The sequence below is a fragment of the Pseudomonas sp. UYEF17 genome (assembly GCF_040546125.1).
Taxonomy (GTDB): domain Bacteria; phylum Pseudomonadota; class Gammaproteobacteria; order Pseudomonadales; family Pseudomonadaceae; genus Aquipseudomonas; species Aquipseudomonas putida_Z.
Genome location: NZ_JBEPNE010000002.1, coordinates 338498 through 395255, shown reverse-complemented (window position 1 = coordinate 395255; position 56758 = coordinate 338498). Strand labels below are relative to the sequence as shown.

The 56758-nt window shown below is 63.0% G+C and carries 55 protein-coding genes (2 of these 55 cut by a window edge); 32 read left to right on the top strand and 23 right to left on the bottom strand.

Annotated elements, in window-relative coordinates; all coding sequences use genetic code 11:
• Positions 1-188, bottom strand: partial view of a phosphogluconate dehydratase gene (gene edd, locus ABIB24_RS04650; RefSeq protein ID WP_015269093.1) — the 5' end (the start) only. It extends 1639 nt beyond the left edge of the window; the window shows 188 of its 1827 coding nt (coding positions 1-188); it begins with the start codon at positions 186-188; its stop codon lies beyond the left edge, outside the window.
• A 265-nt stretch (positions 189-453) separates the two neighbouring features.
• On the opposite strand from edd, the gene gap reads away from it, so the two are divergent.
• From gap to ABIB24_RS04620, 6 genes are all read left to right on the top strand, one after another.
• Positions 454-1455, top strand: coding sequence for a type I glyceraldehyde-3-phosphate dehydrogenase (gene gap, locus ABIB24_RS04645; protein WP_041506241.1), 1002 nt, complete (start codon positions 454-456; stop codon positions 1453-1455).
• 135 nt (positions 1456-1590) lie between these two features.
• Complete coding sequence (locus tag ABIB24_RS04640; protein ID WP_025337861.1) at positions 1591-2103, top strand: RNA polymerase sigma factor; 513 nt, start codon at positions 1591-1593, stop codon at positions 2101-2103.
• Between the two features lie 71 nt (positions 2104-2174).
• A complete protein-coding gene (locus ABIB24_RS04635) occupies positions 2175-3134 on the top strand; it encodes a FecR family protein (protein ID WP_075043895.1) in 960 nt (319 codons plus the stop codon).
• A gap of 267 nt (positions 3135-3401) precedes the next feature.
• Positions 3402-6005, top strand: a complete 2604-nt coding sequence (locus ABIB24_RS04630; protein ID WP_137163072.1) for a TonB-dependent receptor — start codon at positions 3402-3404, stop codon at positions 6003-6005.
• A 202-nt stretch (positions 6006-6207) separates the two neighbouring features.
• Positions 6208-6801, top strand: coding sequence for a biliverdin-producing heme oxygenase (locus tag ABIB24_RS04625; RefSeq protein WP_137163070.1), 594 nt, complete (start codon positions 6208-6210; stop codon positions 6799-6801).
• A gap of 54 nt (positions 6802-6855) precedes the next feature.
• Positions 6856-7272: a YbaN family protein gene (locus ABIB24_RS04620; RefSeq protein WP_075043892.1), complete on the top strand. Its 417-nt coding sequence runs from the start codon at positions 6856-6858 to the stop codon at positions 7270-7272.
• Here the strand turns inward: ABIB24_RS04620 and arcD (ABIB24_RS04615) are convergent.
• On the bottom strand, positions 7252-8679 hold the full coding sequence (gene arcD, locus ABIB24_RS04615; RefSeq protein WP_137163069.1) for an arginine-ornithine antiporter: 1428 nt from the start codon (positions 8677-8679) through the stop codon (positions 7252-7254). The genes ABIB24_RS04620 and arcD (ABIB24_RS04615) overlap by 21 nt on opposite strands.
• A gap of 436 nt (positions 8680-9115) precedes the next feature.
• Between arcD (ABIB24_RS04615) and arcD (ABIB24_RS04610) the strand changes: the two genes are divergently transcribed.
• The 7 genes from arcD (ABIB24_RS04610) (at position 9116) to gltS (ending at position 17646) form a co-directional block, all read left to right on the top strand.
• Positions 9116-10543 (top strand): arginine-ornithine antiporter, encoded by a 1428-nt coding sequence (arcD, locus tag ABIB24_RS04610; RefSeq protein WP_085616769.1) that lies wholly within the window; start codon positions 9116-9118, stop codon positions 10541-10543.
• Positions 10544-10576: 33 nt separating this feature from the next.
• Complete coding sequence (gene arcA / locus ABIB24_RS04605; protein ID WP_137163068.1) at positions 10577-11830, top strand: arginine deiminase; 1254 nt, start codon at positions 10577-10579, stop codon at positions 11828-11830.
• Positions 11831-11899: 69 nt separating this feature from the next.
• Entirely contained in the window at positions 11900-12910 is a 1011-nt protein-coding gene (locus tag ABIB24_RS04600) for an ornithine carbamoyltransferase (protein WP_025337853.1), read from the top strand.
• Between the two features lie 180 nt (positions 12911-13090).
• A complete protein-coding gene (gene arcC, locus ABIB24_RS04595; RefSeq protein ID WP_003257953.1) occupies positions 13091-14020 on the top strand; it encodes a carbamate kinase in 930 nt (309 codons plus the stop codon).
• Positions 14021-14075: 55 nt separating this feature from the next.
• On the top strand, positions 14076-14444 hold the full coding sequence (locus tag ABIB24_RS04590; protein WP_025337852.1) for a DUF5064 family protein: 369 nt from the start codon (positions 14076-14078) through the stop codon (positions 14442-14444).
• A 185-nt stretch (positions 14445-14629) separates the two neighbouring features.
• Positions 14630-16138, top strand: coding sequence for a transcriptional regulator GcsR (gcsR, locus tag ABIB24_RS04585; RefSeq protein ID WP_137163067.1), 1509 nt, complete (start codon positions 14630-14632; stop codon positions 16136-16138).
• Positions 16139-16446: 308 nt separating this feature from the next.
• Positions 16447-17646 (top strand): sodium/glutamate symporter, encoded by a 1200-nt coding sequence (gltS, locus tag ABIB24_RS04580; RefSeq protein ID WP_137163066.1) that lies wholly within the window; start codon positions 16447-16449, stop codon positions 17644-17646.
• On the opposite strand, the gene ABIB24_RS04575 is transcribed toward gltS, so the two are convergent.
• From ABIB24_RS04575 to ABIB24_RS04560, 4 genes are all read right to left on the bottom strand, one after another.
• Positions 17643-18275 carry a response regulator gene (locus tag ABIB24_RS04575; RefSeq protein ID WP_025337849.1) on the bottom strand — a complete coding sequence of 211 codons (633 nt, stop codon included), beginning with the start codon at positions 18273-18275 and terminating at the stop codon, positions 17643-17645. The two genes, gltS and ABIB24_RS04575, sit on opposite strands and share 4 nt — an antisense overlap.
• A 32-nt stretch (positions 18276-18307) precedes the next feature.
• Entirely contained in the window at positions 18308-19654 is a 1347-nt protein-coding gene (locus ABIB24_RS04570) for a cache domain-containing protein (protein ID WP_025337848.1), read from the bottom strand.
• A gap of 108 nt (positions 19655-19762) precedes the next feature.
• Positions 19763-19966, bottom strand: a complete 204-nt coding sequence (locus ABIB24_RS04565; RefSeq protein ID WP_003257949.1) for a YbdD/YjiX family protein — start codon at positions 19964-19966, stop codon at positions 19763-19765.
• A 13-nt stretch (positions 19967-19979) separates the two neighbouring features.
• The gene (locus tag ABIB24_RS04560; RefSeq protein WP_025337847.1) at positions 19980-22037 is read right to left on the bottom strand and encodes a carbon starvation CstA family protein; all 2058 of its coding nucleotides are present in this window, start codon (positions 22035-22037) and stop codon (positions 19980-19982) included.
• A 473-nt stretch (positions 22038-22510) separates the two neighbouring features.
• On the opposite strand from ABIB24_RS04560, the gene gcvH reads away from it, so the two are divergent.
• From gcvH to ABIB24_RS04530, 6 genes are all read left to right on the top strand, one after another.
• Positions 22511-22894 (top strand): glycine cleavage system protein GcvH, encoded by a 384-nt coding sequence (gcvH, locus tag ABIB24_RS04555; protein ID WP_137163065.1) that lies wholly within the window; start codon positions 22511-22513, stop codon positions 22892-22894.
• Between the two features lie 11 nt (positions 22895-22905).
• Positions 22906-25761 carry an aminomethyl-transferring glycine dehydrogenase gene (gcvP, locus tag ABIB24_RS04550; protein ID WP_085616775.1) on the top strand — a complete coding sequence of 952 codons (2856 nt, stop codon included), beginning with the start codon at positions 22906-22908 and terminating at the stop codon, positions 25759-25761.
• A gap of 153 nt (positions 25762-25914) precedes the next feature.
• Positions 25915-27291: an L-serine ammonia-lyase gene (locus ABIB24_RS04545; RefSeq protein ID WP_137163064.1), complete on the top strand. Its 1377-nt coding sequence runs from the start codon at positions 25915-25917 to the stop codon at positions 27289-27291.
• Between the two features lie 27 nt (positions 27292-27318).
• Positions 27319-28440 (top strand): glycine cleavage system aminomethyltransferase GcvT, encoded by a 1122-nt coding sequence (gene gcvT / locus ABIB24_RS04540; RefSeq protein WP_137163063.1) that lies wholly within the window; start codon positions 27319-27321, stop codon positions 28438-28440.
• A gap of 356 nt (positions 28441-28796) precedes the next feature.
• Complete coding sequence (locus ABIB24_RS04535; RefSeq protein ID WP_003257941.1) at positions 28797-29009, top strand: cold-shock protein; 213 nt, start codon at positions 28797-28799, stop codon at positions 29007-29009.
• 91 nt (positions 29010-29100) lie between these two features.
• On the top strand, positions 29101-29589 hold the full coding sequence (locus ABIB24_RS04530; protein ID WP_137163062.1) for an RDD family protein: 489 nt from the start codon (positions 29101-29103) through the stop codon (positions 29587-29589).
• Between the two features lie 201 nt (positions 29590-29790).
• On the opposite strand, the gene lptG is transcribed toward ABIB24_RS04530, so the two are convergent.
• Positions 29791-30852, bottom strand: coding sequence for an LPS export ABC transporter permease LptG (gene lptG / locus ABIB24_RS04525; RefSeq protein ID WP_075043879.1), 1062 nt, complete (start codon positions 30850-30852; stop codon positions 29791-29793).
• Complete coding sequence (lptF, locus tag ABIB24_RS04520) at positions 30845-31960, bottom strand: LPS export ABC transporter permease LptF (RefSeq protein WP_015269075.1); 1116 nt, start codon at positions 31958-31960, stop codon at positions 30845-30847. Before lptF ends, lptG begins: the two co-directional genes overlap by 8 nt.
• 301 nt (positions 31961-32261) lie before the next feature.
• Between lptF and ABIB24_RS04515 the strand changes: the two genes are divergently transcribed.
• The 5 genes from ABIB24_RS04515 (at position 32262) to rlmF (ending at position 38796) form a co-directional block, all read left to right on the top strand.
• A complete protein-coding gene (locus ABIB24_RS04515; protein WP_025337839.1) occupies positions 32262-33755 on the top strand; it encodes a leucyl aminopeptidase in 1494 nt (497 codons plus the stop codon).
• A gap of 49 nt (positions 33756-33804) precedes the next feature.
• Positions 33805-34236 carry a DNA polymerase III subunit chi gene (locus tag ABIB24_RS04510; RefSeq protein WP_137163060.1) on the top strand — a complete coding sequence of 144 codons (432 nt, stop codon included), beginning with the start codon at positions 33805-33807 and terminating at the stop codon, positions 34234-34236.
• A 5-nt stretch (positions 34237-34241) separates the two neighbouring features.
• The gene (locus ABIB24_RS04505; protein WP_013971096.1) at positions 34242-34607 is read left to right on the top strand and encodes a hypothetical protein; all 366 of its coding nucleotides are present in this window, start codon (positions 34242-34244) and stop codon (positions 34605-34607) included.
• 209 nt (positions 34608-34816) lie between these two features.
• Positions 34817-37663, top strand: a complete 2847-nt coding sequence (locus ABIB24_RS04500; RefSeq protein WP_013971095.1) for a valine--tRNA ligase — start codon at positions 34817-34819, stop codon at positions 37661-37663.
• A gap of 179 nt (positions 37664-37842) precedes the next feature.
• Positions 37843-38796, top strand: coding sequence for a 23S rRNA (adenine(1618)-N(6))-methyltransferase RlmF (gene rlmF / locus ABIB24_RS04495; RefSeq protein WP_274078564.1), 954 nt, complete (start codon positions 37843-37845; stop codon positions 38794-38796).
• Between the two features lie 50 nt (positions 38797-38846).
• On the opposite strand, the gene ABIB24_RS04490 is transcribed toward rlmF, so the two are convergent.
• Positions 38847-39128: an HU family DNA-binding protein gene (locus tag ABIB24_RS04490; RefSeq protein WP_003257928.1), complete on the bottom strand. Its 282-nt coding sequence runs from the start codon at positions 39126-39128 to the stop codon at positions 38847-38849.
• 370 nt (positions 39129-39498) lie between these two features.
• Here ABIB24_RS04490 and yejK point away from each other — a divergent pair, with 370 nt between their 5' ends.
• Positions 39499-40506 carry a nucleoid-associated protein YejK gene (gene yejK / locus ABIB24_RS04485; RefSeq protein ID WP_085664594.1) on the top strand — a complete coding sequence of 336 codons (1008 nt, stop codon included), beginning with the start codon at positions 39499-39501 and terminating at the stop codon, positions 40504-40506.
• Between the two features lie 113 nt (positions 40507-40619).
• Here yejK and ABIB24_RS04480 read toward each other — a convergent pair whose 3' ends face one another.
• Positions 40620-40928, bottom strand: a complete 309-nt coding sequence (locus ABIB24_RS04480) for a GIY-YIG nuclease family protein (protein WP_137164766.1) — start codon at positions 40926-40928, stop codon at positions 40620-40622.
• Positions 40929-40965: 37 nt separating this feature from the next.
• On the opposite strand from ABIB24_RS04480, the gene ABIB24_RS04475 reads away from it, so the two are divergent.
• Positions 40966-41838: a hypothetical protein gene (locus ABIB24_RS04475; protein ID WP_137163058.1), complete on the top strand. Its 873-nt coding sequence runs from the start codon at positions 40966-40968 to the stop codon at positions 41836-41838.
• Here the strand turns inward: ABIB24_RS04475 and ABIB24_RS04470 are convergent.
• From ABIB24_RS04470 to ABIB24_RS04410, 13 genes are all read right to left on the bottom strand, one after another.
• Positions 41817-42302 (bottom strand): nuclear transport factor 2 family protein, encoded by a 486-nt coding sequence (locus ABIB24_RS04470; RefSeq protein ID WP_137163057.1) that lies wholly within the window; start codon positions 42300-42302, stop codon positions 41817-41819. The genes ABIB24_RS04475 and ABIB24_RS04470 overlap by 22 nt on opposite strands.
• Positions 42303-42482: 180 nt before the next feature.
• Positions 42483-43760, bottom strand: a complete 1278-nt coding sequence (locus tag ABIB24_RS04465) for a CynX/NimT family MFS transporter (protein WP_274078563.1) — start codon at positions 43758-43760, stop codon at positions 42483-42485.
• Between the two features lie 13 nt (positions 43761-43773).
• Entirely contained in the window at positions 43774-44424 is a 651-nt protein-coding gene (locus ABIB24_RS04460; RefSeq protein WP_274119720.1) for a FadR/GntR family transcriptional regulator, read from the bottom strand.
• Positions 44425-44665: 241 nt separating this feature from the next.
• Positions 44666-45712: a histidinol-phosphate transaminase gene (gene hisC, locus ABIB24_RS04455; protein WP_075043871.1), complete on the bottom strand. Its 1047-nt coding sequence runs from the start codon at positions 45710-45712 to the stop codon at positions 44666-44668.
• A gap of 2 nt (positions 45713-45714) precedes the next feature.
• A complete protein-coding gene (gene hisD / locus ABIB24_RS04450; RefSeq protein ID WP_354316165.1) occupies positions 45715-47040 on the bottom strand; it encodes a histidinol dehydrogenase in 1326 nt (441 codons plus the stop codon).
• Positions 47041-47174: 134 nt separating this feature from the next.
• A complete protein-coding gene (gene hisG / locus ABIB24_RS04445) occupies positions 47175-47810 on the bottom strand; it encodes an ATP phosphoribosyltransferase (RefSeq protein ID WP_003257924.1) in 636 nt (211 codons plus the stop codon).
• A gap of 167 nt (positions 47811-47977) precedes the next feature.
• Positions 47978-49243, bottom strand: coding sequence for a UDP-N-acetylglucosamine 1-carboxyvinyltransferase (murA, locus tag ABIB24_RS04440; protein ID WP_085705453.1), 1266 nt, complete (start codon positions 49241-49243; stop codon positions 47978-47980).
• 23 nt (positions 49244-49266) lie between these two features.
• Positions 49267-49506, bottom strand: a complete 240-nt coding sequence (locus ABIB24_RS04435; protein ID WP_003255121.1) for a BolA family protein — start codon at positions 49504-49506, stop codon at positions 49267-49269.
• 117 nt (positions 49507-49623) lie between these two features.
• Complete coding sequence (locus ABIB24_RS04430; protein ID WP_025337827.1) at positions 49624-49926, bottom strand: STAS domain-containing protein; 303 nt, start codon at positions 49924-49926, stop codon at positions 49624-49626.
• Positions 49923-50570, bottom strand: coding sequence for an MlaC/ttg2D family ABC transporter substrate-binding protein (locus ABIB24_RS04425; RefSeq protein WP_025337826.1), 648 nt, complete (start codon positions 50568-50570; stop codon positions 49923-49925). Before ABIB24_RS04425 ends, ABIB24_RS04430 begins: the two co-directional genes overlap by 4 nt.
• A gap of 9 nt (positions 50571-50579) precedes the next feature.
• Positions 50580-51065 carry an outer membrane lipid asymmetry maintenance protein MlaD gene (mlaD, locus tag ABIB24_RS04420; protein WP_003257921.1) on the bottom strand — a complete coding sequence of 162 codons (486 nt, stop codon included), beginning with the start codon at positions 51063-51065 and terminating at the stop codon, positions 50580-50582.
• Positions 51065-51862, bottom strand: coding sequence for a lipid asymmetry maintenance ABC transporter permease subunit MlaE (gene mlaE, locus ABIB24_RS04415; protein WP_025337825.1), 798 nt, complete (start codon positions 51860-51862; stop codon positions 51065-51067). Before mlaE ends, mlaD begins: the two co-directional genes overlap by 1 nt.
• Positions 51862-52671: an ATP-binding cassette domain-containing protein gene (locus ABIB24_RS04410; protein WP_012270662.1), complete on the bottom strand. Its 810-nt coding sequence runs from the start codon at positions 52669-52671 to the stop codon at positions 51862-51864. The genes mlaE and ABIB24_RS04410 overlap by 1 nt, the downstream gene beginning before the upstream one ends.
• Positions 52672-52919: 248 nt before the next feature.
• On the opposite strand from ABIB24_RS04410, the gene ABIB24_RS04405 reads away from it, so the two are divergent.
• The 6 genes from ABIB24_RS04405 to ABIB24_RS04380 form a co-directional block, all read left to right on the top strand.
• Positions 52920-53894, top strand: a complete 975-nt coding sequence (locus tag ABIB24_RS04405) for a KpsF/GutQ family sugar-phosphate isomerase (RefSeq protein ID WP_003257920.1) — start codon at positions 52920-52922, stop codon at positions 53892-53894.
• A gap of 12 nt (positions 53895-53906) precedes the next feature.
• Complete coding sequence (locus ABIB24_RS04400) at positions 53907-54431, top strand: KdsC family phosphatase (RefSeq protein WP_024086339.1); 525 nt, start codon at positions 53907-53909, stop codon at positions 54429-54431.
• 8 nt (positions 54432-54439) lie between these two features.
• Positions 54440-55012, top strand: a complete 573-nt coding sequence (gene lptC / locus ABIB24_RS04395) for an LPS export ABC transporter periplasmic protein LptC (protein ID WP_025337824.1) — start codon at positions 54440-54442, stop codon at positions 55010-55012.
• Entirely contained in the window at positions 54999-55523 is a 525-nt protein-coding gene (gene lptA, locus ABIB24_RS04390; protein ID WP_015269063.1) for a lipopolysaccharide transport periplasmic protein LptA, read from the top strand. The genes lptC and lptA overlap by 14 nt, the downstream gene beginning before the upstream one ends.
• Positions 55524-56249: an LPS export ABC transporter ATP-binding protein gene (gene lptB / locus ABIB24_RS04385; protein WP_015269062.1), complete on the top strand. Its 726-nt coding sequence runs from the start codon at positions 55524-55526 to the stop codon at positions 56247-56249. It abuts the gene before it with no gap.
• A 175-nt stretch (positions 56250-56424) separates the two neighbouring features.
• Positions 56425-56758: the 5' portion of an RNA polymerase factor sigma-54 gene (locus tag ABIB24_RS04380; protein WP_015269061.1), read on the top strand. It continues 1160 nt past the right edge of the window; 334 of the gene's 1494 nt are visible here — the first part of the coding sequence; it begins with the start codon at positions 56425-56427; its stop codon lies off the right edge, out of view.

The window sequence follows — 56758 nt, the reverse complement described above, 5'->3', positions numbered from 1 at the left end:
ATCAGGCGCAGGGTCTGCTTGTCGTCGCTGCCGCAACCGGCCACGCCATGGGCGAAGTTGGCGCACTGCAGGCTGGCACGCATGGGGCCGTCACTGGCCGCGCCGCGAATCAGTTGCAGGTAGCGTTCGCGGGTGGCACGGCTACGTTCGACCAGCCGCTGGGTGACCTCAAGGATGCGCGGATGCATGTACTGGACTCCAGGCTAATTGTAAGGGCGGTTTACCGGGCATTTCCCCTCCAAACGATTGCGGCCTAGGCTCAAGGTAGAGGAGCCCGCTGCATCGGTGGAGGCACGTCGCCCAACCACTCGTTGTATGTTTAAACAAAATACTGCCACTAAAAAGGCTTGTTTTCTATCGGCAGGTGAATAATCTTGTAATTCCAACAACAAAACCGTTTCAGTGAAGCTCCTTTGTGCCACAGGTTTCACTCGGACTGCCAGAGGTACTGCCATGACCCTACGCATCGCCATCAATGGATTCGGCCGCATCGGGCGCAACGTCCTGCGCGCACTGTATACCCAAGGCTACCGCCAGGACCTGCAGGTCGTCGCCATCAACGACCTGGGCGACAGCGCCATGAATGCCCACCTGCTCAAGTACGACAGCGTGCACGGCACATTCGACGCCAGCGTCGAGGCCGACCACGAAAGCCTCACGGTCAATGGTGACCGTATCGCGGTCAGTGCCATCCGCAACCCGGCCGAACTGCCCTGGAAGGCCGAGGCGATCGACGTGGTGTTCGAATGCACCGGGCTGTTCACCGAGCGCGCCAAGGCCGCCGCACATCTGGCTGCGGGGGCTGGCAAGGTGATTGTCTCGGCACCGGCCAAAGGCGCCGATGCCACCGTGGTGTACGGGGTCAACCATGACATCCTGCGGGCCTCGCACCAGATCATTTCCAATGCCTCCTGCACCACCAACTGCCTGGCACCGATTGCCCAGGTGCTGCACCGCGAGTTCGGCATCGAACAGGGCCTGATGACCACCATCCATGCCTACACCAACGACCAGGTGCTGACCGATGTGTACCACGGCGACCCGTACCGTGCGCGCTCGGCGACCCAGTCGATGATCCCGAGCAAGACCGGCGCTGCCGAGGCCGTGGGCCTGGTGCTGCCGGAGCTGGCCGGCAAGCTTACCGGCATGGCGGTACGGGTGCCGGTGATCAACGTGTCGCTGGTGGACCTCACCGTCAACCTCAAGCGCGAGGCCACGGCCGAGCAGGTCAACCAGCTGTTCCTCGAGGCCAGCAAGCATTCCAGGGTATTGGGCTACAACGCCTTGCCGCTGGTTTCCTGCGATTTCAACCACAACCCGCTGTCGTCGATCTTCGATGCCAACCATACCCGGGCCAACGGGCGCATGCTCAAGGTGCTGGCCTGGTATGACAACGAGTGGGGGTTCTCCAACCGCATGCTGGATAACTGCCTGGCGTTGTGCCGCGCCCGCTGAGCTTCGGCACGCTCCTACACGGGGACCGCGCAAGGCTGGGACTCACAATCTTTACCTTTTCCTAACATTTCCAGGCTTGACCTTCGAGATGGATGATAAGCATTATCATTAACCTTTCGTCGGCCAGGTCCCCCAGTGAGTCAGTCCAGGTTCAACTCTGTCTTCCTCGTCCAGCGCCTTACCCTGCTGCGCACCTTGCAGCGCATGGTGGGCAACCCCAACACGGCCGAGGACCTGTTGCAGGAAACCTACCTGCGGGTGTCCCGCGCCCTCGGTGAGCGGCCCATCGAACACATCGAACCGTTCGTGTTCCAGACCGCGCGCAACCTGGCCCTCGACCACCTGCGCGCGCGCCGGGTGCAATCGCGCATGCTGGTCGACGACGTGCCCGACGAGGTCCTGCACAGCGTGGCCGCGCCGGCCACCAGCAGCGAGGATGCGGCCCATGCCGAGCAGTTGCTCAAGCACCTGAGCATCAGCCTCAACCAGTTGAGCGAACGCCAGCAGCGCATCTTCATCCTCAGCCGCCTGCATGGCGCCACCTACCTGGAAATCGCCGAACAACTGAATGTTTCGCCCAGCACGGTACAGAAGGAACTGAAACTGATCATGGCGATCTGCATGGGTGTCGCCGACCGCCTCAAGTGAGGCAACGCAAAGCCCTTGCCACGCCCCGCCTCAGCCTTGATCATTCGCAAAAAACCATTCAAGGATTCACCGTGACCGACAGCCCCCCTCGCCCGTCACCCGCCGGGCCCAGCGCCCGTGCTCGTGCCATGGACGAGGCGCTGGACTGGCTGGTGCGCCTGCAATGCGCCGACGCCGAGGACACCCAGGCCTTCGAAGCCTGGCTCAGCGCAGCGCCGGAAAATGCCGAGGCCTATGTCGAGGCAGAAGCATTGTGGAACGGCGCACCGCTGCACCAGGTGGCCGTGCAGATGCATCAGCAACAGCGCCGCTCGTGGCGCGGGCGCCTGCGCAGCCACTGGAAACCCCTGGCCACGGCGGCGCTGCTGCTGGTCGGGCTGTTCACCCTCGGCAACCTGCCCATGCGCCTGCAGGCCGACCACCTGACGGTGGTGGGCGAGCGCCAGCGCCTGCAGCTGGAAGACGGCGCGAAAGTGCTGCTCAACACCAATTCGGCATTTGCCAGCGAGCAGCGTGACGGCCGCCAGATCGCCCGCCTGCTACAGGGCGAGGCCTATTTCCAGGTCCCCGAGGGCGCGCTGCTGCCACTGGAAGTGCAGGCCGGGCCATTGCGCGCGCAGGTGCGCGACACCGACTTTGCCGTGCGCTACCTCGACGGCGAGGCACAGGTGCGGGTGCAGCGCGGCGATGTCGACCTGCAGGGAGGCCGCGACCAGCGCATCCGCCTGAGTGCCGGCGACAGCATCAGTGTCGGCCCCCAGGGGTTCGGCCAGCGCCAGCGCCCCGACATGCACAAGGACCTGGCCTGGGTCGACGGCCGCCTGGTGTTCGAGAACTGCCCGCTGAGCCAGGTGCTGGCCGAGGTGCAGCGCTACTACCCGGGCTGGATCATCAACCGCAATGCACAGCTGGAAGACATGGCGGTCACCGGCAACTACCGCCTCGACCAGCCGCTGGAAACCCTGCGCGCGCTGGCCCACATCACCTCGGCACAGCTGCATGAGTTCCCGGCGCTGGTCATCCTGAACTGATCCGCAAATCTGAAACCCGACACGGTCCCTGTGGGAGCGGGCGTGCCCGCGAACACGGGCAAAGCCCGTGCCATCCACCGCGGTGCCTGTTTCGCGGGCATGCCCGCTCCCACGGAAATCGCGATACAGATTGCCAGACCGCAATCCAACTTTTTTTACGCACTCACGCTACCCCGCCCGTCTCGTTATAGCCAATGCAACTGATTCTCGTTTGAAAACGAGGACAGCCATCACCTATAACAGTCCGCGCGTCAGGGAGCGCTTCCGATGTCCACAGGTCCTACCCGCCCCTCCACCCTTCCTCGCCATGGAGGGCAACTGTCCCTCCTGAGCCTTTCCCTACTGAACCTCGCCCTGCTCGCCAGCGGCGCCATCAGCCTGCCGGCACTGGCCGCCGAGCCGGCACAGGCCAGCAGCCCGCGCATGGGCGACTACCGCTTCAGCATCGGCCAGCAGCCGCTGGTTTCGGCCATCAATGCTTTCAGCCAGGTCACCGGCTGGCAGGTCGGCTTCAGCGCCGAACTGGCCGACGGCGTGGCATCGCCAGGGGTGCAGGGTTCGCTACCGCCGGAAGCCGCACTCAAGCGCCTGCTGCACGGCACCGGCCTGGGCTTTCGCAAGATCAGCAACGGCAATGTGGTGCTCGAACGCCAGGCCAGCGCCAATGTGATTGCCCTGCAGCAGGTGACCGTCAGCGCCACCCGCAGCGCCCAGGACGTCAGCCAGGTGCCGAGCACCGTCAGCGTGCAGACCCGCGAGCAACTGGACCGGCAGAACGTCAACAACATCCAGGACCTGGTGCGCTACGAACCGGGCGTGTCGGTAGCCGGCACCGGCCAGCGCAGCGGCCTGAACGGCTACAACATCCGTGGCATCGACGGCGAGCGCATCCTCACCCAGGTCGATGGCGTGTCGATCCCCGACAGCTTCTTCTTCGGCCCCTACGCCCAGACCCAGCGCAACTACGTGGACCCGGAGATCGTCAAGCGTGTGGAAATCCTCCGCGGCCCGGCTTCGGTGCTGTACGGCAGCAACGCCATCGGCGGTGCGGTAAGCTACTTCACCCTCGACCCGGACGACATCATCAAGCCCGGCAAGGACGCAGGTGCCCGTCTGAAGACCGGCTACAGCTCGGCCGATGAAAGCTGGCTGACCTCCGCCACTGTCGCCGGCCGCCAGGGCGACTTCGACGGCCTGTTGCACCTGAGCCAGCGCAACGGCCACGAAACCGAGACCCACGGCGGCCACAGCGGTGACGGCCTGGCCCGTACCGAAGCCAACCCGATGGACGTGCGCACCACAAACGTGCTGGCCAAGCTGGGCTGGAACTACGCCGACGACGCGCGCCTGGGCTTTACCTACGAACGCTACAAGGATGACCGCGACCAGAACATCCTCAGTGCGGTGGGCGGGCCGTTCATTCCTGGCTTTGGTGCCTCGGGTTACTACAAGGCGCGCACTGGCAACGACACCATCACCCGCGAACGCTTTGGCATCAACCATGAGTTCGGCCTGGATTCGCTGGTGGCCGACCATGTGAAGTGGAGCCTGAACTATCAGATCGCCAAGACCGACCAGCACACCGAAGAAGTCTACGCACCACCTGGCCGTCAGGTGCTGCGTACCCGCGACACCCTCTACAAGGACCGCCAGTGGGTATTCGACGCCCAGCTGGACAAGGCCTTCAGCCTCGGCGCCACCGACCACCTGCTGACCTACGGCACCACCCTCAAGCACGAGAAGGTCACCGGTTCGCGCAGTGGCACCGGCACCTGCCTGGCCGTTGGCTCAGATTGCACCGGCGCTGGCGCCGAGCGCCCGGCAGACGGCCAGGCCCTGGTCAGCGACTTCCCGGACCCGACCGTGAACACCTACAGCTTGTTCGTGCAGGATGAAATCCGCTGGAACAACTGGACCTTCATGCCTGGCGCTCGTTACGACTACACGCGCATGGAGCCCAGGTTCACCAAGGAGTTCCTGCGTGGCCTGGAGTCCACCGGTACCGCGCCTACCTCTCAGGACGACTCGGACAAGAAGTGGCACCGCGTCTCGCCCAAGTTCGGCCTGACCTACGCCTTCAACGACAACTACACCTGGTATGGCCAGTACGCCGAAGGTTTCCGCACCCCGACTGCCAAATCCATGTACGGCAAGTTTCAGAACATCGAGCAAGGCTACCGGGTAGAAGGCAATCCGGGCCTGGAGCCTGAAAAGAGCAAAAGCTATGAAACCGGCCTGCGTGGCAACTTCGACGCTGGCAACTTCGACGTGGCGGTGTTCTACAACAAGTACCGCGACTTCATCGACGAGGACGCCGTGAAAAGCGCCAACCTGGAGCAGACTTTCAAGGCCAACAACATCAAGCACGCCACCATCAAGGGTGCCGAGGTCAAGGGCCGCCTGAACCTCGACCACTTCGGTGCGCCGCAGGGCCTGTATACCCAGGGCTCGATCGCCTACACCTATGGCCGCAACGATGACACCGGCGAGCCACTGAACAGCGTCAACCCGCTCAAGGGCGTGTTCGGCCTGGGTTACGAACAACAGCACTACGGCGGCCTGCTGAGCTGGACACTGGTCAAGCGCAAGACCCGCGTCGACGACAGCACCTTCTACTCGCCCGACGGCTCGAGCTCCAAGTTCCGTACCCCCGGCTACGGGGTGCTGGACCTGACCGGTTACTACAAGGTCACCGACGATGTGACCATCAACGCCGGCCTGTACAACCTCACCGACAAGAAGTACTGGCAGTGGGATTCGGTACGCAGCTACGACGGCCAGGGTGAAGCGGCCGTGACCCAGCCGGCCAACATCGACCGCCTGACCATGCCGGGGCGCAACTTCGGCATCAATGTGGTTTGGGATATCTGACCCGTTGCGCCTGCACCGGCCTCTTCGCGGGCTCGCCCGCTCCCACAGATACTGCGCAGCCCTTGGGCCTGCGCTGGACCTGTGGGAGCGGGCATGCCCGCGAAGAGGCCAGTACAGACAACACGAAAACCCGATTTTTTTACTGTCCCAGCCCCACTGTTTCGTCTTGTCTCTAGACGCCCCCTTTTCCAAGGACTGCCCCATGACCGACCGCCCAGCCCTGCGCTCCCAGCGCCTCAACCAGATCACCCACGCCCCCCACGCCGAACTGGATGCCCTGGTCAAAGCCCACGCGCCCTTCGACAGCCGCGAAAGCTTCGCCCGCTTCGTGGTCGCTCAGTACCTGTTCCAGGCCGAGCTGCAGGCCCTGTACAACGACCCGCAACTGATTGCCATCGTCCCCGACCTGGCGGAGCGCTGCCGCGCCGAACAGGCCCGCCTGGACCTCGCCGACCTCGACACCGAAGTACCGCCAGCCGTGCCAGGAGCCCTGCGCAACCCGAGCCTGGGCGAGGCAATGGGCTGGATCTTCGTCTCCGAAGGCTCCAAACTGGGCGCTGCGTTTCTGATCAAGCGTGCCGTGGCCCTGGAACTGTCCGACAGCTTCGGTGCCCGACACCTGGGCGAACCGGCCGGTGGCCGTGCCGAAGGCTGGAAGCAGTTCACCCGCATTCTTGATGGCCTGGTCCTGTCGGCCGAAGAGGAAGCCGCTGCCGAACGCGGCGCAGTTGCTGCCTTCGAGCGCTTCACCGAGCTGCTCAAGCACGCCTACGCCGCGGATGCCGCGCTGGTTTGACACGCCGTAGCCGGCCACCCTACCGGTGGCCGAACCGTTTTATGCAGTGAGACCATGACCCGACCCGCCCGCTCGAAACTCGCCCGCCTGCTGTATGCGCTCCTGGCTTACGTGAGCCTGGGCGTGGGCCTGGTCGCGATCGTCATTCCCGGCCTGCCGACCACCGAATTCATCCTGCTGGCCGCCTGGGCGGCCACGCGCAGTTCGCCGCGCCTGTCTGCCTGGCTGGAGAACCACCGGCTGTTCGGGCCGATCCTGCACAACTGGCGCAATGGCAAGGTGATCCAGCGCCGGGCCAAGGTCAGCGCGACCCTCAGCATGCTGTTGTGCGCGGGCCTGATGTTGACATTCCTGGAACACCGCTGGCCGGTGTTCCTGGCCATTGCCGGCATGACCCTGGGCAACCTGTGGATCTGGTCCCGCCCCGAGCACGCCCCCTGCCCTGCCCCGTCACAAGCTCAGCAGCCCTGAGTACAGGGCATAGGCCGCCAGCGCGGCACCTGCCAGCACGGCGGCGAAGATCAGCTTTTCCCAGGTGGTGAACAAGGTTTTTCCCTGCTCATGCTTGGCCCTGGCGAACAGGATCACGCCCGGCGCGTACAGCAGCGCCGACAGCAACAGGTACTTGAGCCCGCCGGCGTACAACAGCCACACTGCATACACCAGGGCAACCAGCGCCACCAGCAGGTCCTTGCGGCGCAGGGCCGGCTGCCCGTCGTAGGTTTCTGCACGCACCGCCAGCAGCACGGCGTAGGCCGCCGACCACAGGTAGGGCACCAGAATCATCGACGAGGCCAGGTAGATCAGGCTGGTATAGGTACCGGCAGAAAACAGCGTGATCAGCAGGAAGCCCTGGATCATGCAGTTGGTCAGCCACAGGGCGTTGGCCGGCACGTGATTGGCGTTTTCCTTGGCCAGGAAGCGCGGCATGGTCTTGTCCCGCGCCGTGGCAAAGAGAATCTCGGCGCACAGCAACGCCCACGACAACAGCGCGCCAAGCAGCGAAATCGCCAGACCGATACTGATCAGCAAGGCGCCCCAGGGCCCGACGATATGTTCCAGCACCGAGGCCAGTGACGGGTTCTGCAACCCGGCCAGTTCCGGCTGGGTCATCACCCCCAGCGACAGCACGTTGACCAGCACCAGCAGCGCCAGTACCCCCAGGAAACCGATCACCGTGGCCTTGCCCACATCCGAGCGGCGCTGGGCGCGCCCGGAATACACACTGGCGCCCTCGATGCCGATGAACACGAACACGGTGACCAGCATCATGTTGCGTACCTGCTCCAGCACGCTGCCGAACTGCGGGTTGCTCAGGCCCCAGATGTCACGTGTGAAGATATCGGCGCGGAAGGCAAACGCGGCGATCACCACGAAAATCAGCAACGGCACCACCTTGGCCACGGTGGTCACCTGGTTGATGAACGCCGCTTCCTTGATGCCGCGCAGCACCAGGAAATGCACCGCCCACAGCAGCAGCGAAGCGCAGCCGATGGCGATTGGCGTGTTGCCCTCGCCGAACACCGGGAAGTAGAAGCCCAGGGTACTGAACAGCAGCACGAAGTAGCCGACGTTGCCCAGCCAGGCACTGATCCAGTAGCCCCAGGCCGAGGAAAAACCCATGTACTCGCCAAAGCCGGCCTTGGCGTAGGCGTACACCCCCGAGTCCAGCTCCGGCTTGCGATTGGCCAGGGTCTGGAACACGAACGCCAGGGCCAGCATGCCGACCGCGGTGATACCCCAGCCGATCAGCACCGCCCCCACATCGGCACGCGCCGCCATGTTCTGCGGCAGCGAGAAGATCCCGCCTCCAATCATCGAGCCGACCACCAACGCGATCAGCGCGCCCAGGCGCAGCTTCTGTCCCGGTTCGCTCATGAGCCTTCCTTTTTTTTGCGCGTTGTCATGGGCTTGAAACAGCCATGCGGGCCATATAAATGGTGTTACTTATAATGATCCTGATCAATGAAGCTATAGCACTAATAACTGCTTTGTCTATGTCACCCTTCGAGTAAAAACTAGCAGCTCCCGAGCAACTAGAAAAGAATCCGATAAAACTCGAAATTCTTGTGAAAAATTTGCGAAAGCGGCAAAAGCGGCTAGCTTCAAGCATCGCAGGCTGAACAGAGCGTTTGCTCTAGAAGGACATGGAGGTGCCAGCGTGCAAGCCCTGCAGCATAAGTTGTCGGCACTCTCCAGGAGCTTCGTGAAGGAATTTTCCTACTTCACGTCGCCATGAACTGACCCAAGTCAGCGAATGGCAGCGGCGTCGGATTTACTCTTTCGTCAACTTTCTCCTGGCAGGAGTTGTTAAATGTCTGATTCATCCGGAAAACTAAAGCTCGGCGCGTTAGTTGCACTTGTCGTCGGTTCGATGATTGGTGGCGGGATCTTCTCGCTGCCGCAAAACATGGCTGCCAGCGCAGGGGTTGGCGCTGTACTGATCGGCTGGGCGATCACCGCGGTCGGCATGCTGACCCTGGCGTTCGTGTTCCAGACCCTGGCCAACCGCAAGCCTGACCTGGATGGCGGGGTGTATGCCTACGCCAAGGCCGGTTTCGGCGACTACATGGGCTTCTCCTCGGCCTGGGGCTACTGGATCAGTGCCTGGCTGGGCAACGTCGGCTACTTCGTGCTGCTGTTCAGCACCCTGGGCTACTTCTTCCCGATCTTCGGCGAAGGCAACACCCCGGCCGCCATCATCGGCGCGTCGGTGCTGCTGTGGGCCGTGCACTTCCTGGTACTGCGCGGTATCAAGGAAGCGGCGTTCATCAACCTGGTCACCACCGTGGCCAAGGTGGTGCCACTGCTGCTGTTCGCCCTGATCTGCCTGTTCGCCTTCAAGCTCGACATCTTCACCGCCGACATCTGGGCCTTGGGCACACCAGAGCTTGGCAGCGTGATGAACCAGGTGCGCAACATGATGCTGGTCACCGTGTGGGTGTTCATCGGCATCGAAGGTGCGAGCATCTTCTCGTCGCGGGCGGAAAAACGCTCTGACGTGGGCAAGGCCACGGTCATCGGCTTCGTCACCGTGCTGCTGTTCCTGGTGCTGGTCAACGTACTGTCGCTGGGCATCATGACCCAACCGGAACTGGCCAAGCTGCAGAACCCGTCGATGGCTGCCGTGCTGGAGCATGTGGTCGGCCACTGGGGCGCGGTGCTGATCAGCGTCGGCCTGATCATCTCGCTGCTCGGGGCCCTGCTGTCGTGGGTGCTGCTGTGCGCCGAGATCATGTTCGCCGCCGCCAAGGACCACACCATGCCGGAGTTCCTGCGCCGCGAGAACGCCAACCAGGTACCGGCCAACGCCCTGTGGCTGACCAACGCCATGGTGCAGATCTTCCTGGTGATCACGCTGTTCTCCAACAGCACCTACCTGTCGCTGATCTACCTGGCCACATCGATGATCCTGGTGCCCTACCTGTGGTCGGCAGCCTATGCCGTGCTGCTGGCAGTGCGTAGCGAAACCTACGAGCAGGCCCTGGCCGAACGGCAGAAGGACCTGGTGATCGGTGGTATCGCCCTGTTGTACGCCGTCTGGCTGCTTTACGCCGGTGGCGTGAAATACCTGCTGCTCTCGGCCCTGCTCTACGCACCTGGCGCGATCCTGTTCGCCAAGGCCAAGCGTGAGGTTGGCCAACCTGTCTTCACCAACGTGGAAAAACTGATCTTCGCAGCCGTGGTCATCGGCGCCCTGGTGGCAGCCTTTGGCCTGTACGACGGCTTCCTGACTCTTTGACCCACGTCTTCGTTCAACTGGAGGAATGAAATCATGTCCGCTGAAAAACAGAAGTACGGTGTCCACTCCGAAGCCGGCAAACTGCGCAAGGTCATGGTTTGCTCGCCGGGCCTGGCGCACAAGCGCCTGACGCCGAGCAACTGTGACGAGCTGCTGTTCGACGACGTGATCTGGGTCGACCAGGCCAAGCGTGACCATTTCGACTTTGTCACCAAGATGCGCGAGCGTGGCGTGGATGTGCTGGAGATGCACAACCTGCTGACCGACATCGTCCAGCAACCCGAGGCACTGAAGTGGATCCTCGATCGCAAGATCACCCCCGACACCGTCGGTGTCGGCCTGACCAATGAAGTGCGCAGCTGGCTCGAAGGCCTCGACCCACGCCACCTGGCCGAGTTCCTGATCGGCGGCGTCGCCGGGCAGGACCTGCCGCAGAGCGAAGGTGCCGAGGTGGTCAAGATGTACAACGACTACCTGGGCCACTCCAGCTTCATCCTGCCACCGCTGCCCAACACCCAGTTCACCCGCGACACCACCTGCTGGATCTACGGCGGCGTCACGCTCAACCCGATGTACTGGCCGGCGCGACGCCAGGAAACCCTGCTGACTACCGCCATCTACAAGTTCCACCCACAGTTCACCAACGCCGACTTCCAGGTGTGGTATGGCGACCCGGACAAGGAACATGGCCAGTCCACCCTCGAGGGCGGCGATGTCATGCCGATCGGCAAGGGCATCGTGCTGATCGGCATGGGCGAGCGTACCTCGCGCCAGGCTATCGGCCAGCTCGCGCAGAACCTGTTCGCCAAGGGCGCCGTCAAGGAAGTGATCGTCGCAGGCCTGCCGAAATCGCGCGCCGCCATGCACCTGGATACCGTGTTCAGCTTCTGCGACCGCGACTTGGTCACGGTCTTCCCGGAAGTGGTGAAAGAGATCGTGCCGTTCATCATCCGTCCCGACGAAAGCAAGCCTTACGGCATGGACGTGCGCCGCATCAACAAGTCGTTCATCGAGGTGGTGGGCGAGCAGCTTGGGGTCAAGCTGCGCGTGGTCGAAACCGGTGGCAACAGCTTTGCCGCCGAGCGCGAACAGTGGGATGACGGCAACAACGTGGTGGCCATCGAGCCGGGCGTGGTCATCGGCTACGACCGCAACACCTACACCAATACCCTGCTGCGCAAGGCCGGGATCGAAGTCATCACCATCAGCGCCGGCGAACTGGGCCGGGGCCGTGGCGGCGGCCACTGCATGACCTGCCCGATCGTGCGCGACCCGATCGACTACTAACGACCATTACCCCCGGCCGCCCTCACAAAGCGGCGGCCGGTGTGCTCACCAAACTCAAGGAGAAAAGTCATGGCGTTCAATATTCACAACCGCAACCTGCTCAGCCTGGAACACCACAGCACCCGCGAGCTGCGCTACCTGCTGGACCTGTCCCGCGACCTCAAGCGCGCCAAGTACACCGGCACCGAGCAGCAGCACCTGAAAGGCAACAACATCGCGCTGATCTTCGAAAAAACCTCTACCCGTACCCGCTGCGCCTTCGAAGTGGCCGCCTATGACCAGGGCGCCAATGTCACCTACATCGACCCGACCTCCTCGCAGATCGGCCACAAGGAAAGCATGAAGGACACCGCCCGTGTGCTCGGGCGCATGTACGACGCCATCGAGTACCGTGGCTTCAAGCAGGAAATCGTCGAAGAGCTGGCCAAGTTCGCCGGTGTTCCGGTGTTCAACGGCCTGACCGACGAATACCACCCCACCCAGATGATCGCCGACGTGCTGACCATGCGTGAGCACAGCGACAAGCCGCTGCACGACATCAGCTACGCCTACCTGGGCGACGCCCGCAACAACATGGGCAACTCGCTGCTGCTGATTGGCGCCAAGCTCGGCATGGACGTGCGCATCGCCGCGCCCAAGGCGCTGTGGCCGCATGACGACCTGGTCGAGCGTTGCCGCAAGTACGCCGAGGAAAGCGGCGCGCGCATCACCCTCACCGAAGACCCGGTTGCCGCGGTCAAGGGCGTGGACTTCGTGCACACCGACGTGTGGGTATCGATGGGTGAGCCGATCGAAGCCTGGGGTGAGCGCATCAAGCTGCTCAAGCCGTATCAGGTGAATGCACAGCTGATGAAGTCCACCGGCAACCCGCGGACCAAGTTCATGCACTGCCTGCCGGCGTTCCACAACTCCGAAACCAAGGTAGGCAAGCAGATCGCCGAACAGTACCCGGACCTGGCCAACGGTATCGAAGTGACCGACGACGTCTTCGAGTCGCCGGCCTGCATCGCCTTCGAGCAAGCGGAAAACCGCATGCACACGATCAAGGCGATCCTGGTGTCGACACTGGCTGACCTGTAAGCCATACCCGCCTACCGGAGGGTTGCTCTGTACTTGTGGGAGCGGGCATGCCCGCGAATGCGTCAGCCGCACCATTGATGGTGTCTGGCCTGGCCTCTTCGCGGGCACGCCCGCTCCCACAGGGAACCCGGCAGCCTCCGTGCAGCGGCAGTTCATTCTTTTCGTTAAAGGACATTCCCCATGCGTATCGTTGTTGCATTGGGCGGCAACGCCCTGCTGCGTCGCGGCGAGCCCATGACCGCTGACAACCAGCGCGCCAATATCCGCACCGCCACCGAACAGATCGCCAAGATCCACCCAGGCAACGAGCTGGTCATCGCCCACGGCAACGGCCCGCAAGTTGGCCTGCTGTCGCTGCAGGGCCTGTCCTACAAGCCCGACGAGGCCTACCCGCTGGACGTGCTGGGTGCCGAAACCGAGGGCATGATCGGCTACATGATCGAACAGGAACTGGGCAACCTGCTGGCCTTCGAAGTGCCGTTCGCCACCCTGCTGACCCAGGTCGAAGTGGACGCCAACGACCCCGCCTTCAAGGACCCGACCAAGTTCATCGGCCCGGTCTATGGCAAGGAAGAGGCCGAGCGCCTGGCCAAGGAAAAGGGTTGGGTGGTCAAGGCCGACGGCGACAAGTACCGCCGTGTGGTGGCCAGCCCGAAACCCAAGCGCATCTTCGAGATCCGCCCGATCAAGTGGCTGCTGGAAAAGAGCAGCATCGTGATCTGCGCCGGCGGCGGCGGCATCCCCACCATGTACGACGAGAACCGCAAGCTCAAGGGCATCGAGGCGGTGATCGACAAGGACCTGTGCTCGGCCCTGCTGGCAGAACAGCTGGACGCCGACCTTCTGATAATCGCCACCGACGTCGATGCGGCGTATGTTGACTGGGGCAAGCCCACGCAAAAGGCCATTGCCCAGGCCCACCCCGACGAACTCGAACGCCTCGGCTTCGCCGCCGGCTCCATGGGGCCGAAGGTGCAGGCAGCCTGCGACTTTGCCCGCAACACCGGCAAAGTGGCAGTGATCAGTTCGCTGGAGAACATCGAAGACATCGTCAAAGGCACCGCCGGCACGAGGGTTTCCACCGCGAAGCCGGGGATCAGCTACCGTTGAATGCAGTGGGCGGGCGCCAGCGCCCGCCATTTTCGACCTTCCAAAGGAGCTTGCCATGGCCCAGTACCAGCCCGGTCATGTACACATCGAGCGCACCGCGCTGAACCAGAACGACCACAGCTATGACCTGAACATCGAATACGAGGCAGTGTCGGATCCCAAGGAAGGCAGAGGCATCCAGTTCAAGATGCATGGCAGCATCGAAGGCAAGCCAGTGGAAGAAAAGTTCTTCCTGGCCAAGGACCAGGTGTTGCCCAGCTTCCTCATGCAACTGAGCCGAAGGGCGCAGTCGTACCTGAAGCCACCGAAGAAATTCGAGAGCCTGGGTTCGCCGCACAAGCTTTATGACCATATGTTCGCGGACATTCGCGAAAAGCTGGATGTGAAGTCGGGCGATCCGATCAAGCCTGAACATCTGGAGTGATTTCAAGAACCGGGGGCTGCTTTGCAGCCCTTCGCGACACAAGGCCGCTCCTACAGGGATCGCGCCAATTTCGGGCGTGGCGCTGTACCTGTAGGAGCGGCCTTGTGTCGCGATGGGCCGCAAAGCGGCCCCGACAATGTTGAGGCATACTACCGCCCTCCCCCAGCCACAACCGCACCGTCCCCATGCGCATCCACGTCAGCTTCATCGACCGCGTCGGCATCACCCAGGAAGTCCTCGCCCTGCTCGGTGCCCGCAACCTCAACCTGGACGCCGTGGAGATGGTACCGCCGAACGTCTACATCGACGCCCCTACCCTCAGCCCCGCCGTGCTCGAAGAACTGCACGACGCGCTGTTCGAGGTACATGGCGTGCAATCGGTGGACGTGGTCGACATCCTCCCTGGCCAACGCCGGCACCTGCAGCTCGATGCCCTGCTGGCGGCGATGAGCGACCCGGTGCTGGCTGTGGACAGTGCCGGCAAGGTGCTGCTGGCCAACCCGGCGCTGATCGAGCTGTGCGGCCGCGAATCGGCCGGGCGCTCGGTGGGTGAACTGTTCGGCGACCCGGCGCTGCTGCAGGCCCTGCTGGACAACAACTTCCACCTGCCCATGCGCGAGATGCAGCTAAATGGTCAGAGCCTGCTGCTGGACGCCATGCCGATCACCAACGCCGGTGGCCTGCTGACGCTGTACCCGCCCACGCGCATGGGCGAACGCCTGTCGGCGATGCACCACGACCATGCCGAAGGCTTCGATGCCCTGCTCGGCGAGTCACCGGCCATCCGCACCCTCAAGGCCCGCGCCCTGCGCGTGGCGGCGCTCGATGCACCGCTGCTGGTGCATGGCGAAACCGGCACCGGCAAAGAGCTGGTAGCCCGCGCCTGCCACGCCATCAGCAGCCGCCATGCGGCGCCATTCCTGGCCCTGAACTGCGCCGCGCTGCCCGAGAGCCTGGCCGAGAGCGAACTGTTCGGCTACGCCCCCGGCGCCTTCACCGGCGCGCAACGGGGCGGCAAGCCCGGGCTGATGGAGCTGGCCAACCAGGGCACGGTATTTCTCGATGAAATCGGCGAGATGTCGCCATACCTGCAGGCCAAGCTGCTGCGTTTTCTCAGCGATGGCAGCTTCCGCCGGGTGGGTGGCGACCGCGAAGTGAAGGTGGATGTACGCATCATCAGCGCCACCCACCGCGACCTGGAGCGCATGGTCGCCGAAGGCAGCTTCCGCGAAGACCTGTTCTACCGCCTGAACGTGCTCAACCTGCAAGTGCCACCGCTGCGCGACCGTGGCCAGGACATCCTGATGCTGGCGCATTTCTTCATGCAGCAGGCCTGCACGCAGATCCAGCGCCCCCCCTGCCGGCTGACCCCCGCCACCCATTCGGCACTACTGGCCAACCCTTGGCCGGGCAATGTGCGCCAGCTGCAGAACGTGATATTCCGCGCTGCAGCCATCTGCGAGGGCAACCTGGTGGATATCGGTGACCTGGACATCGCCGGCACCTCGGTCGCCCGTGGCCAGGACGGCGAAGTGGCCAGCCTGGAACAGGCCGTGGGCGATTTCGAGCGCGAGCTGCTGCAACGCCTGTACGCCAGCTACCCATCGACGCGGCAACTGGCCGTGCGCTTGCAAACTTCACATACCGCCATTGCGCAGCGCCTGCGCAAATATGGAATACCGGGCAAAGCCTGATACCTGCCAGATAGCGTCAACGGGGCTGCTATGCAGCCCATCGCAGGCAAGCCAGCTCCCACAGGTACGGCGTTGCTCTCGAAGTTGTCACGGTAATTGTGGGAGCTGGCTTGCCTGCGATGGGCCGCAAAGCGGCCCCTGATAGTTATTGTAATAATCCGGTTGTTATTCAGGCTTTTCCTACGCCAGTGAAAGATACTCTCCCACGGATGCCTCGTAGAATGGTGACAGTGTATTCCCACCTGTCACCCCACTTGTCCGCCCCATAGCGGGAAGTGGTCCGCTACTGGATATAACGAGAGCACCTGATGTTTGAACTCGATTTTTACGGGACGCTTGTAGCCGCCTCTTTGGTACTGTTATTGGGGCGCGGCCTGGTCGCGCGTATTGGTTTCCTGCGCACTTACAATATTCCGGAACCTGTCGCTGGCGGCCTGGTAGTGGCCTTGGCGTTCCTGGCGTTGCGCAGTTTCGATATCCACGTGCAATTCGATACTTCACTGCAAACCCCTCTGATGCTGGCGTTCTTCGCCACCATTGGTTTGAGTGCAGACTTCGCCAGCCTGAAAAAAGGTGGCCGCGTGGTTACCGTGTTCCTGCTGGTGGTAACCGGTTTGCTGCTGGTCCAGAACGCGATGGGCATCGGCCTGGCAACGGCACTGGGGCTCGACCCGCTGATGGGCCTGCTGGCTGGCTCCATCACCTTGTCCGGCGGCCACGGCACTGGTGCTGCTTGGGGGGCCACTTTCACCGAAAAGTTTGGCCTGGCCTCGGCCTCCGAACTGGCAATGGCATCAGCTACCTTCGGCCTGGTACTGGGTGGCCTGATTGGTGGCCCGGTCGCCCGGTTGCTGATCAAGCGGGTAACGACACCTGGTATCGAAGAAGCAGCACCACAACTGCCCAAAGGTTTCGAACAACCGGACAAAGAGCGCCTGATTACACCGTTTTCATTTATCGAAACATTGGCGCTGATCGCTGTCAGTTTGCTCGCAGGCTCGTTACTTAACGGTTTGCTGAAAGGCACTGCACTTGAACTGCCAACGTTCGTTTGCGTGCTGTTCGTGGGCGTGGTGTTGCGAAACGGCCTTTCGGCGCTCGGCTTTTATCAAGTTTTCGAACGGGAAGTCTCGGTCTTGGGCAATGTGAGCTTGTCGTTATTCCTGGCCATTGCCTTGATGTCGCTCAAGTTGTGGGACCTTTCAGCGCTGGCATTACCGTTCTTTGCATTGCTCGCCGCACAGACATTGGTCATGGCACTGTTCGCGATATTCGTCACGTTCCGGGTCATGGGCCGCAACTATGATGCAGCGGTACTGGCTGCCGGGCACTGTGGTTTCGGCCTGGGCGCAACGCCGACGGCAATCGCCAACATGCAAGCGGTGACCCAGCGCTACGGAGCCTCGCGCATTGCCTTCCTGGTGGTGCCGATGGTGGGGGCGTTCTTCATCGACATCATCAATGTCATCGTCATCAAGCTGTATCTGGCGCTGCCCTGGTTTGCCTAGATCGAAATCAGGCCGTGTTCCAGCGCGTATTTCACCAGTGCCGCAGGCGTATCGATGTTGAGCTTGCGCCTGATGCTCAGCCGGTAGGTTTCTACTGTTCGGACACTGATATCCAGCTCTCGGGCCATTTTCTTGTTGTTGTGCCCCTTGGCGATCATTGACAGCACTTGCAGTTCACGAGGTGTCAGCTCGTGCTCGTCCCGGTTGCTCCCGGCGAGCTTGCGAGTGATTTCCGAGCTGTAGAAGCGTCCTCCCGCAGCAATGGCCTCGATGGCCGCGATAAGCTCTGCGGAGGGCGCATTCTTCAGCACGTAACCTAGCGCTCCGGAACTGATTGAGGTGCGCACGTACTCCTGGTTGTCGTACATGCTCAGCATGAGGATCCTGATATCCGGGTAGAGTTCGCGCAGCCTGCGCGTGAGCTCCAACCCATTCATGTCCTGAAGCCCTACATCGACCAGGAGGATGTCCAGTTCGGTACTCGCTACCAGCTCGATTGCCTGGGCCGCTGACTCGGCCTGGCCGACCACCTCGAAATGCGGGATCGCGCACAGCAGGGCCTTGACGCCATCACGCACAAGGACATGGTCGTCGACCAGGGCGATTCTGACCGGATGGGTTACGCTCATGGGGGCCTCGAGGGTTGGAGTGGCAAAGCTGCTCAGCTGATCGTAACCGGTATCTGCACTTGTAGTTCGGTACGGCCGTAAGAGGATGCGATGTTGACGCTACCCGAGTGGTGCTCCACTCGTTCGCGAATGTTCCTCAGGCCGATACCGTGGCATTCGTCTGCTGCGCGGGTATCGAACCCTACCCCGTTGTCCTCGACACGCAACACGATCATGCCCTGCTGTTGCGTGACGGAAACGATCGCTGCAGTGGCCTTGGCATGACGCTCCACGTTCGCCAGGGCCTCTTGAATGATGCGGAACAGCGTCAACCTGAGGCTGGTATCGATGTCCGCCGCATCCATTTCACATTCATACTGAGTGTGAATCGAAGTACGTTGCTCGAACTCACTGACATGTTGCTCGATGGCCGGCGACAACCCCAACGTGTCCAGAAGCGAGGGGCGCAGATCATGGGAAATACGGCGTATCTCACCGATCGCCGCGCCAAGTCTGCAAGTACCTTTGCGCAGGTTTTCCAGGCCCTCGCTTCGGCCGTTGGCCAGTTCGATGGCGGCCAGCTCATACTGGAACTTGATCGACACCAGCTCCTGGCTGATCCCGTCATGCAGTTCACGCGAAACCCGCGAGCGCTCCTCCTCCTGCAGGTTCACGATCCGCTGGTTGAGTGTGGAAAGCTTACGGTCCGCCAGGCGATGTTCACTGACGTTCAGCATCAGGCCACCGGTAAAAATCACCAGTACGGCAATCAACGAAAACGAGGCGATCGCCAGAACCGTGGTCAGTACCCCGGTAGCGACTTCTTGCCGAGACTTGCGGGTCGCCACCTCCACATCGTCGATGTATATGCCTGTGCCAAGCATCCAGCCCCAGCGGTCCAGCATCACGACATATGACAGTTTCCCGGTAATCTGCCCGGAAGAAGGCTTCTGCCAGTCGTACAGCTGGTATCCATCGCCCTCCCTGGCGCTCTTGAGTAGCGCCTGGATGACCGGTAGCCCGTTCTTGTCGGTCAGCGTAATGAGTTGCTTGCCAACCAGCTCGGACTGCCTCGGGTGCATCAGGTTCTTGCCCTGCTGGTCGTACACGAAGAAGTAGCCGTCGAGGCCGAAGTTGGCTTGGGACAGGATCTCCAGTGCACGCTGCCGAGTTGCTTCATCATCGGTGCTGCCTTCATACAACGGCGCGATGAGGCTCATCGCCAGGCCCAGGTAGTTTTTCAACTCGGCCTTCTTTGCTGCCATGATGCTGCTTTCAACCAGGCGTGCCTGTTCCTCCTCCAGCTTGCGGCTCTGGGCAAACACGAGGACACAGATGAACAGGACCGAAAGGACGAGTGGAAGCACACTGAGGGTGACGATCTTGTGCTTGAGTTGCATGGTCATTTCCAATGCAGGAGCGGGCCGGCAACAGCACTATGCCTGCTGCCGGCCTTCCAATGCGAGAGCACCACGATGAACGTTGCGCCTGCCGGGGCTTGTCAGCGCTCAGCAGCAACGAACAGGGCGTCCCTTCCCACCACCGTAACGTGCCTCCTGTCGCTCCCGGAAAAACGCCTCGTAGGACATCAGCGGCTTTTCCGGGTGCTTGAGCTGCATGTGCTCCACATAGGCGTCGTAGTCTGGCATGCCGACCAGCATCCGGGCGGCTTGCCCCAGGTACTTACCCATCTTGCTCAGGTCATTGAACATTCCGGGCGCCCTCTCAGGCGTCCGGCTGTGGCTGGAACGGTGATTCCTTGTCGGTGCGCTCGGGCATTACCCAGGCACGGCGCCCAACCTTCACGGCAAAACAAAGAATGCTCAGGACCACCAACAGGAACAGTGCTGTCAGCGTCGCGTTGGTATAGGCATTGAACACAACGTGCTGCATTTGCATCAGATCCTTCGCAGGCGCCAGTACCTGGCCTGCGGCGGCAGCATCACTGTACTTCTTGGCAAGCGCCAGGAAGCCCATCGAGGGGTCCTTGTCCAGCAGCTTGATAAGACCGGCCGTAGTGGTGCAGATCAGCAGCCAGACGGCTGGAATCAAGGTAACCCAGACGTATCGCTGACGCTTCATGCGGATAAGCACCACACAGCCGAGCATGAGCGCGATCCCGGCCAGCATCTGGTTGGAGATGCCGAACAGCGGCCAGAGGGTATTGATGCCACCCAGCGGGTCGATCACCCCTTGGTACAGCAGCCAGCCCCACATGGCCACGCAACCTGCGGTAGCGATGAGGTTCGCTGTCCAGGAGTCGGTCTTCTTCAGAGCCGGCACGAAATTGCCGAGCAGGTCCTGCAGCATGAAGCGTCCCGCACGGGTGCCGGCATCGACGGCAGTGAGGATGAACAGTGCCTCGAAGAGAATTGCAAAGTGGTACCAGAACGCCATGGTGTTCTCGCCTGGCAGCGCCTGGTGCAGGATCTGGGCAATCCCCACGGCCAAGGTCGGCGCTCCACCGGCGCGAGCCAGGATGGTGTGCTCGCCAATGTCGGCGGCAGTCTGTTGCAGGATTTCCGGCGTTATGGTGAAGCCCCAGCTGCTCACGGTAGCCGCCACGGTCGCGACATCGCCACCCACCACGGCGGCCGGGCTGTTCATGGCGAAGTAGATCCCAGGTTCGATGACCGATGCCGCGACAATGGCCATGATCGCGACAAAGGACTCCATCAGCATCGCGCCGTAGCCGATGTAACGGGCATGACTTTCATTGGCCAACAGCTTGGGTGTGGTACCCGAGCTGATCAACGCGTGGAAGCCAGACACCGCGCCGCAAGCCACGGTAATGAACAGGAAGGGGAACAGGGCGCCCTTCCAGACCGGGCCCGTGCCATCGATGAAGTGGGTAACGGCTGGCATTTTCAGGTCGGGGGCGATGACCAGGATGCCGATTGCCAGGGCGACGATGGTCCCGATCTTGAGGAAGGTCGAAAGGTAGTCCCGTGGCGCCAGGATCAGCCATACGGGCAGTACCGCGGCAACGAAGCCATAGCCGATGAGCATCCAGGTAATCTGCAACCCGGTGAAGGTGAAGGCAGGCCCCCAGACTGGGTCGGCGGCGACCAGGCCACCGCACCAGATGGACGCCAGCAGCAGGACCACGCCGATCACGGAGATCTCACCGATACGCCCTGGGCGCAGGTAGCGCATGTAGACGCCCATGAACACTGCAATCGGCAACGTGGCCATTACCGTGAACATGCCCCAGGGGCTCTCCGCCAGCGCCTTGACCACGATCAGCGACAACACCGCGAGGATGATGATCATGATCAGGAAGGCACCGAACAAGGCGATGGTACCAGGGATGGAGCCCATCTCTTCGCGTACCAGTTCGCCCAGGGAGCGACCGTTGCGACGGGTGGAGATGAACAGCACCATGAAGTCCTGGACAGCACCCGCCAGGACCACACCGGCGATCAGCCAGAGCGTGCCGGGCAGGTAGCCCATTTGTGCGGCGAGCACCGGGCCAACCAAAGGGCCCGCGCCGGCAATGGCAGCAAAGTGGTGCCCGAAGAGAATGTGCTTGTTGGTCGGTACGTAGTCCAGGCCGTCGTTGTTGAGCACGGCGGGCGTGGCGCGTGCGGCGTCCAGTTGCATCACCTTGTTGGCGATGAACAGGCTGTAGTAACGGTAGGCAATGAGGTAGATGGCAACTGCTGCGGTCACGATCCAGAGGGCGTTGATGGCTTCGCCCCTGCGCAGGGCAAGCGTGCCCAGCGCAAATGCACCAAGCAAGGCAACGGCAAACCAGGCAATTCGGGTAGCCAGTGTGGTCATCGAATTTTCTCCTGTCGCGGGTGGTAAACCTGCGACGGCTTTTGTTGTTGTATGTGTCCGGATAAGGACGGCGACACTTTCGCCATCCCGGGTCCACAAGAAAATTCGCAGTACTACGGGCGCGATCTACGTAGAACTACGTAGACCGGGCATCGCAAAAAGGACTGCCTGAAGGGCTGGCGGCTGTAACTCGCGCCCTGCAGGCAGGTCCGTATCGATTTCAATACGCCGTATTCAAATCAATACACATCCATTCGGATACGGCTGTGCAAGGGTTTGATCCCCAAACCCTTTTTCATCCCCCTCCCGCTGTAGCGTTTTCATTCCACAAGTATGACAAACTGAATACGCAAAATAATTAACATATTGATTTATAACGTTTTTTAACGATTGGCCGCATTTTTGCTAAGGGAATCCCAACCCCAAGAGCGCGGAGCCACTGCGCCTAACGCCCTGCTTCCCGAGGATTCCCCATGAGCGAGTTGCGTTTCACTGAAGATCACGAATGGCTGCGCGTCGAAGCCGATGGCAGCGTCACCGTGGGCATCACCGCCTACGCCCAGAACGCCCTTGGCGATGTGGTTTTCGTGCAACTGCCAGAGTTGCAGCAGTATGAGAAAGGCAGCGAAGCGTCCACCGTCGAATCGGTCAAGGCCGCCAGCGGTGTGTACATGCCCCTCACCGGCGAAGTGGTCCAGATCAACGACCAACTCGAAGACAGCCCGGAACTGGTCAACGAAGACCCGATGGGCCAAGGCTGGTTCTTCCGCTTCATTCCCGCCGACGCCAGCGCCGTGGCCGCCCTGCTCGACCAGGACGCCTACGACCGCCTGATCAAAGCCAACGACGACGCCTGAGGAACCCCGCCATGACCATCAACCTCGGCACCGCCAACGAATTCATCGCCCGCCACATCGGCCCGCGCGCCGCTGACGAGCAGGCCATGCTGGCCGCCCTCGGCTTCGACTCGCTGGAAGCCATGACCGCCGCGGTCATTCCCGACAGCATCAAAGGCACCAGCGTGCTCGGCTCGCACGACGGCCAGAGCGAAGCCGACGCGCTTGCCGCGCTCAAGGCCATCGCCGGCAAGAACCAGCTGTTCAAGAGCTACATCGGCCAGGGCTACTACAACACCCACACTCCGGCACCAATCCTGCGCAACCTGCTGGAAAACCCGGCCTGGTACACCGCCTATACCCCGTACCAGCCAGAAATCTCCCAGGGCCGCCTGGAAGCGCTGCTGAACTTCCAGACCCTGATCAGCGACCTGACCGGCCTGCCGATCGCCAACGCCTCCCTGCTCGACGAAGCCACCGCTGCGGCCGAGGCCATGACCTTCTGCAAGCGCCTGTCGAAGAACAAGGCCAGCCACGCCTTCTTCGCCTCCGTGCACTGCCACCCGCAAACCCTCGACGTGCTGCGCACCCGTGCCGAGCCGCTGGGCATCGAGATCGTGGTCGGCGACGAGCGCGAGCTGGGCGATGTCAGCGCCTTCTTCGGCGCCCTGCTGCAGTACCCGGCCAGCAACGGTGAAGTGTTCGACTACCGCGAAGTGGTCGAGCGCTTCCACGCCGCCAACGCCCTGGTCGCCGTGGCCGCCGACCTGCTGGCCCTGACCCTGCTGACCCCGCCGGGCGAGTTCGGCGCCGACGTGGCCATCGGCAGCGCCCAGCGCTTCGGCGTGCCACTGGGCTTCGGTGGCCCGCACGCGGCCTACTTCTCCACCCGTGACGCGTTCAAGCGCGACATGCCGGGCCGCCTGGTCGGCGTGTCGATCGACCGCTTCGGCAAGACCGCCCTGCGCCTGGCCATGCAGACCCGCGAGCAGCACATCCGCCGCGAAAAGGCCACCAGCAACATCTGCACCGCCCAGGTACTGCTGGCCAACATCGCCAGCATGTTCGCCGTATACCACGGCCCGGCCGGCCTCAAGCGCATCGCCGAACGTACCCATGCGCTGACCGCGATCCTGGCCGCCGGCCTGAAGACGCTGGGCGTGCAGGTGGTGGGCGCCAGCGCCTTCGACACCCTGACCCTGGCCACCGGCAGTGCCACTGCCAGCCTGCATGACAAGGCGCGCGCCCAGGGCATCAACCTGCGCCAGATCGACGCCGCCCACGTGGGCCTGTCGCTGGACGAAACCAGTAGCCAGGCCGATGTCGAGGCCCTGTGGCAGCTGATCGGTGGCGACCAGGCCCAGCCGGACTTCAACGCCCTGGCCGCCAGCACCGGCTCGCTGCTGCCTGCCGCCCTGCTGCGCCAGTCGGCCATCCTCGCGCACCCGGTATTCAACCGCTACCACAGCGAAACCGAGCTGATGCGCTACCTGCGCCGCCTGGCCGACAAGGACCTGGCGCTGGACCGCAGCATGATCCCGCTGGGCTCGTGCACCATGAAGCTGAACGCCGCCAGCGAAATGATCCCGGTCACCTGGGCCGAGTTCGGCAATCTGCACCCGTTCGCCCCGGCCGAGCAGAGCCAGGGCTACCTGCAGATGACCACCGAGCTGGAAGCCATGCTCTGCGCCGCCACCGGCTATGACGCCGTGTCGCTGCAGCCCAACGCCGGTTCCCAGGGCGAGTACGCAGGCCTGCTGGCCATACGCGCCTACCACCGCAGCCGTGGCGAAGGCCACCGCGACATCTGCCTGATCCCGTCGTCGGCCCACGGCACCAACCCGGCAACCGCGCACATGGCCGGCATGCGCGTGGTGGTCACCGCCTGTGATGCCCGCGGCAACGTCGATGTCGAGGACCTGCGCGCCAAGGCCATCGAGCACCGCGAGCGCCTGGCCGCGATCATGATCACCTACCCGTCGACCCACGGCGTGTTCGAGGAAGCGATCGGCGAAATCTGCGCGATCATCCACGACAACGGTGGCCAGGTGTACATCGACGGCGCCAACATGAACGCCATGGTCGGCCTGTGCGCCCCGGGCAAGTTCGGCGGCGACGTATCCCACCTGAACCTGCACAAGACCTTCTGCATCCCGCACGGCGGTGGCGGCCCGGGCGTCGGCCCGATCGGCGTCAAGTCGCATCTGGCGCCGTTCCTGCCCGGCCACGCGCAGCTGGAAAACACCGAGGGCGCGGTTTGTGCCGCGCCGTTCGGCAGCGCCAGCATCCTGCCGATCACCTGGATGTACATCCGCATGATGGGCGGTGCCGGCCTCAAGCGTGCCTCGCAGATGGCGATCCTCAACGCCAACTACATCGCCCGTCGCCTGGAAGAGCACTATCCTGTTCTGTATACCGGCGGCAATGGCCTGGTGGCCCACGAGTGCATCCTCGACCTGCGCCCGCTGAAGGACACCAGCGGCATCAGCGTCGACGACGTGGCCAAGCGCCTGATCGACTTCGGCTTCCACGCCCCGACCATGTCCTTCCCGGTGGCGGGCACGCTGATGATCGAACCGACCGAAAGCGAGTCCAAGGAAGAACTGGACCGCTTCTGCGACGCGATGATCCAGATCCGCGAAGAAATTCGCGCGGTCGAGAACGGTAGCCTGGACAAGGACGACAACCCGCTGAAGAACGCCCCGCACACTGCGGCCGAGCTGGTTGGCGAATGGGCCCATGGCTACAGCCGCGAGCAGGCGGTGTACCCGCTGCCGAGCCTGGTGGAAGGCAAGTACTGGCCGCCGGTCGGCCGGGTCGACAACGTGTTCGGCGACCGCAACCTGGTGTGCGCCTGCCCGTCGATCGAGAGCTATCAGGACGCCTGATAGCCCTCGGGCCCGCCACCTGACTCGAGGTGTGGTCCACTGTGGGAGCGGGCGTGCCCGCGAATGCGATGTTGGCTTCAACGACGCATTCGCGGGCGCGCCCGCTCCCACAGGGTTCAGCGTTTGCCCAATATTCCTGGCTGGAGGTCCACCATGTCTTTGAGCGTCTTCGACCTGTTCAAGATCGGCATCGGCCCCTCCAGCTCGCACACGGTCGGCCCGATGCGCGCCGCCGCGCGTTTCGCCGAAGGACTGCGCCGTGATGGCCTGCTTGCCCGCACGGTCAGCGTCAAGGCCGAGCTGTACGGCTCGCTCGGCGCCACCGGCAAGGGCCACGGCAGCGACAAGGCCGTGCTGCTGGGCCTTGAAGGCGAACACCCCGATGTCATCGACACCGACACCATCCCTGCCCGCCTGCTGGCCATCCGCGACAGCGGTCGGCTGAACCTGCTCGGCGAGCACAGCATCGCGTTCATCGAAAAGCAGCACCTGGCGATGATTCGCAAGCCGCTGGACTACCACCCAAACGGCATGATCTTCCGCGCCTTCGACGAGGCCGGCCTGCAAATCCGCAGCCGCGAGTACTACTCGGTGGGCGGCGGTTTCGTGGTCGACCAGGACGCTGCCGGCCACGACCGCATCGTCGAGGACAGCACACCGCTGACCTACCCGTTCAAGACCGCCAAGGAGCTGCTCGGCCATTGCACCGGGCAAAACCTGTCGATCAGCCAGGTAATGCTGGCCAACGAGGCGGCCTGGCGCCCCGAGGCGGAAACCCGTGCCGGGCTGCTGCGCATCTGGCAAGTGATGCAGGACTGCGTCGAAGCCGGTTGCCAGCATGAAGGCATCCTGCCGGGCGGGCTCAAGGTCAAGCGCCGAGCGCCGGCGTTGTACCGCCAACTGAGCCGCAACCCGGAAGCCAGCCTGCGCGATGCCCTGTCGGTACTCGACTGGGTCAACCTCTATGCCCTGGCAGTGAACGAGGAAAACGCCTACGGCGGGCGTGTGGTCACCGCGCCGACCAACGGCGCGGCGGGCATTGTTCCGGCGGTGCTGCATTACTACATGCGCTTCGTACCGGGAGCCAACGAGGACGGGGTGGTGCGGTTTCTGCTCACCGCCGCGGCCATCGGCATCCTGTACAAGGAAAACGCCTCCATCTCCGGCGCCGAAGTAGGCTGCCAGGGCGAGGTCGGCGTGGCCTGCTCGATGGCCGCCGGGGCGCTGTGCGAGGTGATGGGCGGCACCGTGCAGCAGGTGGAGAACGCTGCCGAAATCGGCATGGAACACAACCTGGGCCTGACCTGCGACCCGATTGGCGGGCTGGTCCAGGTGCCTTGCATCGAGCGCAACGCCATGGGCTCGGTGAAGGCGATCAACGCGGTGCGCATGGCCTTGCGCGGCGACGGGCAGCACTACGTGTCGCTCGACAAGGTCATCCGCACCATGCGCCAGACCGGCGCCGACATGAAAAGCAAATACAAAGAGACCGCCCGTGGCGGCCTGGCCGTCAACATCATCGAATGTTGACCCGACAACAACAGCAAGGAGTCACCGATGTCCGAAACACTGCTCAAGACCCCACTGCACGCCCTGCACCTGGAACTGGGTGCGCGCATGGTGCCGTTCGCCGGCTATGACATGCCGGTGCAGTACCCGTTGGGCGTGCTCAAGGAACACTTGCACACCCGCGAGCAGGCCGGCCTGTTCGATGTCTCGCACATGGGCCAGATCACCCTGCGCGGCAGCGATGCCGCCAAGGCCCTGGAAAGCCTGGTGCCGGTGGATATCATCGACCTGCCGGTGGGCATGCAGCGCTATGCCATGTTCACCAATGAGCAAGGCGGCATCCTCGACGACCTGATGGTCGCCAACCTGGGCGACGACACGCTGTTCCTGGTGGTCAACGCCGCCTGCAAGGACCAGGACCTGGCCCACCTGCAAGCGCACATCGGTAGCCGTTGCGAGGTGCAGCCGCTGTTCGAGCAGCGCGCTCTGCTGGCCCTGCAAGGCCCGGCGGCGGTCAAGGTGCTGGAGCGCCTGGCCCCGGAAGTGGCCGGCATGACCTTCATGCAGTTCCGCCCGGTGAAAGTGCTGGGTGAAGACTGCTTCGTCAGCCGCTCGGGCTACACCGGCGAAGACGGCTACGAAATCTCGGTACCGGTACATGCCGCCGAAGCCCTGGCCCGCCGCCTGCTGGCCGAGCCCGAAGTACAGCCGATCGGCCTGGGTGCGCGTGACTCGCTGCGCCTGGAAGCCGGCCTGTGCCTGTATGGCCACGACATGAACACCGAAACCACGCCGGTGGAAGCCAGCCTGTTGTGGGCAATTTCCAAGGTTCGCCGTGCCGATGGCGCGCGTGCCGCCGGTTTCCCGGGTGCCGAGGCCATCTTCGCTCATCAGCGCGATGGTGTGGCGCGCAAACGTGTGGGCCTGTTGCCGCAGGAGCGTACCCCAGTACGTGAAGGCGCGGATATTGTCGATGCAAACGATAAACCTGTAGGCAAAGTGTGCAGCGGCGGCTTTGGCCCGACACTCGGTGCACCTGTAGCAATGGGTTATATCGATAGTGAACATAGCGCTATCGACACCTCACTGTTTGCCCTGGTGCGCGGCAAGAAGGTTGCCTTGAAAGTCAGCAAAATGCCTTTCGTGGCACAACGTTACTACCGGGGCTGAAGCCGCTTTGTGAAGGTTGCGGGCAGGTTCGACATATTCGTTTTCGAACCTGTCCAATAACTTTTGAACATGGCGCCAGGCCAGGCGCCATGCCGTTTCCGACAAATCGGTCGGTTATCGGCAAACGGCCGATTTTCCATACGACCAAGGGCTTGTTTTTCGCTCGGGAGTTGGCGTAGAGTCACTGCACTGTGTTTGCATGGGTCGCAACAGTTCGTGACCTGGGCCAGTAGCCGCAATCTGCTACAACCCGTTCGACGTCTCTTACTTTCCTGCAACCCAGCCCAGTAATCTTTTGCTTCCTTTATTGCAAAAGAAACTGTCATCAAAATTCAAGCTTCATAGGAAATAAGACAATGGCTGAGCGTCAGAACGGTACCGTCAAGTGGTTCAATGACGAAAAAGGTTACGGCTTCATCACCCCAGAAAGCGGTCCGGATCTGTTCGTGCACTTCCGCGCTATCGAAGGTAACGGCTTCAAGAGCCTGAAAGAAGGCCAGAAGGTCACCTTCGAAGCAGTCCAGGGCCAGAAAGGCATGCAGGCTGACAAAGTTCAGGTCGCCGGCTAAGCCGAACCCGACTTCGAGAAAAGCCCCTGCCAAGTGCAGGGGCTTTTTTTTGCCCGTAGAATAGCGGCTTCGTCTTCTGGAGCCGTTTTGCATGTCCAAGCCTCTGCTCACACCCCAGGGTGATTTTCCGCCGGTCGGCCTGGGCCGGCGCCTGGCGGCGATGTTCTACGACTTCCTGCTGTGCACGGCGCTGCTGATCGTGACCGCCGGCGCCTACAAGATGATCCAGATGGCGATCATCGGCGAAGCCCGCATGCGTGAGCTGACCGAGGCTGGCGCACTGGACGGCGACCCGCTGTTGTCCACCGTGTTGCTGTTCGTCCTGTTCGGTTTCTTTGCCAAGTTCTGGACCCATGGCGGGCAGACCCTGGGCATGCAGGTGTGGGGCGTGCGGGTGCAGAACGCCGATGGCACGGCCATCAGCCTGTGGCAGGCGCTGCTGCGCTTCGTGGTGTCGATTGCCTCGTGGCTGTGCCTGGGGCTGGGGTTTTTCTGGGTGTTGATCGACAAGCGCCAGAGGGGCTGGCATGACATCTATTCGGAAAGCCAGCTGGTGCGGGTGCCGAAGCAGAAGAGATAAGTACAAGCTTCAGGGCAACCAATGTACCTGTAGGAGCAGCCTTGTGCTGCGAAGAGGCCATCACTGGCAACGAGAGTGTTTTGCCAGACCGGCCCTTTCGCAGCACAAGGCTGCTCCTACAAGTTCGCCGCAAGCCTACAGCTATTGGTCAAGCAGCAAAAAGCCGACCCTGAGGTCGGCTTTTTTGTACAGCTCAGGCCATCAACCTGCCCGGCGCAACAACCACACACCGGCCAGCGCACAGATGCCTGCCGGGATCACCACCGCCAGCAGCGGCGGGAAGCCGAACACCTGGCTCGAAGGCCCCAGCAGGTCCTGGGCGATGCGGAACACGAAGCCCACCAGTACACCGGTGAACACGCGCTGGCCAAGGGTTACCGAACGCAGCGGGCCGAAGATGAAGGAAATGGCCATCAGCACCAGCGCCGCGGTCACCATCGGCTGCAACACCTTGGTCCAGAACGCCAGCCAGTAACGGGCATTGTTCAGGCCCTGGTCGGACAGGTAGTGGATGTAGTCCCACAGCCCGGTGATGGACAGCGACTCCGGCGCCAGGATCACGGTATTGAGCAGTTGCGGCGTGAGCGAAACGTCCCAGCGTTCCTTCGGCGCGGTCACCACTTCGGTGTGGTCGCCACGGAAGAAGGTGGTGCGCACGTCGCTGAGCATCCAGTGGTCGTCCTGGTACTGTGCACGGCGGGCAAAGCTCGAGGTGACGATCTTGCGCTCGCTGTCGAAGCGGTAACGGGTCACACCCAGCAGCAGGCCGTTGGGCTGCACGGCGTTGATGTGCACGTATTCCTCGCCCTGGCGGTGCCACATGCCGCGCTTGGAGCTTTGCGCATCACCACCACCCTGGGCCAGGGAACGGTCGGCCTGGGCCTTGTTCTCGGTCACCGGCGCCACGTACTCGCCGATCAGCAGGCCGACCAGCATCAGTACCAGCATCGGCTTCATCACCGCCCAGACGATGCGCCCGATGGAAACCCCGGCAGCACGCATGATGGTCAGTTCGCTGCTGCTGGCCAGGCTGCCCAGGCCGATCAGGCAGCCGATCAAGGCGGCCATCGGCAGCATTTCGTACAGGCGCCGCGGTGCGGTCAGCAGGACGAAGTTGCCCGCCTCCATCACCGTGTAAGTGTCACTCAGGTCGCTCATCTCGTCGATGAAGGCAAACAGCGAAGCCAGGCCGAGGATGATCCCCAGCACGGCGAGGATGGCCAGCAGCACGCTCTGGCCGATGTAGCGGTCGAGCTTACCCATGGGCCACCTCCGCACGACGGGCGGCGCGTTTGAGACGCAGCGGCTCCCAGTACATCAGGCCCAGGCCGATCAGCAGGAACAGGCCGTGGACCCACCACATGCCCAGGGCGATCGGCAGTTTGCCCTTCTCGAGGGCGCCGCGTACGGAAATCAGCATTGTCAGGTAGGCCATGTACAGAAGAATTGCCGGCAGCAGCTTGAGGAAGCGGCCCTGGCGCGGGTTGACCCGGGACAGCGGCACCGCCAGCATGGTGACGATGAACACCAGGATCGGCAGCGACAGCCGCCATTGCAGCTCGGCGCGCTCACGCAGGCCTTTCTTGCCGATCAGCTCGGAAGTGGGGATGGCTTCGCGATCGGTCACTTCCTCGGCGACTTCCGGCTTGGGCAGCAGCACGCCGTAGGTGTCGTACTTGATTGCACGGTAATCGGCCTGGCCCGGGTTGCCGTCGTAACGGTAACCGTTTTCCAGCACCAGGTAGCGGTTGCCGTCGGCCTGGATTTCCTGGTGGCCTTTTTCGGCCACCAGCACCGACGGGGCGCGGTCCTTGGTCTTGTCCTGGTTGAAGCGCTTCTCGGAAATGAACACCCCGGCCAGGTTGATGCGGTCGTCCGACAGCTCTTCGGTGTAGGTCACCCGCGAGCCGTCGCGCAGGGTCTGGAAGCGGCCCGGCACCAGGGTGTCGAACTCGGTCAGGGCATCCTGCTGGGCGATGATCTGCTGCACCTGGGCCACGCCCAGCGGTGCCAGGCTCAAGCTCAGCCACGCTACCAGCAGGGCGACCAGGGCGGCCGGCGCCATGGTCAGGCCCAGCAGGCGCTGCTGGCTCATGCCGGTGGCCGACAGCACGGTCATCTCGCTTTCCAGGTACAGGCGCCCGTACGCCAGGAGAATGCCGAGGAACAGCCCCAGAGGCAGGATCAGCTGCAGGAAGCCCGGCAGGCGGAAGCCCATGATCAGGAACAGCACGCTCGGGTCGAGCACACCCTGGGCAGCCTGGGCCAGGTACTTGATGAAGCGCCCACTCATGATGATCACCAGCAGCACGGCGCTGACGGCGCTCAAGGTCACCAGGACCTCGCGGGACAGATAACGAAAGACGATCAAACCAGACACTCCTGGGTTGTCAGGGCGGACTGCCAATCAATGGCGCCAGACAATGACTTAGTACAGCCAAGACCAATGCCGGTTCGCCAAAGGCGAACCTCCATGTAAAGTGCGCGCATTATCCTGTGATTGACCGCCCCTGTCACTTCGCCGCGCATGAAGGCGCACAACGGGGTTGTCAGCACGCTTGCCGCAGGCTCAAACTGGCAGCTTTTCCGCTGGCGCGCGACGACGCGGCCAGGCCCGTCCAGAGCGCTGGAACACACAGCGCCGACTGTATCGATCATTCGGGGATCCTGACATGGAACTGGTTGTAAAAAGCGTAGCTGCTGCATCCGTAAAAACCGCCACCCTGGTCCTCCCGGTAGGTGAAAACCGCAAGCTCGGCGCCGTGGCCAAGGCCGTCGACCAGGCCAGCGAGGGCGCCATCAGTGCCGTGCTCAAGCGTGGCGACCTGGCCGGCAAGCCGGGCCAGACCCTGCTCCTGCAGAACCTCGCGGGCCTGAAGGCCGAGCGCGTACTGCTGGTGGGCAGCGGCAAGGACGAAGCCCTGGGCGACCGCGCCTGGCGCAAACTGGTCGCCAGCGTCGCTGGCGTGCTCAAGGGCCTGAACGGCGCTGACGCAGTGCTGGCCCTGGACGACATCGCGGTCAGCAACCGCGATGCCCACTATGGCAAGTACCGCCTGCTGGCCGAAACCCTGCTCGACGGCGAATACGTGTTCGATCGCTTCAAGAGCCAGAAGGCCGAGCCGCGCGCCCTGAAGAAGGTCACCCTGCTGGCCGACAAGGCCGGCCAGGCCGAGGTCGAGCGTGCCGTCAAGCATGCCAGCGCCATCGCCACCGGCATGGCTTTCACCCGCGACCTGGGCAACCTGCCGCCCAACCTGTGCCACCCAAGCTTCCTGGCCGAACAGGCCAAGGACCTGGGCAAGGCGCATAAGGCGCTGAAAGTCGAAGTGCTGGACGAGAAGAAGATCAAGGACCTGGGCATGGGCGCGTTCTACGCCGTCGGCCAGGGCAGCGACCAGCCACCACGCCTGATCGTGCTCAACTACCAGGGCGGCAAGAAGGCGGACAAGCCGTTCGTGCTGGTGGGCAAGGGCATTACCTTCGACACCGGCGGCATCAGCCTCAAGCCTGGTGCCGGCATGGACGAAATGAAGTACGACATGTGCGGTGCCGCCAGCGTCCTCGGCACCCTGCGTGCGGTGCTCGAGTTGCAGCTGCCGGTCAACCTGGTGTGCCTGCTGGCCTGCGCCGAGAACATGCCGAGCGGCGGCGCCACCCGCCCGGGTGACATCGTCACCACCATGAGCGGGCAGACCGTGGAAATCCTCAACACCGACGCCGAAGGCCGCCTGGTGCTGTGCGACACCCTGACCTACGCCGAGCGCTTCAAGCCGCAGGCAGTCATCGACATCGCCACCCTGACAGGTGCCTGCATCGTCGCCCTGGGCAGCCACACCACCGGCCTGATGGGCAACAACGACGACCTGGTCGGCCAGTTGCTCGACGCCGGCAAGCGCGCCGACGACCGTGCCTGGCAGCTGCCGCTGTTCGATGAGTACCAGGAGCAACTGGACAGCCCGTTCGCCGACATGGGCAACATCGGCGGGCCGAAGGCCGGCACCATCACCGCCGGCTGCTTCCTGTCGCGCTTTGCCAAGGCCTACGACTGGGCGCACATGGACATCGCCGGCACCGCCTGGGTCAGCGGTGGCAAGGACAAGGGCGCCACTGGCCGCCCTGTGCCCCTGCTGACCCAGTACCTGCTGGACCGCGCTGGCGCCTGACGCCATGAAGCCGGTGGCGCCCCGCGCGCCACCGGCCGGCGATACCACCATGAGCAAAGTCGATTTCTACATCCTGCCCACCGACTCGCTGTCGGCGCGGCTCGATTTCGCCTGCAAGCTGTGCGAAAAGGCCTGGCGCCTTGGCCACCGGGTCTACCTGCATTGCCAGGACGCCGAGCAGCGCAGCGAGCTGGACCAACGCCTGTGGCGCTTCAAGGGCGAGGCCTTCGTGCCCCACGACCTCGCGGAAGTGCATGCCGATGCCAGTGTGGCATTGGGCCTGGCCGCTGACAGTGCAGGCGAGCACCACGACCTGTTGATCAACCTGGGCGCCGGCGTACCGGCCTTCGTCGGCCAGTTCGAGCGGGTGGCCGAAATAGTCGTTGAAGAGCCTGGCATCCGCCAATCGGCCCGTGAACGATTCCGTTTCTACCGTGAACAGGGCTATGCTCTGCAAGACCACCGCTTACAGCGACTTTGACGACGATGGACAAGCCCTCCCCCCTGCCCGATTCCGCCCATCTGCTCGATGACCTCGAGTCGATACGCCAGTTGCTTGGCGACGCCGACCTGCAACCGCCGCTGCTGACCGAGACGGTGGAGCAGATCCCGTTGCTGCTGGAAGAAGCGCCCGGCAATCATGTGCCTGCGGCCGAACCGGTAGCTGCCGAACCCGAAGATGACCCGCAGACCCGTCGCCAGGACACCCTGCTGCACCTGGAAAGCGAACTGCGTGCGGCGGCGCAGATGATCATGCAGGACGTGATCAACGACTTCACCCCGCACATCGAGAACGAGATCAAGCGCCGGCTGGATGCGCGGATCGAGCGGTTGATCAAGCGTTCCGAGTAAAACCGAAATTCGGCGGTGCCTTCTTCGCGGGTAAACCCGCTCCCACAGGACCGGCGCAAGTCTCAAAGCTTGCGCAGCTCCTGTGGGAGCGGGTTTACCCGCGAATAGGCCGTCCCTGCCTGCCAGATAGCAGCAGCTTGTCGCCTGCGGCCCCCAGCTTGGTTATACTTCCCGGCTTTCCCGAATAAATGCACAGGGTCCCGCCGCGCATGGATAAGACCTACCAGCCGCACGCCATCGAAACTTCCTGGTACAACACCTGGGAGTCCGAGAACTATTTCGCCCCACAAGGTGCAGGCGAGTCCTACACCATCATGATCCCGCCGCCGAACGTGACCGGCAGCCTGCACATGGGCCACGGGTTCAACAACGCGATCATGGACGCCCTGATCCGTTTCCGCCGCATGCAAGGCCGCGACACCCTGTGGCAGCCAGGCACCGACCACGCCGGTATCGCCACCCAGATGCTGGTCGAGCGCCAGCTCGAGGCCAAGGGCCAGAACCGGCATGACCTGGGCCGCGAAAAGTTCCTGGAAAAGGTCTGGGAATGGAAGGACCAGTCCGGTGGCAACATCAGTCGTCAGATCCGCCGCCTGGGCTCGTCGGTCGACTGGAGCCGCGAGCGCTTCACCATGGACGACGGCCTGTCCGAAGCGGTCAAGGAAGCCTTCGTGCGCCTGCATGAAGACGGCCTGATCTACCGCGGCAAGCGCCTGGTCAACTGGGACACCAAGCTGCACACGGCCATCTCCGACCTCGAAGTGGAAAACCACGACGAGAAGGGCCACCTGTGGAACCTGCGCTACCCACTGGCCGACGGCGCCAAGACCGCCGAAGGCAAGGACTACCTGGTAGTCGCCACCACCCGTCCGGAAACCCTGCTGGGTGACGCCGCCGTGGCGGTCAACCCGAACGACGAGCGCTACCAGGCACTGATCGGCAAGTTCGTCGAACTGCCGCTGGTCGGCCGCCGCATCCCGATCATCGCCGACGACTACTGCGACCCCGAGTTCGGTACCGGCTGCGTGAAGATCACCCCGGCCCACGACTTCAACGACTACGAAGTCGGCAAGCGCCACAACCTGCCGCTGCTGAACATCTTCGACAAGAACGCCTTCGTGCTGGCCAGCGCGCAGGCCTTCAACCTCGACGGCAGCGTCAACGAGCAGGTGGACACCCGCCTGCCGGCCCAATACGCCAACCTCGACCGCTTCGTCGCGCGCAAGCAGATCGTCGCCGACCTGGATGCCCAGGGCTTGCTGGTCAGCATCGATGACCACGCGCTGAAAGTGCCGAAAGGCGACCGTTCGGGCACCGTCATCGAGCCGTGGCTGACCGACCAGTGGTACGTTTCCACCAAGCCGCTGGCAGAACCTGCCATCGCCGCCGTGGAAGATGGCCGCATCCAGTTCGTGCCCAAGCAGTACGAGAACATGTACTTCTCCTGGATGCGTGACATCCAGGACTGGTGCATCAGCCGCCAGCTGTGGTGGGGCCACCGCATCCCGGCATGGTACGACGAGGCCGGCCAGGTCTATGTCGGCCGCAACGAGGAAGAAGTGCGCGCCAAGCACAACCTGGGCGCAGACGTGGTCCTGCGCCAGGACGACGACGTACTCGACACCTGGTTCAGTTCGGGACTGTGGACCTTCTCCACCCTGGGCTGGCCGGAACAGACCGAGTTCCTCAAGAAGTTCCACTCCACCGACGTGCTGGTGACCGGCTTCGACATCATCTTCTTCTGGGTTGCGCGCATGATCATGCTGACCATGCACCTGATCAAGAACGAGGATGGCACCCCGCAGGTACCGTTCAAGACCGTGTACGTGCACGGCCTGGTACGTGACGGCCAGGGCCAGAAGATGTCCAAGTCCAAGGGCAACGTGCTGGACCCGCTGGACATCGTCGACGGCATCACCCTCGACGCCCTGCTGGAAAAACGCACCAGCGGCATGATGCAGCCCAAGCTTGCCGAAAAGATCGCCAAGCAGACCAAGGCCGAGTTCCCCGAAGGTATCGCCAGCTACGGCACCGACGCCCTGCGCTTCACCTTCTGCTCGCTGGCCTCCACCGGCCGCGACATCAAGTTCGACATGGGCCGCGTCGAAGGCTACCGCAACTTCTGCAACAAGATCTGGAACGCCGCCCGATACGTGCTGGACAAGGGCGAGGACTGCGGCCAGAACGGCGAAGCCTACGAGCTGTCGCTGGCCGACCGCTGGATCATCTCGCAGCTGCAGCGTACCGAAGCCGAAGTGACCCGCCAGCTGGAGCAGTTCCGCTTCGACCTGGCCAGCCAGGCGCTGTACGAGTTCATCTGGAACCAGTACTGCGACTGGTACCTGGAGCTGTCCAAGCCAGTGCTGTGGGACGAGAACGCCCCAGTCGAGCGCGCCCGTGGCACCCGCCGCACCCTGGTGCGCGTGCTGGAAGTGGCGCTGCGCCTGGCGCACCCGTTCATGCCGTTCATCACCGAAGAAATCTGGCAGCGCATCGCGCCGCTGGCCGGCATCGAAGGCAAGACCATCATGCTGCAGCCATGGCCGGTGGCCAATGAAAGCCGCATCGATGCTGCCGCCGAAGGCGACATCGAGTGGCTCAAGGAGCTGATGGTCGGCCTGCGCAACATCCGCGCCGAAATGAACATCGGCCCGGGCAAGCCGCTGCCGCTGTTCCTGAAGAACGCCAACGCCGACGACCAGCGTCGCCTGCAGGAAAACGAAGCCCTGCTGAAGAAGCTGGCCAAGGTCGAATCGTTCACCGTACTGGGCGATGCCGACGAAGCGCCGCTGTCGGCCACCGCCCTGGTCGGTGACCTGCAAGTGCTGGTGCCAATGGCCGGCCTGATCGACAAGGATGCCGAGCTGGCGCGCCTGAACAAGGAAATCCAGCGCCTGCAGGGTGAAGTGGCTCGCGTGGGTGGCAAGCTTTCCAACGCCGCCTTCGTCGACAAGGCACCACCTGCCGTGATCGAGAAGGAACGCGCCAAGCTGGCCGAGTCCGAACAGGCCCTGGCCAACTTCACCGAGCAGCATGCGCGGATTGCAGCGCTTTAATCACTAGAGAAAAAGCTGGGGCCGCTTTGCGGCCCTTTCGCGACACAAGGCCGCTCCTACAGGGACGGCGCCGGTCTGAAGGGCGCCGCTATTCTGTAGGAGCGGCCTTGTGTCGCGAAAGGGCTGCAAAGCAGCCCCAGGCTCTATCAGCCACCGCTCGTATAGGGCTGGACACTGCCATGACCCCGAACAAACCCACCCTGCACCCGCGCAACCGCCACCAGGGCCGCTACGACTTCCCCAGCCTGATCAAGGCCCACCCTGACCTGGCGCGCTTCACCATCACCAACCCACACGGCAAACCCAGCATCGACTTCGCCAACCCCGAGGCCGTGCGGGTGTTCAACCGTGCCCTGCTGAAGGCCCAGTACGGCATCCAGCACTGGGATATCCCCGCCGACTACCTGTGCCCGCCGATTCCCGGCCGCGCCGACTACATCCACGTGGCCGCCGACCTGCTGGCCGACGACAATGCCGGCGAGATCCCAAAGGGCGCCCAGGTGCGTGCGCTGGACATCGGCGTGGGGGCCAACTGCATCTACCCGCTGCTGGGCCACAGCGACTACCGCTGGCGCTTCCTCGGCTCGGACATCGACCCCGTGGCCCTGGCTTCGGCCAAGGCCATCGTCCAGGCCAACGGCCTGGGCAAGGCCATCACCCTGCGCCAGCAGGCCAACCGTGCGCACATCCTCAACGGCCTGCTGCAGGAGGGCGAACGCTTCGATCTCACCCTGTGCAACCCGCCCTTCCATGCCTCACGCGACGAAGCCACCCGTGGCAGCCAGCGCAAGTGGAAGAACCTCGGCAAGCAGGACCCCAAGCGCAAGCTGCCGGTGCTCAACTTCGGCGGCCAGAACAACGAACTGTGGTGCGAAGGCGGCGAGATCCGCTTTGTCAGCCAACTGGTCAGCGAAAGCGTGCAGTACGCCGAGCGGGTACTGTGGTTCACCAGCCTGGTGTCCAAGGCCAGCAACCTGCCGGGGATCGAGGCTGCGCTCAGGAAAGCGGGCGCCAAGGCCGTGCGCATCAGTGAAATGGGCCAAGGGCAGAAGCAGAGCCGCATGGTCGCCTGGAGCTTCCACGACGACGCCGCGCGCCAGGCCTGGCACGCCGGGCGTAAAACCCAGGCATGAAAAAACCGCGCCCGGGCAAGCCGGGCGCGGTTTCGTCAAAGCTTCAACAATTACTTGTTGATGGCGTCGGTCAGCACTTTGGCTGGAACGAACTTGACGACTTTCTTGGCAGCGATTTCGATGGCAGCGCCAGTCGAAGGGTTGCGGCCGGTACGGGCAGGACGCTCAGCGACTTTCAGCTTGCCGATGCCTGGCAGAGTGATTTCAGCGCCGTTTTCCAGCTGGTCGGCAACGATCTGGCCCAGTTGCTCCAGAGCGTTCTTGGCGGTGGCTTTTGGCGCGGCGATCGATTCGGCGATGTCGGCAATCAGTTGGTCTTTGGTCAATGCCATGGTGGTGTTCCTTCCCTATCAAATTCGATGGTTATGCAGCGGACTACGACGTTATCGGGCCAGCCCCTGAAAGTGGAGGGCCGCGCCAATCGCGTATGTAGATACGCAAATCGACGTTTGGTTCGACACGACGACAGCACGCTGCCAGCAATGCGCCACACAAGGGGCGCAAGACCGCGCAAAGCTACCACAGGAACGGATAAATATCCGCTGCGCGCTTCGATTTAATGCAGGTTTTTCGGGGGTTTTAGCCTAAAACGCACAAATTTGAACAAAAAACGAACAACCGGCATTTCCGCCAACATCCGGCCACTGCACCACCTTGTGTCTAGGGTAAACTGGACGACTTTTGCAGCTCGCCGAGAATTTCATGCCAATCCGTCATTGCATCGTTCACCTGATCGACAAAAAGCCCGATGGCAGCCCCGCCGTGCTGCATGCCCGCGATTGCGAACTGGCCGCCTCCGACGCCATCGAAAACCTGCTGGCCGACCTCAATGACAGCTACAACGCCAAGCAAGGCAAGGCCTGGGGCTTTTTCCACGGTGAGTCCGGCGCCTACCCGCTGAGCGGCTGGCTAAAGCAGTACCTGGACGAAGAAAAGGACTTTACCGCCTTCAGCCGCGTGGCCGTGGAGCACCTGCAGAAGCTGATGGAAGAGTCCAACCTGTCCACCGGCGGCCACATCCTGTTTGCCCACTACCAGCAAGGCATGACCGAATACCTGGCGATCGCCCTGCTGCACCACAGCGAAGGCGTGGCGGTGAACGCCGAGCTCGACGTCATGCCTTCGCGCCACCTCGACCTTGGCCAGCTGCACCTGGCGGCGCGCATCAACCTGTCGGAGTGGAAGAACAACCAGAACTCCAAACAGTACATTTCGTTCATCAAGGGCAAGAACGGCAAGAAGGTCTCGGACTACTTCCGCGACTTCATTGGCTGCCAGGAGGGCGTCGACGGCCCGGGCGAAACCCGCACCCTGCTCAAGGCCTTCAGTGACTTCGTCGAGAGCGAAGACCTGCCGGAAGAGTCTGCCCGCGAAAAAACCCAGACCCTGGTCGAGTACGCCACAACCCAGACCAAACTGGGCGAGCCGGTCACGCTGGAAGAGCTGTCCAGCCTGATCGACGAGGACCGGCCCAAGGCGTTCTACGACCACATCCGCAACAAGGACTACGGCCTGTCGCCGGAAATCCCCGCAGACAAGCGCACCCTCAACCAGTTCCGCCGTTTCACCGGGCGTGCCGAGGGGTTGTCGATCAGCTTCGAAGCGCACCTGCTGGGGGACAAGGTCGAGTATGACGAGGAGGCAGGGACCTTGATCATCAAAGGCCTTCCGACCACCTTGGTGGATCAGTTGAAGCGGCGCAAGGACTGATGGCCCCGGGGCCCTGTGGGAGCGGGTTCACCCGCGAACACCGGCGAAGCCGGTGCCATGCACCGCGTCGAATTCTTCGCGGGTAAACCCGCTCCCACAAGGGCCCCGCAATCTTATGCCGAACCGACCAGATACGAGGCCACCAACGCCTCCTTCGCCGACTTGCGCAGCCGCTTCACCAGCCGCTCCTGGCGTAACGCCTCGCCCTTGTCCGGCCATTGCTCCACATACACCAGCGCCTGGGCCGGGCTGGTCTTGAAGTAACGCGCGCCCTGCCCTTTCTGGTGCGCCAGAAAGCGCCGCTGCGGGTCATCGCTGATACCGCAATACAGCGATCCATTGGCAGCCCTTACCAAGTAGACATACCAGGGTTTTACTGCCTGATCCGGCACTTTTTCACTCACGACGCCTGCTCTTTCCATCATTAATTTGGTGAGCCCACCCCAGAAGGGCTTCATCATGCTCACTTCAGTATCCCGCACCTTGCTTGCCGCTGCCCTATTGGCCGGCGTATCCACCGCCCAGGCCTCCATCGGCGCCCGGACCGCCGAACAGTTGCAGAAAAACTACGACTCCACGCCCGCGCATTGCCCGGGCAACGCGGTACCTGCCCACGCCTGTTCGGGCGTCTTGCTAAGGTCGACCAAACCTTCACCGCGTTATCATTCCTGGCATCATAGCCAGAACAGCAAGGACAAAGGCGGCGTATCGTTTTCATACCTGCGCAGCGACATTCCCACCACGCAGCTGGCTGCCGACGGCCGTAGCGGTTTTACCCTGTACCCGATGCTGCAACGCCCAAAAGATAGCTTGCGCTATGAAATGCTATGCGCCTGGCCCACTGACGGCGACACCTGGGAGCGTGACAACCGAGGTTGCGGCGACAATCGGCAGACGGCCCCAACCGAAGCGGCTTGCCATGAACAGGGAATACTCACTGCCGAGCAATGGATGGCGCGGTTCCGGCAAAGCGGCGACTACAAGGCCCAATGCGCATTCGATATCCGCCGGGCGCGGGTTCCCGAGCGAGCTGAAGCCTTCTACCAGAGCATACGCGCCAAACAGTTGTTTGCGCCTGAACTACCGTTCCCGTGGAACGAGGTGGTGATCGGTGCGTGGGACGAAAAGCAATCCAGCAAGCTGCCAATCCAGTCGTTCTTCCATATCGAAGGCGCTTACGGCGCATTGCAACAAGCTCAGGCCGATCAGCAGGATTGGCACAGGACCAACGGCACATTCATACCTGTCATTCGTATTCGTCTACCGAACGACCTCAATGAACGCGCCGCCTTCAGCTACCACGAGAGTGATCAGGCGGTAGCGCTGCCTTGAGCATGCTGGTATGCCCGCAGGCCTTTGAACGCCTGCTGGCGTACCTTGTTCTGCACCAGCGGCGACCAGCCCAGCAGCATGCCAGGCACACCCAGCGCCTGCCGCGACCAGCGCCACAAGTCGAAGTGGTCATCGTGCTGGCAGATCAGCCCGTCACGAATCAGGAAACGCGCCTGGATATCGTTGACCACGATGCGGCCGGTCTGGCTGAACAGGTAGGTGGCCACCCAATGTGCGGCGCCTGTGCGTTCATCGGCGCGGACGTTGTCGAAGGTCAGGGTGAAGTCCTTGGCCCGGCTGGTGAGCATTCGCCACATGTCGCCTGCATCCTTGCCACGCAAGGTGCCGAAGACCGGGTCGCTGAAGACGATATCGTCGCTGTAGCAGGCGACCATGGCCTCGGCGTCCAAGCGCTGGAAGGCCTGGTAGAAGCGGGTGATCAGGTCGCGGTTGGCGTCGCTCATGGGGCTGGTCCGTCCTGGGGGGATGAAAGCAGCACGATAATCTGCCCCGGTTGCTTATGCCAGTACCGGCCCTTTCGCGGGTAAACCCGCTCCCACAGGTACAACATGACTTCAAGATGTGTGCGATCCCTGTGGGAGCGGGTTTACCCGCGAAGAGGCCGGCACTGCCAACATACCCCTTCAGACTTTCTCGCTGCTCACCTGCACATGCAAAGCCCGCCCGGCGCCCAGGCCGAACACGATGGCCCCCACCCCCAGCACGGCAAAGATCCACCCCACTGCCGCCCAGCCCCCGGTCAGGTCATGCACCAGCCCCACCGCAAACGGCCCCATCGACGCCAGGGTATAACCCACCCCCTGCGCCATGCTCGACAGGTTCGCCGCCACATGGGCATCCTTCGAGCGCAGCACGATCAAGGTCAGCGCCAGGGCAAAGGTACCGCCCTGCCCCAGGCCCAGCACAACCGCCCAGCCCCACAGCCCGGAAAGCGGCGCATACAGGCAACCGAACAGGCCGGCCAGGGTAATCAGCATGACCAGCACGATCGCCAGGCGCTGGTCCTTGCCGCGAGTGGCCAGCCAGGGCGCACTGAGCGAACTGACCAACTGCACGATCACCGACCCCGACAGCACCAGCCCCGCCTCGGTCGGGCTCAGGCCGCGACCGATCAGGATCGATGGCAACCAGCCAAAGACGATGTAGGCCAGTGACGACTGCAGGCCCATGTACAGGGTCACCTGCCAGGCCAGCGGATCACGCCACAGCCCACGCACGCGATAGGCGACCTTGTGCAGGCCATGACCTTGGCGGGCCTGCGGCAGCCATACCAGCATGGCCAGCAGGGCCGGCAACATCCAGAAGCCAAGCCCCAGCGCCCAGCCGTCGAAATGCTGGGCCAGGGGCACCGTGGCGCCAGCCGCCATGGCGGCGCCCAGGCACAACGCCATGGTGTACACGCCGGTCAGCGTGCCAGCGTGCTGCGGGAAATCGCGCTTGACGATGCCCGGCAACAGCACGCCAATGATGCCGATGCTGGCCCCCGCCATGAGGCTGCCGAGGAACACCCCGGTGGCCCCCAGGCTACTGCGCACGACAATGCCAAGCGCCAGGGTAGCGAGAATGCCGAGGATCACCCGCTCGCTGCCAAAGCGCCGCGCCAGCACCGGCGCCAAAGGGGCGAACAGGCCCAGGCACAGCACTGGCAAGGTAGTCAGCAAACCGGCCTGCGAGGCGTTCAGCCCCAGGCCTTCGGACACCTGGCCCAGCACTGGCGCCATGCTCGACAATGCCGGTCGCAGGTTCAAAGCCACCAGCACCAGGCCGAGCAACAACAGCCAAGGCCGCTGTACCTGTACCGGCTGCTGTTGGACCTGTTCGTCGTCAGCCTCGGCGTCGATCAGCAACTCTTCGAGGTCCCGCTCGCTCGGTGGGGTGTTACGGGTGATGGAATCAGCCATGGCCTTCTCGGAGTCAGGATTCGATAAGGGTACGGCTCAGGCGCTTGGCCTGCTCCGCATCGCGTTGCTCGATGGCGGCAAGGATCTGCCCATGCAGGTCGAACGTGGCCTGGCAGCGCGGCACGGTCGCCATGTTGTGCTGCAGCGCGGCAGCCACCACCCCGGAAAAGTACCGGTACAGCTCACTCAAGGCCGGGTTGTGGGCGGCATCGACCAGCCGCTGGTGAAACACCAGGTCGCAGGCCACATAAGCATCGATATCACCGTGAAAATGCCCGGCACTGCTGGCCAGGGCATCACGCAGCGCCTGCAGGTCGGCGTCGGTTCGGCGCAGTGCGGCCAGGCCGATGGCCTCGGCTTCGAGGATGTGCCGGGTTTCACGGGCCTGCTCGGGCGTGCAGCGTGACATCGCCTGCACCGCCTGCAGCGGGTCCTGGGCCGTGCGCAGGTAGCTGCCGTCGCCCTGGCGGATCTCCACCAGGCCACTGAATGCCAGCACACGCATGGCCTCGCGTACGGTGTTGCGGCTTATGCCCAACTGCAGGGCCAGTTCCGGCTCGGTCGGCAAACGCTGGCCAACCTGCCAGTCGCCCAGCACGATGCGCTCGCGCATGCGCTCGACGGCCAGTTCGACCAGGGACCGCCTGGTCAATTCGGTACTCATGCAACTCAACCAATCATCCGATGAATTGGCGCAGCATACCGGTGGGCAAAGTGTTTGTCATTGGAGAGAGCTGCGATTAGAAACCTGGCGCGATTTTTTGTGGGAGCGGCCTTGTGTCGTGAAAGGGCCGCAAAGCGGCCCCTGGATTTCAGCGCAGATGCAAAAACTGCTGGGGCCGCTTTGCGGCCCTATCGCGACACAAGGCCGCTCCTACAAGGACCGCGCAGGGCAGTGGATGACGTCAGGTCAACGCATCGAGCAGCGCCTGGTTCATCTCTGGCGTACCGATGGTGATGCGCAGGAACTGGGCAATGCGCGGCTGCTTGAAGTGGCGCACGATCACGCCCTGCTCGCGCAGGCGTGCAGCCAGCTCACCGGCATCTTGTTGCGGATGGCGAGCGAAGATGAAGTTGGCCGCCGACGGCAGCACTTCGAAGCCCTTGGCCTGCAGCTGCCCGACCAACACCTCGCGGCTGTCGATCACCTTGCGGCAGGTTTCCTCGAAGTACTCGCGGTCCTCGAATGCCACCGCCGCGCCGACGATCGCGGCACGGTCCAGCGGGTAGGAGTTGAAGCTGTTCTTGATTCGCTCCAGCGCTTCGATCAGGTCCGGGTGCCCCACCGCCAGGCCAACCCGCAGCCCGGCCAGCGAACGCGACTTCGACAGGGTCTGGGTGACCAGCAGGTTGTCGTAGCGGTCCACCAGGCTGATCGCCGTTTCGCCACCGAAGTCGATGTAGGCTTCATCGACCACCACCACCGAATCACGGTTGGCCTGCAGCAACTGCTCCACCGCTTGCAGCGGCATCAGGCAACCGGTCGGCGCGTTGGGGTTGGGGAAGATGATGCCGGCATTGGGCTTGTTGTAGTCCTCGATGCGGATCTGGAACTGCTCGTCCAGCGCCACCTGCTCGAAGGCGATACCGTACAGGCCGCAGTAGACCGGGTAGAAGCTGTAGCTGATGTCAGGGAACAGCAGCGGTGCGTCGTGCTGGAACAGGCCGTGGAAGATGTGCGCCAGCACCTCGTCCGAGCCGTTGCCGACGAACACTTGTGCCGGCGTCACGCCGTAGTACTCGGCCACCGCCTGCTTCAGCCGGTCACCGTTCGGGTCCGGGTACAGGCGCAGGTTGTCGTTCAGCTCGCCGCGCATGGCCTCCAGCGCCTTGGGCGACGGGCCGTAGGGGTTTTCGTTGGTGTTCAGCTTGACCAGGCGGGCCAGCTTGGGCTGCTCGCCCGGCACGTAAGGCACCAGATCCTTGACGAAGGGGCTCCAGAATCGACTCATGCTCAGTTCCCCTTCTCTTGGGTCAGGATGCGGTATTCGGCGCTGCGGGCGTGGGCGGTCAGCGACTCGCCACGGGCCAGGACCGAGGCGGTGTGGCCCAGCTCGGACGCGCCCTGCTCGGAGCAGAAAATGATCGACGAGCGCTTCTGGAAGTCATACACCCCCAGCGGCGACGAGAAACGCGCGGTGCCGGAGGTCGGCAGTACGTGGTTGGGCCCTGCGCAGTAGTCGCCCAGCGCTTCGCTGGTGTGGCGACCCATGAAGATCGCGCCAGCGTGGCGGATGTGCGGCAGCCAGGCCTGCGGGTCGGCCACCGACAGTTCCAGGTGCTCGGGTGCGATGCGGTTGGCCACTTCCATGGCCTGCTGCATGTCACGCACCTGAATCAGCGCACCACGGCCATTGATCGACTTCTCGATGATCTCGGCACGTTCCATGGTCGGCAGCAGCTTGTCGATGCTGGCGGCAACGCGGTCGAGGAAGGCGGCGTCCGGGCTGACCAGGATGGCCTGGGCATCTTCGTCGTGCTCGGCCTGGGAGAACAGGTCCATGGCGATCCAGTCCGGGTCGGTCTGGCCGTCGCATACCACGAGGATTTCCGACGGGCCGGCGATCATGTCGATACCCACCTGGCCAAACACGTGGCGCTTGGCGGTGGCGACGTAGATGTTGCCCGGGCCGACGATCTTGTCCACCTGCGGCACGCTTTCGGTACCGTAGGCCAGGGCAGCGACAGCCTGGGCGCCACCGACGGTGAACACACGGTCGACACCGGCGATGCAGGCAGCCGCCAGCACCAGCTCGTTGACCTCGCCACGCGGGATCGGCACCACCATCACCACTTCGGCCACACCGGCGACCTTGGCCGGGATGGCGTTCATCAGCACCGACGACGGGTACGACGCCTTGCCACCCGGCACATACAGGCCGGCGCGGTCCAGCGGGGTGACCTTCTGGCCAAGCACGGTGCCGTCGGCCTCGGTGTACTGCCAGGAATCCTGCTTCTGCCGCTCGTGGTACATGCGCACACGGTTGGCAGCCTTTTCCAGGGCTTCGCGCTGGACCGGGGTAATGCGGGTCAGGGCCAGTTCCAGGCGCTCGCGATCGAGGATCAGGTCATCGATGGACTTGGCATCGACACCATCGAAACGCTGGGTGAATTCCACCAATGCCGCATCGCCACGCTCGCGCACGGCCTTGATGATGTCGAGCACGCGCTGGTTGACCGCGTCATCGGACACACTTTCCCAGCTCAGCAGATGATCCAGATGTCGGGCGAAATCCGGATCAGCAGCGTTGAGACGGGCAATTGCAGTGGACACGGTCATGGCGAGGGCCTCGATTATTGGCGAATGCTCAGGCGCCCTAGGCTACCAGTCCATCCGCGCGGGCACCCGAGAAAAATGGCTATGACGCGGATAGACGGGCGCGGCAGCGAAGGCCGCGCGCAGTCGGTAGAGAGTCAGCCGCGGTGTCGCGATTCGACCGCACCGCGCAGCGTGTCGATCAGGCTCTGGATACGGGCGTGCTGCATTTTCATGGAGGCCTTGTTGACCACCAGGCGCGAGCTGATCGTGGCGATCAGTTCCTGGGGCTCCAGGCCGTTGGCACGCAGGGTGTTGCCGGTGTCGACCACGTCGATGATCTTGTCGGCCAGGTTGATCAGCGGAGCCAGTTCCATCGAGCCGTACAGCTTGATGATGTCGACCTGGCGGCCCTGTTCGGCGTAGTAGCGCTTGGCTACGTTGACGAACTTGGTAGCCACGCGCAGACGGCCCTTGGGCTCGGGTGCGCCGACCACGCCAGCGGTCATCAGCTTGCAACGGGCAATCTGCAGGTCCAGGGGCTCGTAAAGGCCCTGGCCGCCGTACTCCATCAGCACATCCTTGCCGGCCACACCCAGGTCGGCGGCACCATGCTCGACATAGGTCGGCACGTCGGTGGCACGCACGATCAGCAGGCGCACATCGTCCTGCGTGGTGGGGATGATCAGTTTGCGGCTCTTGTCCGGGTTCTCGGTCGGCACGATACCGGCCTCGGCCAGCAACGGCAGGGTATCGTCGAGAATACGGCCTTTGGAAAGCGCGATGGTCAACATTGGAACGTCGGTCCTTAAGCGGCTACTGCCGGCCGGGCGTCGAGCCCGACCGCATTTGATTCATTGTGGGAGCGGGCTTGCCCGCAAAGCAACCACCGCGGTGCATGGCACCGGCTCTGCCGGTATTCGCGGGCAAGCCCGCTCCCACACGGTATGCCGACGGGCTACTAGCCCGGTACGCGACGGATCTTCGCGCCCAGCATCTGCAGTTTTTCTTCGATGCACTCGTAACCACGGTCGATGTGGTAGATGCGATCGATCAGGGTATCGCCTTCGGCTACCAGCGCCGACAGCACCAGGCTGGCGGAAGCACGCAGGTCGGTGGCCATTACCGGGGCCCCCTTCAGCGCCTTGACGCCAGTGACGATGGCAGTGTTGCCTTCGACCTGGATCTGCGCGCCCATGCGGTGCATTTCGTAGACGTGCATGAAGCGGTTTTCGAAGATCGTCTCGATCACTGCACCGGTGCCTTCGGCAATGGCGTTGAGCGAGATGAACTGCGCCTGCATGTCGGTCGGGAACGCCGGGTACGGGGCGGTACGCAGGTTGACGGCTTTCGGCCGTTTGCCGTGCATGTCCAGCTCGATCCAGTCTTCGCCAGTGTTGATGTCGGCACCGGCTTCCTTGAGTTTTTCCAGTACGGCTTCAAGGATGGTCGGATCGGTGTCCTTGACCTTGACACGGCCGCCAGTCACGGCAGCGGCAACCAGGTAGGTACCGGTCTCGATACGGTCCGGCATCACGCGGTAGTTGGCCGAGTGCAGGCGCTCGACGCCATCGATGACGATGGTGTCGGTACCAGCGCCCTGAACCTTGCCGCCCATGGCGTTGATGAAGTTGGCCAGGTCGACCACTTCCGGCTCGCGCGCGGCGTTCTGCAGCACGCTGCGGCCCTTGGCCAGGGCAGCGGCCATCATGATGTTCTCGGTACCGGTCACGCTCACGGTGTCGAAGAAGAAGTGCGCACCGCGCAGGCCACCCTCAGGCGCCTTGGCCTTGATGTAGCCGGCTTCGACTTCGATCTTCGCGCCCATGGCCTCGAGGCCACGGATGTGCAGGTCGACCGGGCGCGAGCCAATGGCGCAACCGCCAGGCAGGGCCACTTCGGCCTCGCCGAAACGGGCGACCATCGGGCCCAGCACCAGGATCGAGGCACGCATGGTCTTGACCAGCTCGTAAGGTGCAACCAGGGTCTTGATGGTGCGAGGGTCGATCTCGACCGCCAGCTTTTCGTCGATCACCGGCTCGATGCCCATGCGGCCGAACAGCTCGATCATGGTGGTGATGTCGTGCAGGTGCGGCAGGTTGCCCACGGTGACCGGGCCGTCGGCCAGCAGGGTCGCCGCCAGAATCGGCAGGGCTGCGTTCTTCGCGCCCGAAATGCGGATCTCGCCATCAAGGCGAGCGCCGCCAGTAATAATCAGTTTGTCCATTGGAATCTCGCCGCCACGTTGGCTCAGGTGCGCTCAGCCCAGGCTGCGCTGCTGAAAAATTTCATGGTTACCGCATGGATGCTGCCATTGGCGATCCACGGATTCAGGTGAGCATAGATCGCCTGCTGGCGTTTGACCGGGCTCAGGCCAGCCAACTCGTCGCTGATCACGTTCAACTGGAAGTTGCAGCCTTCGCCTTCAACTTCGACCCGGGAACCCGGCAATTTCTCTTCAAGGAAGCTTTTAACTTCTACGGCCTGCATGCTCAACCTCAATCGGCGCCCGATGCGCACGGGTCGGCCATCATACAAAAAAGCCCCTCGCCTGCGAAGCCCAACGAGGGCTTCGCTGACCGAGGGGCCATCATCCGTGCCAGGCCATCAGGTTGCCAGCACTTCATCGAGGTCATAAACCTCGGCAATTTCCCGCATGTCGTCGGGCATGCTGCGCACCTGGCAACCCTTGCCGGCGGCCTGGGCATCACGCATGAATGCCAGCAGCAACGACAGGCCGACACTGGTGGAGCGCTGCACTGCCGAGCAATCGAGCACCAACTGCGCCTCGCGGCAGGCCGCGATCAGCGCCTTGCCCTGCTTGCGCAGGGCCGGCCCGCTGCGGTAGTCCAGCACGCCGGCCAGGCGCAGCACGCCCGGCTCGGCCATGCTTACACCGGCCTCACTCATTTGACGGTCTTCTCTGGCGAGTTGTCGGCGGCCTGCTTGGCCTTGGCCACTTCGCCGGCCCAGCCGTCGATGGTCTTGTCCAGGTCGTTGCCATTACGCTGCATGGCGTCGGCGAACTGGTCGCGGAACAGCTTGCCGATGTTGATGCCGTTGACGATCACGTTACGCACCTTCCACTCGCCGCCGATGTTTTCCAGGGTGTACTGCACCGGATACACGGCACCGTTGTTGCCGGTGACCTTCATGCCAACGCTGGCGCGCTTGCCGTCATCAGCCTTGGCCGGGTCGACGGTGATGCCCTGGTTGTTGTACTCGAGCAGGGCATTGCCATAGAACTGCATCAGGCTGCGCTTGAAGTTTTCCTGGAAGCGCTGCATCTGCTCGGGGGTAGCCTTGCGCGAGTACTTGACGGTCATGATGCTTCTGGAAATACCGTCAGCGTCCACCACCGGGCCGAGGATGCGGTTCAGCGCATCGTAGAAGGCGTTGGGGTTGGACTTGTACTGTTCCTTGTTGGCCTTGAGGTCGCCCAGCAGTTCAGTGGTGGTGCCCTGAACCACATCGTGAGGCGTCTGCGCAGCCATGGTCAGCAGGGGGAAGGCCGCCAGCAGGACCAGCAGGCCACGTCGCAGGATGGAAATCATGGAAACTCCTTAATTAGCCGGTTGCGCTTCTTTCGGTTCCTTGCCAACGGAGTTGAGCAGGAACTTGCCAATCAGATCTTCCAGCACCAGCGCAGACTGGGTGTCGTGGATGGTCCCGCCGTCCTTGAGCACCTGGTCCTCACCGCCCACGCTGATGCCGATGTACTTCTCGCCAAGCAACCCGGCGGTCAGGATCGAGGCAGTGGAATCGGTCGGCAGGTTGTCCACCGACTTGTCCAGCTGCAGCGTCACCCGACCGGTGTAGGAATCACGGTCCAGATCGATGGCGGTAACCTTGCCGATGGTCACACCGGCCATGGTCACTTTAGCTCTGACCGTCAAACCGGCGATATTGTCGAAGTAGGCATAAACTTTATAGGTATCGCTGCTCGGGCTGGCCGACAGCCCGCTGACACGCAGGGCGAGCAGCAGCAGCGCCAGGATCCCGGCCAGGAGGAACAGGCCGACACCGATTTCCAGGGTGCGGTTTTGCATCAGAAATCTCCAAACATCAAGGCGGTCAGAATAAAGTCCAGACCCAGCACTGCCAACGAGGCATAGACCACGGTCTTGGTGGTGGCACGGCTGATCCCTTCTGAGGTGGGCTCACAGTCGTACCCCTGGAATACGGCGATCCAGGTCGTGACGAAGGCAAATACCAGGCTCTTGATCAGCCCGTTGAGCACGTCGTCGGTGAACGAAACACTGTTCTGCATGTTGGCCCAGAACGAGCCCTCGTAGACGCCCAGCCAGTCCACCGCCACCCACGAGCCACCCCAGATGCCGACCACGCTGAAGATCAGCGCCAGCAACGGCAACGAGATGAAACCGGCCCACAGGCGCGGCGCGACGATGTACTTGAGCGGGTCGACGCCGATCATTTCAAGGCTCGACAACTGCTCGGTGGACTTCATGTTGCCGATTTCTGCGGTCAGCGCCGAACCGGCACGGCCGGCGAACAGCAATGCCGTCACCACCGGGCCGAGCTCACGCAGCAGGGTCAGGGCAACCATCTGCCCCACTGCCTGCTCCGAGCCGTACTTGGTCAGGATGCTGAAGCCCTGCAGCGCCAGCACCATGCCGATGAACACGCCGGACACGACGATGATCGCCAACGACAGCACGCCCACCGAATACAGCTGCTTGACCAGCAGCTGGAAGCCGCCACCGATGCCGCCACGGCCGATCAGCGCATGGAACAGGAACAGACAGGAGCGCCCCAGCACCGCCAGCACGTCGATGGCCGAGCGCCCCAGCAGGCGGACACGTTCGAGTAAGGATTTTCTGCGCATCAACGCGCTCCCAGCAGGTCGGCGCGGTAGTCAGGCGCAGGGAAATGGAAAGGCACCGGGCCGTCCGGATCGCCCTTCATGAACTGGCGAATGCGCGGGTTGTCCGAGCCCATCAGCTCGTCAGGCGTCCCCTGGCCCAGCACCTGGCCATCACCTACCACATAGATGTAGTCGGCGATGCTGGCGGTTTCCGCCAGGTCATGGGAAACGACGATGCTGGTGATACCCAGGGCGTCGTTGAGCAGGCGGATCAGACGCACCAATACACCCATGGCGATCGGGTCCTGGCCGACGAACGGTTCATCGTACATGAGGATCTGCGGGTCCAGGGCAATCGCCCGGGCCAACGCCACACGGCGTTTCATGCCACCGGACAGCTCGTCGGGCATCAGGTCGATGGCACCGCGCAGCCCCACGGCCTGCAGCTTCATCAGCACGATATCGCGGATCATCTCGTCCGACAGCTGGGTGTGCACGCGCAGCGGGAACGCGACGTTCTCGAACACATCGAGATCGGTGAACAGCGCGCCGCTCTGGAACAGCACCCCCATTTGCTTGCGGGCGTCGAACAGGTCGCTGCGCGACAGCGTCGGCAGGTTTTGCCCGGCAACCCAGACCTCACCGCTGGAGGGGCGCAACTGCGCGCCCATCAGGCGGAGCAACGTGGTCTTTCCGCAACCCGATGGCCCCATGATACCGGTGACCTTGCCGCGCGGGATGCGAATGTCGACGTTGCTGAAAATGCTGCGCGAACCGCGTTTGAAGGTAACCCCCTTCAACTCGACCGCGTAGGCGCTATCCACACTCATCTAGACTCCTTGCTAGTGCAGCCTCGTCCTAATGGACGTCGGCCTCCATCTGGAAGGCACAAGCGCCCCTGGCAGGCCGAATAGCGGCGAACTATAGCACCGCTGACAGCGCCGCCCCAAGGTCGGCTAACGAGTCGTTCAGCCCTGCGACAGGCTGGCGAGACATTCACCACGGCAATCGAAAGCGTGAGGGTTTCTTTCATTGCAGCTATAATCGCCGCCTTTTCATCAGGCATTGCTTTTTCGACATGAGCCAATCCAGCGAGCTGATCCAATCCGCCCAACGCACCCTGCGCCTGGAACTCGAGGCCGTAGAGGCCCTGCTGGCGCGCATCGACGACAATTTCGTCAAGGCCTGCGAACTGATCCTGGCCAGCAAGGGCCGGGTCGTCGTGGTCGGCATGGGCAAGTCCGGGCACATCGGCAACAAGATCGCCGCCACCCTGGCCAGCACCGGCACGCCGGCGTTTTTCGTGCACCCGGCCGAAGCCAGCCATGGCGACATGGGCATGATCACCCGCGATGATGTCATCCTTGCCCTGTCGAATTCCGGCAGCACCGCCGAAATCGTCACCCTGCTGCCGCTGATCAAGCGCCTGGGCATCAAGCTGATCAGCCTGACCGGCAACCCGGACTCGCCCCTGGCCCAGGCTGCCGAGGTCAACCTCGACGCCCGCGTCGAGCAAGAGGCCTGCCCACTGAACCTGGCCCCCACCTCCTCCACCACCGCATCGCTGGTGCTGGGCGACGCGCTGGCCATTGCCCTGCTCGAAGCCCGCGGCTTCACCGCCGAGGACTTTGCCTTCTCGCACCCGGGTGGTGCACTGGGCCGCCGGCTGCTGCTCAAGGTGGAAAACGTGATGCACGCCGGCGACGAACTGCCCCAGGTGCCCCGCGGCACCCTGCTCAAGGACGCACTCCTTGAAATGTCCCGCAAAGGCCTGGGCATGACCGTGATCGTCGAAGCCGATGGCAAGCTGGCAGGGATCTTCACCGACGGCGACCTGCGCCGCAGCCTGGACCGCAACATCGACGTCCACACCACCCTGATCGACCAGGTAATGACCGTGCACGGCAAGACGGCCCGCGCCGAAATGCTCGCGGCCGAGGCCCTGAAGATCATGGAAGACCACAAGATCGGCGCCCTGGTGGTGGTGGACCGCGAGGACCGCCCCACCGGCGCCCTGAACATGCACGACCTGCTGCGCGCCGGCGTGATGTAAAGGAGCGATGGAATGAACCAGGACCTCATGCAACGCGGCAAGAACATCAAGCTGGCAGTGTTCGACGTGGACGGCGTGCTCACCGACGGGCGCCTGTACTTCCTCGAGGACGGCAGCGAGTTCAAGACCTTCAACACCCTCGACGGCCAGGGCATCAAGATGCTCATGGCCTCGGGCGTGACCACCGCGATCATCAGCGGGCGCAAGACCCCGGTGGTCGAGCGCCGGGCGAAGAACCTCGGCATCCCGCACCTGTACCAGGGCCGCGAGGACAAACTGGTGGTGCTGGACGGCCTGCTCGCCGAACTGGGCCTGAGCTATGCTCAAGTGGCCTACCTGGGCGACGACCTGCCCGACCTGCCGGTAATCCGCCGGGTCGCCCTGGGCATGGCGGTGGCCAACGCCGCGCCGTTCGTTCGCCAGCACGCCCATGGCGTGACCCAGGCACGTGGCGGCGAAGGCGCGGCCCGTGAATTCTGCGAACTGATCATGCAGGCCCAGGGCACCCTGGACGCTGCCAACGCCAACTACCTGTAAGGCTGCCCATGTTCAGCAAGAAAGCCCGCAACATTGCGCTGCTCGCGGTGATCGCCGCCCTGCTGGTGGCGATCGGCTACTGGAATGTCAGCCCGGAAAGCTTCCTCGACAAGCCGGTGACCCAGGTCGACGAAAGCGCCATCGACTACTATGCGGTCAACGCCCACAGTGTGCAGTTCCTGCCCGACGGCAAGCTGCAGTACGAAATGACCGCCGACAAGGTCGAACACCTCAAGGCCAGCGAAATCACCCTGCTGACCACGCCGGACCTGCACCTGTACCGCGGTACCGAATACCCGTGGCACGTGCAGAGCACCCGCGCCGAAGTCAACCCGGACGGCAGCGAAGTCGAACTGATCGACAACGTACGGGTCGCCCGCACCGACGAAAAGCAGCGCGAAATGATCATTACCAGCTCACGCATGACCGTGTTCCCGCAGAAGCAATATGCGCAGACCGAGCAAGCCGTTAGAATCGACGGCGCCGGTGGCACAACTACGGGCAAAGGAATGAAAGCGTATTTGAAAGAAGGCAAGATGGACTTGCTCTCTAACGTAAGAGGACAGTATGAGGCTCGTTAAAACCCTCCCCCTTTTGCTCAGCCTGAGCGCAGCACTGGGAAGCGCGAGCGCCCTCGCCCTGCCGAACGACCGTGACCAGCCTATCCGCATCCAGGCCGACAACGCCCACCTGGACGACAAGCAGGGCGTGGCCACCTACACCGGCGACGTGATCATCACCCAGGGTTCGATGATGATCAAAGGCAACACCGTGACCATCACCCGCTCCGCCTCCGGCGACATCGACGTGGTGACCTCGGTGGGCAACCTGGCCTACTTCGAGCAGCAGCAGAGCGCAGCCAAGCCAGACAAGATGAAAGGCTGGGCGGTGACCATCCAGTACCAGTCGCAGAAGGACATGGTGATCCTCACCGACCGCGCCAAGGTCGAGAACGAAGGCAACACCACCGAAGGCGAGAAGATCGTCTACAACACCCAGACCCAGGTGGCAACCGCCGGTCGCGGTGGCAACGTGACCTCGCCGCGTCAGCGTATCGACATGGTGATCCAGCCCAAGAAGAAGGCCGAGTAAATGGCAACCCTCAAAGCCCAGCACCTGGCCAAGAGCTACAAGGGGCGGCAAGTCGTACGTGACGTCAGCCTGTCTATCGACAGCGGCCAGATCGTCGGCCTACTCGGCCCCAACGGCGCCGGCAAGACCACCTGCTTCTACATGATCGTCGGCCTGGTCCAGGCCGATCAGGGGCGCGTGCTGATCGACAACCTCGATGTCAGCCACCAGCCCATGCACGGTCGCGCCCGCGCCGGCATCGGCTACCTGCCGCAGGAAGCCTCGATCTTCCGCAAGCTGTCGGTGGCCGACAACATCATGGCCATCCTCGAGACCCGCAAGGAACTCGATCGCGACGGCCGGCGCAAAGAGCTGGAAAGCCTGCTGCAGGAGTTCCACATCAGCCACATTCGCGACAACCTCGGCATGAGCCTGTCCGGTGGTGAGCGCCGCCGCGTGGAAATTGCCCGCGCGCTGGCGACCGCACCCAAGTTCATCCTGCTGGACGAACCGTTTGCCGGTGTCGACCCGATTTCGGTCGGCGACATCAAGCAGATCATCCATCACCTCAAGGCCAAGGGTATCGGTGTACTGATCACCGACCACAACGTGCGTGAGACCCTGGATATCTGCGAAACCGCCTATATCGTCAACGATGGCCGGCTGATCGCCGAAGGCGACGCCGAAACCATCCTGGCCAACGACCTGGTCAAAGAGGTTTACCTGGGCCACGAGTTCCGGCTCTGAGCCTGGCACGCGCCTGGAGTACTGGCAAATCGCCCTGAAACCCGGGGTAAAGTGTTACGGTGCTCTAGGCAAACGCTACAATTTAAGGCATAAAACTTGCTTGATCTGGCGCCCCGGCGCCCTCGTGTAGTGGATGGCGCATGCGCGCCGGCGAACAAGGTATTAAGCCCCAGCCATGAAACCATCGCTCGTCCTAAAAATGGGCCAGCAACTGACGATGACACCGCAGTTGCAACAGGCCATCCGCCTGCTCCAGCTCTCCACCCTGGACCTCCAACAGGAAATCCAGGAAGCGCTGGAGTCGAACCCGATGCTCGAACGTCAGGAAGACGGCGACGACTTCGACAACAGCGACCCGATGGCGGACAACGCCGAGAACAAGCCGGCCGCCGAAGTCCAGGACAACAGCTTCCAGGAAAGCACCACCAGTGCCGACACCCTGGAAGACGGCGAGTGGAGCGAGCGCATCCCCAACGAACTGCCGGTCGACACCGCCTGGGAAGACATCT

Bases quoted from the DNA above. Each gene is read 5' to 3' on its own strand.
- gap (WP_041506241.1), top strand. From the start codon at position 454: ATGACCCTACGCATCGCCATCAATGGATTCGGCCGCATCGGGCGCAAC.
- ABIB24_RS04630 (WP_137163072.1), top strand. From the start codon at position 3,402: ATGTCCACAGGTCCTACCCGCCCCTCCACCCTTCCTCGCCATGGAGGG.
- ABIB24_RS04625 (WP_137163070.1), top strand. From the start codon at position 6,208: ATGACCGACCGCCCAGCCCTGCGCTCCCAGCGCCTCAACCAGATCACC.
- ABIB24_RS04620 (WP_075043892.1), top strand. From the start codon at position 6,856: ATGACCCGACCCGCCCGCTCGAAACTCGCCCGCCTGCTGTATGCGCTC.
- arcD (WP_137163069.1), bottom strand. From the start codon at position 8,679: ATGAGCGAACCGGGACAGAAGCTGCGCCTGGGCGCGCTGATCGCGTTG.
- arcD (WP_085616769.1), top strand. From the start codon at position 9,116: ATGTCTGATTCATCCGGAAAACTAAAGCTCGGCGCGTTAGTTGCACTT.
- arcA (WP_137163068.1), top strand. From the start codon at position 10,577: ATGTCCGCTGAAAAACAGAAGTACGGTGTCCACTCCGAAGCCGGCAAA.
- ABIB24_RS04600 (WP_025337853.1), top strand. From the start codon at position 11,900: ATGGCGTTCAATATTCACAACCGCAACCTGCTCAGCCTGGAACACCAC.
- arcC (WP_003257953.1), top strand. From the start codon at position 13,091: ATGCGTATCGTTGTTGCATTGGGCGGCAACGCCCTGCTGCGTCGCGGC.
- ABIB24_RS04590 (WP_025337852.1), top strand. From the start codon at position 14,076: ATGGCCCAGTACCAGCCCGGTCATGTACACATCGAGCGCACCGCGCTG.
- gcsR (WP_137163067.1), top strand. From the start codon at position 14,630: ATGCGCATCCACGTCAGCTTCATCGACCGCGTCGGCATCACCCAGGAA.
- gltS (WP_137163066.1), top strand. From the start codon at position 16,447: ATGTTTGAACTCGATTTTTACGGGACGCTTGTAGCCGCCTCTTTGGTA.
- ABIB24_RS04575 (WP_025337849.1), bottom strand. From the start codon at position 18,275: ATGAGCGTAACCCATCCGGTCAGAATCGCCCTGGTCGACGACCATGTC.
- ABIB24_RS04570 (WP_025337848.1), bottom strand. From the start codon at position 19,654: ATGCAACTCAAGCACAAGATCGTCACCCTCAGTGTGCTTCCACTCGTC.
- ABIB24_RS04565 (WP_003257949.1), bottom strand. From the start codon at position 19,966: ATGTTCAATGACCTGAGCAAGATGGGTAAGTACCTGGGGCAAGCCGCC.
- ABIB24_RS04560 (WP_025337847.1), bottom strand. From the start codon at position 22,037: ATGACCACACTGGCTACCCGAATTGCCTGGTTTGCCGTTGCCTTGCTT.
- gcvH (WP_137163065.1), top strand. From the start codon at position 22,511: ATGAGCGAGTTGCGTTTCACTGAAGATCACGAATGGCTGCGCGTCGAA.
- gcvP (WP_085616775.1), top strand. From the start codon at position 22,906: ATGACCATCAACCTCGGCACCGCCAACGAATTCATCGCCCGCCACATC.
- ABIB24_RS04545 (WP_137163064.1), top strand. From the start codon at position 25,915: ATGTCTTTGAGCGTCTTCGACCTGTTCAAGATCGGCATCGGCCCCTCC.
- gcvT (WP_137163063.1), top strand. From the start codon at position 27,319: ATGTCCGAAACACTGCTCAAGACCCCACTGCACGCCCTGCACCTGGAA.
- ABIB24_RS04535 (WP_003257941.1), top strand. From the start codon at position 28,797: ATGGCTGAGCGTCAGAACGGTACCGTCAAGTGGTTCAATGACGAAAAA.
- ABIB24_RS04530 (WP_137163062.1), top strand. From the start codon at position 29,101: ATGTCCAAGCCTCTGCTCACACCCCAGGGTGATTTTCCGCCGGTCGGC.
- lptG (WP_075043879.1), bottom strand. From the start codon at position 30,852: ATGGGTAAGCTCGACCGCTACATCGGCCAGAGCGTGCTGCTGGCCATC.
- ABIB24_RS04515 (WP_025337839.1), top strand. From the start codon at position 32,262: ATGGAACTGGTTGTAAAAAGCGTAGCTGCTGCATCCGTAAAAACCGCC.
- ABIB24_RS04510 (WP_137163060.1), top strand. From the start codon at position 33,805: ATGAGCAAAGTCGATTTCTACATCCTGCCCACCGACTCGCTGTCGGCG.
- ABIB24_RS04505 (WP_013971096.1), top strand. From the start codon at position 34,242: ATGGACAAGCCCTCCCCCCTGCCCGATTCCGCCCATCTGCTCGATGAC.
- ABIB24_RS04500 (WP_013971095.1), top strand. From the start codon at position 34,817: ATGGATAAGACCTACCAGCCGCACGCCATCGAAACTTCCTGGTACAAC.
- rlmF (WP_274078564.1), top strand. From the start codon at position 37,843: ATGACCCCGAACAAACCCACCCTGCACCCGCGCAACCGCCACCAGGGC.
- ABIB24_RS04490 (WP_003257928.1), bottom strand. From the start codon at position 39,128: ATGGCATTGACCAAAGACCAACTGATTGCCGACATCGCCGAATCGATC.
- yejK (WP_085664594.1), top strand. From the start codon at position 39,499: ATGCCAATCCGTCATTGCATCGTTCACCTGATCGACAAAAAGCCCGAT.
- ABIB24_RS04480 (WP_137164766.1), bottom strand. From the start codon at position 40,928: ATGGAAAGAGCAGGCGTCGTGAGTGAAAAAGTGCCGGATCAGGCAGTA.
- ABIB24_RS04475 (WP_137163058.1), top strand. From the start codon at position 40,966: ATGCTCACTTCAGTATCCCGCACCTTGCTTGCCGCTGCCCTATTGGCC.
- ABIB24_RS04470 (WP_137163057.1), bottom strand. From the start codon at position 42,302: ATGAGCGACGCCAACCGCGACCTGATCACCCGCTTCTACCAGGCCTTC.
- ABIB24_RS04465 (WP_274078563.1), bottom strand. From the start codon at position 43,760: ATGGCTGATTCCATCACCCGTAACACCCCACCGAGCGAGCGGGACCTC.
- ABIB24_RS04460 (WP_274119720.1), bottom strand. From the start codon at position 44,424: ATGAGTACCGAATTGACCAGGCGGTCCCTGGTCGAACTGGCCGTCGAG.
- hisC (WP_075043871.1), bottom strand. From the start codon at position 45,712: ATGAGTCGATTCTGGAGCCCCTTCGTCAAGGATCTGGTGCCTTACGTG.
- hisD (WP_354316165.1), bottom strand. From the start codon at position 47,040: ATGACCGTGTCCACTGCAATTGCCCGTCTCAACGCTGCTGATCCGGAT.
- hisG (WP_003257924.1), bottom strand. From the start codon at position 47,810: ATGTTGACCATCGCGCTTTCCAAAGGCCGTATTCTCGACGATACCCTG.
- murA (WP_085705453.1), bottom strand. From the start codon at position 49,243: ATGGACAAACTGATTATTACTGGCGGCGCTCGCCTTGATGGCGAGATC.
- ABIB24_RS04435 (WP_003255121.1), bottom strand. From the start codon at position 49,506: ATGCAGGCCGTAGAAGTTAAAAGCTTCCTTGAAGAGAAATTGCCGGGT.
- ABIB24_RS04430 (WP_025337827.1), bottom strand. From the start codon at position 49,926: ATGAGTGAGGCCGGTGTAAGCATGGCCGAGCCGGGCGTGCTGCGCCTG.
- ABIB24_RS04425 (WP_025337826.1), bottom strand. From the start codon at position 50,570: ATGATTTCCATCCTGCGACGTGGCCTGCTGGTCCTGCTGGCGGCCTTC.
- mlaD (WP_003257921.1), bottom strand. From the start codon at position 51,065: ATGCAAAACCGCACCCTGGAAATCGGTGTCGGCCTGTTCCTCCTGGCC.
- mlaE (WP_025337825.1), bottom strand. From the start codon at position 51,862: ATGCGCAGAAAATCCTTACTCGAACGTGTCCGCCTGCTGGGGCGCTCG.
- ABIB24_RS04410 (WP_012270662.1), bottom strand. From the start codon at position 52,671: ATGAGTGTGGATAGCGCCTACGCGGTCGAGTTGAAGGGGGTTACCTTC.
- ABIB24_RS04405 (WP_003257920.1), top strand. From the start codon at position 52,920: ATGAGCCAATCCAGCGAGCTGATCCAATCCGCCCAACGCACCCTGCGC.
- ABIB24_RS04400 (WP_024086339.1), top strand. From the start codon at position 53,907: ATGAACCAGGACCTCATGCAACGCGGCAAGAACATCAAGCTGGCAGTG.
- lptC (WP_025337824.1), top strand. From the start codon at position 54,440: ATGTTCAGCAAGAAAGCCCGCAACATTGCGCTGCTCGCGGTGATCGCC.
- lptA (WP_015269063.1), top strand. From the start codon at position 54,999: ATGAGGCTCGTTAAAACCCTCCCCCTTTTGCTCAGCCTGAGCGCAGCA.
- lptB (WP_015269062.1), top strand. From the start codon at position 55,524: ATGGCAACCCTCAAAGCCCAGCACCTGGCCAAGAGCTACAAGGGGCGG.